Raw genomic sequence first — 56,134 nt, 5'->3', positions numbered from 1 at the left:
ACAGGTGCTGATTGTTCGGATTGTGACGCTTGAGAAACCATTCCACTGTCTCAAAGCTGTTCGCAATTTGACGCGAGCAATCCCTCTTCGAGAGTAATGCAATTGCTGCTAAATTGACGAACTTTAGCGGTCTCGGTGTGTTGGGCTGCGTTTTTTGTTTAAGAGGTTCGCGCGTGGCCAAGAAAACCACATCGCTTTCCGGTCTTGGCGGGCTGGTGTTTTCCACAGACGCAGGGCGTCATTGCCCCGACTGCAATCAGCCGCTGGGTGACTGTATCTGCCAGCAACAGGCGATTCCTGCAGGTGATGGCATCGCCCGCGTGCGCCGGGAGAGCAAAGGGCGCGGCGGCAAAATCGTGACGACTATTGCCGGCGTGCTCCTTGCGGAAGCGGAGCTCAAGGAGCTCGCTAGCGCGCTCAAGCGTCGTTGTGGCACTGGCGGCGCGCTCAAGGACGGGATCATCGAGATTCAGGGCGATCATGTTCAGTTACTACTGGATGAACTGTCTAAGCGCGGATTCAAGGCAAAAAAATCCGGCGGCTGAGTTAGATACCCATCTATTTATGTCTTGTGCTTATTTCTTGGCGCACCGGCTGTCCAATCGGGATAGCTCTCTGTCGTGTTCTACGCTCGGCAGGTAATCCATTTCTCAGGAGGCTTAGATGCCCGTACGACGCACACGTAAAGATGACGGCAGCCAATGGACCGCAGCGGATAGTCGTAGTGTTTACGGTATTCGTCACTGGGGTGCCGGTTACTTTTCGATCAGTGACGACGGCCATGTCGAAGTACGCCCGCAGGGGCCCAGCGGGGAGCCCATCGAATTTACCGGCCTGATCGAACAGTTGCGTGATGCCGGATTGACCCTGCCATTGTTGGTGCGCTTCCCCGATATTCTGCAGGACCGTGTGCGTCGTTTGACCGGTGCCTTCGATGCCAACATCGAGCGCCTCGAATATCAAAGCAAATACACCGCTCTGTATCCGATCAAGGTCAACCAGCAGGAAGCTGTGGTGGAAAACATCATCGCCACGCAGAACGTTGCCATCGGTCTGGAGGCCGGCTCCAAGCCTGAGCTGATGGCTGTGCTGGCGCTCGCCCCGAAGGGTGGCACCATTGTCTGTAACGGCTACAAGGATCGTGAATTCATCCGCCTGGCGCTGATGGGGCAGAAGCTGGGGCACAACGTTTTCATCGTCATCGAGAAAATGTCCGAAGTAGGGCTGGTCATCGAAGAAGCCGCCGAGCTGAAGCTCGTTCCGCAGGTTGGTTTGCGCGTGCGGTTGTCCTCGCTGGCCTCAAGCAAGTGGGCAGACACTGGCGGTGAAAAGTCCAAGTTCGGTTTGTCGGCCGCTCAGCTGCTGACCGTCATCGAGCGCTTCCGCGTCGCAGGCGTCGAGCAGGGAGTGCGGTTACTACATTTCCACATGGGCTCGCAGATCGCCAACCTGGCCGATTATCGCGAAGGTTTCCGGGAAGCCATTCGGTATTACGCCGAGCTGCGTGCGCTGGGGTTGCCGGTTGACCATATCGATGTCGGCGGCGGTCTGGGGGTCGATTACGACGGCACCCATTCGCGCAACGCTAGCTCGATCAACTACGACATCGACGAATACGCCGGCACCGTGGTCGGCATGCTCAAGGAGTTCTGTGACCGGCAGGAGCTGCCGCATCCGCATATCTTCTCCGAAAGTGGCCGGGCGATGACTGCGCACCACGCTGTGCTGGTGATGCAGGTGACCGACTTCGAGCGCCACAACGATGAGGCGCCGACCATCGAAAACTACGATGAACTGCCCGATATCGTCCAGTCGCTGGCCGATCTGCTCGGGCCGACCGACCCGGAGATGGTCACCGAAACCTACTGGCGCGCCACTCACTACATCAGCGAGGCTGCGGCGCAGTATGCGTCCGGCAAGCTGTCGTTGGCGCAGAAGGCATTGGCCGAGCAAAGTTACTTCGCTATCTGCCGTCGCCTGTACAACCAGCTGAAGGCGCGCCAGCGTTCCCATCGTGCTGTACTCGACGAGCTGAACGACAAGCTGGCAGACAAGTATATCTGCAACTTCTCGGTGTTCCAGAGCCTGCCGGATACCTGGGCGATCGACCAGATTCTGCCGATCGTGCCGCTACAGCGTCTGAGCGAAGAGCCGGTGCGCCGTGCCGTGCTGCAGGACCTGACCTGCGATTCGGACGGTAAGATCAAGCACTACGTCGATGAGCAGAGCATCGAGAACAGTATGCCGGTGCATGAGATCCAGGCGGGGGAGGAGTACTTTCTCGGCGTATTTCTGGTCGGTGCCTACCAGGAAATTCTCGGCGACATGCACAACCTGTTCGGCGATACCGATTCGGTTAACGTCTACCAGCGCGAGGATGGGAGTTATTACCACGCCGGCATCGAGACCCACGACACCATTGAGGACATGCTGCGCTACGTGCACCTGTCGCCAGAAGAGCTGATGACTTACTACCGTGACAAGGTTTCCAGCGCCCGGCTCAGCGCCAAGGAGCGTACCCAGTACATCGATGCGCTGCGACTGGGGCTGACGCGCTCGTCTTATCTCACGCCTTGAGCTGTGGGCCCGCTTCGGCGTAGCGGGCCGTAGAACTGCCGGTAAGGCCCAAGGCATCGCGCCGAGGGTCAAAGCCAAAGTGCATACCGCATCGATTTTAAAAGGCCCGGCCCTTGCGGCGAAGCTTTCGGCTTTGCTCTAAACCTTACGAACAAACTCCGACTTCAGCTTCATCGCCCCGATGCCGTCGATCTTGCAGTCGATATCATGATCGCCGTCGACCAGGCGGATGTTCTTGACCTTGGTGCCGACCTTCACCACCAGCGATGAACCTTTGACCTTGAGATCCTTGATGACGGTGATGGTATCGCCGTCCTGCAGGGGATTGCCCACCGAATCCTTGATCAGCTTTTGGTCTTCGTCAGCGGCGGACACCGGGTTGGCCGACCACTCGTGTGCGCATTCTGGACAGACCAGCAACTGGCCGTCTTCATAGGTGTATTCGGAGCTGCATTGGGGGCAGGGTGGTAAAGCGCTCACGGCGAGTCCTCTACTGGAAAGGGAAAAGCCGCGAAGTGTATAAGGTTTTATTCCATCAGGCGCGGACGCAGCACTGATTCGCCAGGGTGGGATTTTGAAAGCGTGCCGACTCCGCCATTGAGTAGCGACGGAGTGGCCCTATTAGGCGAGCTTAACTCAGTAATCGTCCTTGATCGCACGGTAGCGCTCTTCCAGCTCGCGGCGGATTTGCCGTCGTTGCTGGGCCTGGGCGAAGCGGCGCTTTTGGTCCGGCGTTTGCGGTTGTAGAGGGGGAACGCTGGCCGGACGGCCATCCTCACCGACCGCGACCATGGTGAAGAAGCAGCTATTGGTGTGGCGAACCGTCTTTTGCCGGATGTCTTCGGTGACGACCTTGATGCCGATTTCCATCGAAGTGGTACCGACGTAGTTGACCGAGGCGAGAAAAGTCACCAGCTCGCCGACATGTACAGGCTGGCGGAAATTGACCTGGTCCACTGACAGCGTTACCACGTACTGCCCGGCGTAACGGCTCGCGCAGGCATAGGCGACTTCGTCGAGGTACTTCAGCAGCGTGCCGCCATGGACGTTGCCGGAGAAGTTGGCCTTGTCCGGGGTCATCAATACGGTCATGGTCAGTTCGGCATGTCCATCAAGCATGTGCGCGGCTCATCCTGGCGAAAAGGGGCGCTACTTTAGTCGAATACGAAGCGGCTGTGTGCATTGCTTGCTTCGTTGCCTCCAGTTTTTGTTCGAGGGGTCAATGTGGCAATAGCGCGCAGCATTGGATGCAGTTCCTGGAGGCTCTTTTAGTCGACTGGTGTTGTAGGCAATTCAATGCGCTCACGCTCTAGGCCCGTAGTATGGTGCTTTATTGATTTGCGCCAGTATCGCGTCTGTTTTTCTCCTTATAGTCCCGGCATTCAAGTCATCCCGTTAATCGTGCCGGACTTTTCGCATGCGCTTTATCGCCGTTCTAATGCTCAGCTGCTTCGCTTCATTTGCTCATTCCAACGAGACGGCGATGGAGCGCTTCAACTACCTGATGGCCGATACCGAGCGGCGCCAGCAGGCTTATGCAGCCGGTCAGGAGCGCGCCCTATTCTGCGGCTACTGCCACGGTGAGGACGGCAATAGCAGGCGGCCACACATTCCTAATCTGGCCTCGCAGAACCCGGTTTACCTGTTCCAGTCGTTCGAGAAGTTCGCAAATGGTGAGCGTATCGACTACGTAATGTCGAAGCTGGCCAAGACTCTGACGCTTGAAGACCGGGTCAACATCGCCATCTATTTTAGTCAGCAGAAGGTCGTGCCTGCTGCGAGCGCAGGCGATGCGGCGCTGATCCAACAGGGTGCGACACTTTTCCAGCGCACCTGTACCGGCTGCCATGGCGAACATGCGGAAGGTCGAGAGACCATGCCGCGCCTGGCCGGCCAGCCTGCTGACTACATCCGCACCGCGCTGACGCATTTTTGTAACCACGAGCCAAGCCGCGCGGGTTCGGTGATGATCGGCATCGCCGACAAACTGTCCGAGGCGGAAATAGACTCACTGGCTGCCTATCTGACGCAGCTGCAGCTGAGCGAAAGACAAGAGCAACAGGCCAATGCGCAGCTACTGGGTATGGACGTGCACTGAACTTGTCTGCCGTTTGCGTTGTGAGCCTGAACCGCCTGCGCTTGCGAAACAACCATAATTTCCCTATAGCGCCGCTTCGCTTATTCAATTTCGGCTGCGCAGCGCCTGCCACTAGTCTCTTCGCCGCGTCCCAGACGCAATCCAAAAATGAGAAGAGGACGACTAGATGAATCGTTACCTGCCAGGTGCCTTGCCTGCCCGCACGCTAGTGGGCGCGCTTTGCGCGAGCCTGCTGACGCTTTCCGCCCATGCTGCTCCGTTGACCCGCGACAACGGCGCGCCGGTCGGCAACAACCAGAACTCCCAAACCGCCGGCCCGAACGGCCCAACCCTACTGCAGGATGTGCAGCTGCTGCAGAAACTGCAGCGTTTCGATCGCGAACGCGTGCCGGAGCGTGTCGTGCATGCCCGCGGCACCGGCGCCCACGGTGAATTTACTGCCACCGCCGACATTTCCGGCCTGACCATCGCCAAGGTCTTCGACAAGGGCGCCACCACTCCGGTGTTCGTGCGCTTCTCTGCCGTGACCAACAACAGCCACTCCCCGGAAACCCTGCGCGATCCGCGCGGCTTCGCCACCAAGTTCTACACCGCCGATGGCAACTGGGATCTGGTCGGCAACAACTTCCCGACCTTCTTCATCCGCGACGCCATCAAGTTCCCGGACATGGTCCACGCGTTCAAGACTGACCCGCGCACTAACCTGGACGACGACAGCCGGCGGATGGACTTCCTGTCCTACCACCCTGAATCCATCCAGACCCTGACCCGCCTGTACTCCAACTACGGTACGCCGGCCGGCTACCGCTTCATGGACGGCAGCAGCGTGCATTCCTACAAGCTGATCAACGACGAAGGCCAGGTGCACTACGTCAAGTTTGCCTGGAAATCGCAGCAGGGCATCAAGAACCTTGATCCCAAGCAGGTGCAGGAAACCCAGGGCCGTGACTACAGCCACATGACTCGCGACCTGATCACCGCCATCGACAACGGCGACTATCCGAAGTGGGACCTGTACCTGCAGGTGGTCAAGCTGGAGGAATTGGCGAAGTTCGAGTTCGATCCGCTGGATGCCACCAAGACCTGGCCCGAGGCGCTGGTGCCCTCGAAGAAGATCGGCACTATGGTGCTGAACAAGAACCCGGACAACGTCTTCCAAGAGACCGAGCAGGTCGCCATGGCGCCGTCCAACCTGGTTCCCGGCATCGAGCCCTCCGAGGATCGACTGCTGCAGGGCCGTCTGTTCGCCTATGCCGATACCCAGATGTACCGCATCGGTGCCAACCACATGAGCCTGCCGATCAACCAGCCCAAGGCGCCGGTCAACAACGGCAACCAGGACGGCCAACTCAACGGTGGCAAGACCACTGGCAGCGTTAACTACCAGCCGAGCCGTCGCATGGACCGTGAGGAAGAACCGCGCGGTCTGTACAGCCAGCTGGCCCTGTCGGGCGCGACTCAGCAGGCACCGATCTACCGCACGCAGAACTTCAAGCAGACCGGCGAGCTGTTCCGTTCCTTCACCGCCAAGGAGCAGAAGGACCTGATCGCTACCCTCGGTGGAGAACTGGCCAAGACCGACGAGGAGGCGCGCCATCACTTGCTGTCGTACTTCTACAAGGCTGATGCCGAGTACGGCGAAGGCCTGACCAAGGTGGCCAAGGGCGACCTGCAGAAGGTCAAGGCGCTGGCCGCCGAGCTGGAAGACTGATGCACCCGGCCGGCCCACGCAGCCGGCCATTCCCAACCCGTGGCGTCTGCCGCGGGCTTCTTGCATGAAGAGAAACGCAGTGAAAAACCTGATTCTGCTGGCTGCCCTCTGGCTGGGCGGTGAATATGCACTGGCGCAGGGCGAGCCCGTCGCGGCGGACGCCAAACAGGTACATGCCCAGCTGCGCGATTATTTCTTTGACGCCGCGAGGCACGGCGATAGCCCGATCCTCGACGAGTTCATCCAGGCGAGGTTCGACCTGAACATCGCCGACGAAAAGGGCTACACCGCCCTGATCCTCGCCGCCTACAACGGCCACGCGGACACCGTGGAGCAGCTGCTCGCCGCCGGTGCCGATGCTTGCGCCGAGGACAAGCGCGGCAACACCGCGCTGATGGGCGCGATCTTCAAGGGCGAGCTGCGCATCGCCAAGCGTCTGCTGGCCACCGAGTGCAACCCGGACCAGCGCAACGCCGCCGGCCAGACGCCGGCGATGTACGCAGCTCTGTTCCAGCGCAAGGCTCTGCTCGACGCCTTGCGCGAACGCGGTGCTGATCTCGACGCTACAGACCCGCTTGGCAACAGCGTGGAGAGCCTGGCGCGCGGCGAGATTCGCACACGATGACCGTCAGGCTTATTAGGGTGCGCAATTTGTAGGGCCGAATTTATTCGGCCGCAGATCGAGAAGGTCGAACAAGTTCGGCCCTACGGCTTTCGAGCGAAAGGGCGGTTCAATCGTATTCAGAGGCCTCATGCTCCCCCAGCAGACGTCGCTGGCGCGGTGTCGCGGCGGCCAGCACCTCGGGGTTGAAGGCGAATTGCAGGTAGGGCGAAAACTTCTGCGCCACCATCCGCCGGCCATAGTGCACCTGCACCAGATAACGGCTGCGGTCGCGTGTGCGATTGCGATTGCGATTGCGGCTGCCGGCGTGCCAGAGATCGCTGCGAAAGAACAGCACGTCGCCCGCTTCGCAGAGCACCGGTTCGGGCGTCCTTCCCTGCCAGTGGGTTTCGCCCGTGCGTGGGTACCGGCCGGCGCGGTGGCTACCGGGAATGATCAGCGTTGGGCAGAGATCAGCATCGATCCGGTTGAGATAGATATGCGCCGTGCATACCTGCATCGGTAGCTCGAAACTGGGGTCGGCCAGCAGGCTCTCCGGCAGTTCCATCGCCAGGTAATCGGCATGCAGCTCGCCACCGACGAAGCCCGGATGGCTGCGCCAGGCGGTCTGGCCGATCACATGGCAGTCCGCGCCGACGCAGGCTTCGGCCAGCTCGATGACGTCCGGTAGATCGAGATAGTTCAGCCAGAACGGATCGCGGTTGAACACGCATTTGTAGTGGTCGTCCACCAGCCCCTGGTAATCCCAGTGGATCGGTTCAAGGCTGTCGATAGCGGCACGTACATCTTCAATCTGCTGCGTTTGCAAAATACCGCGCAGCAGCACGAAGCCTTGCGTTTGCATGGCGCGCAGATGTTCGGCGGCGAGGCGGGTCAGTGGCATGGCGATGGATTCGGTGCTGTTTAGTCTATCGACAGTTTGCTGAAAGCTTGGGTTCGTATGCTGGCCCCTGCTTGCGATGACCTGTCGTCGCGGTAGGTGTGCTGCCACAAGCGGCGCGCTGGCTACATCCTTTCTTGTGCGAACTTCGGGGCGTGGCCACAAGCGACGTCCGCGGGTTCGCTTTAGCCCGAAAACATTCTGGTCACATCGCGACACCGCTCTGGCTTGGGTCTCGGCGGCATTTGAGCGAGAATCGCCGCGTTTTTTCCCCGTTGCACATCGATGCGCTTGGCATGTTCACGAGGCCTGGATGACTACCGCACGTTTCACCCCCATACAGATCATGTTCCATTGGTTCAGCGCCTTGCTGGTGCTAGCAATCATTGCGTTGCCTTACGGCGCGGACTATTTCGCATCGCTACTCGGCGGCAAGGGTAATGTGTTTACTCTGCACAAGTCGCTGGGAGTGCTGGTATTGGCGTTAACGCTGCTGCGCTTGTTCTATCGCGGCCGCAAGGTTTCCCCGCAACAGCTCGAACCCGAGCAGTCCCGCCCACAGCAGCTCGCCGCGATGGTGGGGCATGGGCTTCTCTATCTATTGCTGTTGTTGATGATGCCAATCTCCGGGCTGCTGTTCGGCAGCAAGCCGATCAACCTGTTTTGGCTGGTGGAGATCGGACCGCTACCGTTCTCATCGGATATGCGTAGCTTTGCGAAGGACGTTCATATGATCGGCCAATACGTGCTGTTCGCGATGATCCTCGGCCATGCTGCCGTTGCCCTCTGGCATCACTACATACGCCGCGATGACGTGCTCAAGGGCATGTTGCCGTTGGTGCGTTGACCGATCGGGATCGGCACGCCGCCGATCCCGTTTCTTTAGCTCAGCCCGCCCCGTCCACGATGCGCAGCCCGCTCTGCCCATTGCCCTGTCGCTGCACCTGAATCTGCACCGGAATGCGCTCGTGCATTTCCGCGACGTGGCTGATCACCGCGACCTTGCGGCCTTGGGCCTGCAATGAATCCAGCGCGTCCATGGCGATCTGCAGCGACTCGGGATCCAGGCTGCCGAAGCCTTCATCGATGAACAGGGACTCGATCCGGAGCTTGCTCGACGCCATCGAGGCGAGGCCCAGCGCCAGTGCCAGCGAGACGAGGAAGGTCTCGCCGCCCGAGAGCGAATGCACCGAGCGCAGCTCATCGCCCATTTCGGTATCCATCACCAAGAGCCCCAGCGGGCTGCCGCCGCGCTTGAGGCGATAGCGTCGAGCCAGCTGGCGCAGCTGGACGTTGGCGTGCTGTACGAGAAGGTCGAGGTTGTAGCCCTGGGCGATCTTGCGGAAGGCGCCGCCGTCGCTCGATCCGATCAGCGCGGCGATGCGACCCCAGCGCTGGTGTTCGGTCGTGGCCGCCTCTATCTGTTCGAGCAGGGCCAGGCTCTGGTTGCGCCGCCGGTCGTCATCGAGCAGCGCGGCGAGGGTTTCGGCGCAGTGGCGTTCGGCCTGGTCGCAGCTGGCCTGTTGCGTGGCGAATTGCTGCTCGAGGCTTTCGGCGTCCAGCATCTCGGTGTGCTGCTGTTGATGTGCGGCGATTCGCTGTTCGCAGCCCTCCAGGCGCTCGCGGCTGCGGGCGAGCTGTTCGCTGTTATCGCGCAGGCGCTGACGTGCTTCGTCGAGCAAGGCGTCCTCCATATGCAGCAGCTGGGCGAGGGTCGCGTCGTCCAGCTCGGGGTGGGCGCGGCGCCAGGTGGCGAGCTCTTCGTCCAGTGCACGGCGTTCGGCCAGCAATTCGTCGCGGCGCTGGCGGCAGTTCTGCTGCTCGCTGGCCAGGCGGGTAAGTTCGAGTCGAGCATCGTTCATTTGCCGGTCGGCCTCGGCCTGCCGCTGGCGAGCATTCTGGATCGCCTGTTCCAGTTGCTGTTGCCAGGCCTGGGCGCTGGGTTGTTGACCCAGACTTTGGCGCAGGCTCTGCCTGCAGGCTTGTTCACGAGTTTGCAGTTCGGCCAGACGCGTGGCGCAGGCCTGATGCCGTTCGAGGCGATGGTGCTGTTGCAGCTGCTCGTGCTCCAGCGCGGTTTGGCATTGCTGTTGTAGTTCGGTCAGCTGCACTTGCTGCTCAAGCTGCCGCCGGCGGGCCTCGACCTGGCCGTCGAGCTGCATGAAGGTATCGGCGGGCGCCTCGCGCCAACGCTCGAGCAGGGCGGTGGGCAACAGGCGGGCAAAGTCTGCCAGCTCTTCGTCGAGCCGTGCGTCGTCACGGGCGATGTCGTCGCGTTGCCCTTCCAGCGCCTGGGTGGCCTGGACGCAGGTTTCCCGGGCGCTCTGCCAAGCCTGGTGCAGTGCTTCGCTGCGCTGCTGCAAGGTGAGCAGTTCGCGCTGACGGGCGTTGGCGGCGGTGATGTCAGCTTTGAGGGTGGCCAGCCGGCTGTCGAGCCAGGACTGCTGATCCGTTTGCGCTTGAGGCAGCAGTTCGGTGTAGGCGGATAGGGCAGCCAGTTGCGGTTGCAGCAGGGCCAGTTCCTCGGCGATTTCCGCAAGGCGCTGCGCGTTCCGTTTGGTCTCGCCAGTCAGGGCGATGTGCTGGTCACGCAACGCTTGCAGGCGCTCGTCTTGGACCTGAAGTTGCCGGTTGGCCTGCTCGGCTTCGCGCTCGTCCTGCTGGTCCAGAGCGGCGAGCAGCGCCTGGCCGTCGTGCCAGGGATGTTCGAGGCTGCCACAGACGGTGCACGGTTCGCCCGGCACCAGCGCGGCGCGCAGGGCCTCGACATTGGCGCTGCGGGCCAGTCGCTGGCGTTCCAGCAGGGCCTGCACCAGTTGCAGCGCTTTTTGTGCATCTTCGCGTTCGTTGCGGGCGGCCTTGCCAGCCTGAATCAGCGCCTCGAGTTCGCTCTGCTGGCGGCTTTGTTCGTTCTGCAGGTGGTTTTGTTGAGCGACGAGCTGCTGCTGGCGCGACCAGAGACGCTGCAGGGTTTCGAACTCGCGCTCGGCTGCGCGCCAGCCCTCAAGCTGCGTCGTAAGCTGCGCCAGTTGCTCACTGATCTCACCGCCGATCTGCGTCTGCAACGCATCGAGTGCCTGGCGCGTGGTCGCCTGGGCTGTTTCGGCGGCAAGGGCGGCGGTTTCCAGCGCCGGCAGTTCCGCGCGGCCTTGGCGCAGACGGGCGGCGATCTGCACGGCTTGTTGCAGGCGCGGGCGGTAGCCATTCCAGGCCGCGCACAGCGGTTGCAATTCGGCGCTGCGGGCGAGCTGTTCGCCGAGGGCATCGAGTTGCTGGGCGGCTTGTTCCTGCTGCTGGCGTAGTTGGGTGAGTTTGAGTTCGCCAGCCTTAGTGGCTGCGTCAGTCTGCTCGGCTTGCTCGCGTGCTTCACGCAGGTCATTAGCGAGATGGCTCAGCCGTTCTTCTTCACGCCGCGCCTGGGCGAGCGCCGGTTCGGCGGACTTGAGTGCCTGTTCGGCGGCTTCAAGTGTCTCGGTCGCGGTACGGCAGGCCTGTTCCAGTTCATCGAGGCGGCGCTGCACTTCAGCCTGTTCGCGCTCGTGACGGGTAAGGGTCTCGTCGGTCTTTGCCAGCAACGGCGGGAGTTCGCTCGCGCGGATGAAACGGTGGCGCTGCGGTGCCAGTTGCTCGAACAGGGCGAGGATGCGCCGAGCGTCGGCGAGGCGCTCCTGCTCGTCTTCGGCCTCCTGCAACTGTGCGCGCGCGACGCTGTGTTCGTTTTCCAGGCGCCGCAGCTCAGTCAGCCACTGACGTTGCTGGTCCAGTGCCTTGAGCTGTTGCTGCAGGCTTTTCAGTTCCGTTGTTTGCTGGTTGTGCTGGTCCTCCAGCGCTTGGCGTGCCTCGGGTTCCAGCGGCTGCATGCCGCCGGCCTGCTGTTGCAGCTGGCCCAGCGCTTCGCGGGCGCGCTTGGACGCTTCGAAGGCCGCCAGGCCGAGACGGCTGTAGAGACCGGTGTCGGTGAGTTTTTCCAGCAGTGTGCCGCGCTCGTTGTCGTCGGCCTTGAGGAAGGCGGCGAATTCGCTCTGGGCGAGCAGTACGGCGCGGGTGAACTGCGCCAGGTTTAAACCCAGGCGGGCTTCGAGCAGTTCACGGAATTCGCGCTTCTTGCCGCTGGCCAGCAGTTGCCCGCTGTCCAGATCGGTGAGGCTTTGGCTACTGGCCTGCAGGCGGCCGTCGGTCTTCTCGCGGGCGCGCTTGACCTCCCAGCGCGCACGGTAGCGGTGGCCGTCCACGCCGATGAAATCCACCTCGGCATAACCGCTGCCGCAACCGCGGCGCAGCAGGTTGCGTTCGTCACCACCGCCGATGTCGGCGTCGCCGTCGGGCACCTTGTTCAGCGGCGAGACGCTGTCCAGCCGCGGCGTGCTGCCGAACAGCGCCAGGCACAGCGCATCGAGAATGGTGCTCTTGCCGGCGCCGGTCGGCCCGGTGATTGCGAACAGGCCGGCGCTGGCCAGCGGCTCGGCGGTGAAATCGATGATCTGCTCGCCAGCGAGCGATGCGAGATTTTTCAGGCGGATGGCGAGGATTTTCATCTGTCCTCTCCTTCGCCGAACTCCACGGTCTGTAGCAGGCTGGCGAAGTCGTCCAGCGCTTGTTCGTCCGGCGGGTTGCCAAACTGTACTTCCCAGGCGCGGGCGAACAGCTCCTGCGGGCTGATCTGGTCGAGGCCGAGCAGCACTTCAGATTCCGCCTCGCCGCGCTTGCCTGCATATTCGCTGGCGATGCGCACCAGCCGGCAGGCCTTTCCGGTGATCGCCGTTTCGATGCGCTGGCGCAGGTCGGGCAAAGGCTCGTCGAGCAGCGCGCGGACTTCCAGCCAGGGCAGGTTCTCGCTGAACAGGCCGACCTGAGGCAACGCCTCCAGCGCGGCGATCACGTCGGCCAGCGGCGCGCGACCGATGCGGATCATCTCCACCGCACGCGGCACCGGCAGGCTTTCGATGTTTTCAAGGCGATCGCCATCGAGTTCGACCAGCAGCACCTGATGCGGATAATTCACCTCGGCGAAGGACAGCGGCAGCGGCGAGCCGCTATAGCGGATGCGCGCCTGGCCGGCGACCTGCTGCGGCTTGTGCAGATGGCCGAGGGCGACATAGGCGATGGATTCGGGGAACAGGCTGGCCGGCAGCGCTTCGGCATTGCCGATGACGATGTTGCGTTCGGATTCCTCCGACACCGCGCCGCCGGCCATGTGCGCATGGCTCATGGCGATCAGCGCCTGGCCGGGCTGGCGCGCGGCCTCGGCGGCGGCGATCAGGCGTTGATGGACATGGCGGATGCCGGCCATGTAGTCATCGCCAGTATCGAAGCCAGTGACTTCCGCGGGGCGCAGGAAGGGCAGAGTGAGACACCAGGCGGCGATCTGGCCGTTGGCATCGTGCAGTGGCACCCGTAGTCGTTCGTGGTCGAGCTGGCCTTCGGCGACCCAACTGATGCGGCCGATAGCGTGGGCGTTGAGGCGCTTCATCAGCGGGCCGGGGAGCTCGATGCGTCCGCCGGAGTCGTGGTTACCGGCGATCATGACGATGTCCAGTTGCGGCAGCTTCTCGTGGGCGCGGACGATAAAGTCGTACAGGCGTTCCTGCGCCTTGAGCGGCGGGTTGACCGTGTCGAAGATGTCGCCGGCGATGAGCAGGGCGTCTGCTGTGTAGGCAACGAGCTGGTCGAGCAGCCAGGCGAGGAACTGGGCGTGTTCGTAGTCGCGGTCCTGGCCGTGGAGGGTCTGGCCGAGGTGCCAGTCGGAGGTGTGGATCAGGCGCATGGGTTTAGGGTTTTCTTGAGGTGGCTTTGGGCTGGTTGGTTTTTGCTCATTGCCGCCGGTGGCTTGAGCATTGGTTTCGCCCTGCTGGGCGAGTCCCTTTTGGCAGTCGCCCCAAAAGGAACCAAAAGGTCTTGCCCCTGCATCCGGCCCCGGCTGCGCCGGGGTTCCCTCGCTCCGGTGACGCTCCAGGGGCCCGCCGCGAAGGGCCATCCATGGCCCATCGCGGCTCTCGCGGCATCCATGCCGCTCAACCCCTTCCGCGCCACCTGCGCTCGGCCTCCTGAAAGGGGCGATTCGGTGTTGTCTGATAGATCGTATGAAAAGAGCGAGTGAACAGTCGTTTGCGTCCCATCCATCTGCACCTGCCACGGTGCAGCGGCGGCTTCTAAAACTTTGAAACGTCTACCTGACCATTTTTGCCTTAAAACAGTTTGTCGTTTTGCCTGAGCACGATCTACCAGACGACACCGAACGCCCCTTTCAGAAGGCCGAATGGAATCCTCGTGGAGGGGAGCGAGCGGCATGGATGCCGCGAGAGGCGTAAAGGGCCAGGGATGGCCCTTGTACGCCGGCCCCCGGAACGGGGATGGAATGAGGGAAGTCGAGCGCAGCGAGACCCGGATGCAGGGGCAAGCGTTTTTGCTTACTTTTTTGGCGTTTGAAAAAAGTGAGGCGCCCAGCAGGGCGAAACCTGAGGTCCGGGGCACCGTAAGCGCGGCGACATATAAAAATACCCGCGCCGCCGGCACCATTTCGCGAGCAAGGGCTCGACGCCCCCCTCGCTCCTGCAAAAAACGACGGAGCGGCAACTTGGCCAATTGGCAGACTCCACAGAGGACATGCCGCCGTCCGTAGCCAATCCGCAACGGGCGAACACGTTCACCTCTACGGAGCGCGATGTTGTCTGGCGGGCTCATCAATACAAACCACCTCTTCAATGTTTGCAGTTCGGCACCTGAATCCACTGCGCCGCCGTATTGGCCTGGTAACGCTGCAGCGCATAGTGAACCAGCACTCCACGCGTCTCGATGCACCGCGCGCCGGTCTCCATCGCGTAGTCGGTTGCGATGATGCCTTCTGCTCTGCTCTGCTCTCAGCCTCGCGTAGGGTTCGATCGCTAGTCGGCGTGCGCGCGTTCAAGTCGCGCTTCAATCCAGCCAAGCAACCTCGGCATCATCGTCAGAGGCCGCTGCTGGGATACTGACGGACCGGGGCCGAACCTGGCGGGCCGTGTAGGTTACAGTTTCTTGTCGACAGACGGTCATCCGATGAGCGGTCGGAATCTCCTCGTGCATTGCTGGGTCTTTGTGTCAGACCCAGCGCCTGAGGCATTCATGAAAACCCTGTCCCGCCACCTTGCCGATCATTTCCCTCGTGACTATAAGACCCGAGTAGAGCCGCAGGACGATGGATATCTGGTCGTCCGTATCGGCTATCCCATCAACGGTACCGAAGCCATTCGAATGGTCTCAGGGCGGCAGGTACAGAACGGCCTGTTGGTCGAAACCATTCTGGAAGACATGCGCAACGAGCTGGCCCGCGCACAGTGATTCCCCGCTCCATCCGCTGTTCTTCGCCTCCCGGTTTAGCTTCGCCCACGCTGTTGCGTCGGCAGATGAATGCACGCCCGCAATCCGCCCAGATCGCTCTGTTCCAGCGATAGCCGGCCGTTCCAGGCCGTCAGAATATCCCGCACGATGCCAAGCCCCAGACCATGCCCTTCGGCACGCTCATCCAGGCGAGTGCCGCGCTCCATTACCGCTTCGCGGCGGTCGGCGGGGATTCCCGGTCCGTCGTCTTCTATCTGAATGAGATAGCCATCCGGCGTCTGATCGATGCTCAGTAGCACCTCCGAACGGGCGAATTTGCAGGCGTTGTCCAAGAGATTGCCGAGCAGTTCGAGCATGTCCTCGCGGTCCCAGGGAAGGCGGCAATCCTGATGGGTTTGCCAATGCAGATTGAGATCGCGACGGTGGATCATCCTCAGCGTTTCGAATAGCGGCGTGAGTTCTTCGTTGCAATTGAAATAGGCGCCGGGTAACACCTCGCCAGCCAGACGGGCGCGACCCAGCTCGCGGGAGACGCGCTGCTGGACCTGCGCCAGTTGTTCCCTCAGGTCCTGTTGCAGTCGCGGATGGGCTGCCAGCTCCTTGCGCTGCGTGAGGCTGCCGAGCACCGCCAGCGGGGTTTTCAACGCGTGACCTAGATTGCCCAGGGCGTGCCGAGAACGTTTGAGGGTGTCGTCGGTGTGTGCCAGCAGGTGATTGATTTGCTCCACCAGTGGCTGCAGTTCGATTGGCGCCTGGATATCCAGCTGCTGGCGCTGGCCCTGCTGTAGTTGAGCGATCTGCTGGCGGGCACGTTCCAATGGGCGCATGGCGAGCTTCACGGCATAGCGTTGCAGCAGCAAGAGCGCCAGCAGCGCGACGCCGATTAGCCCCAGCCCCCCAAGCCGAACCTGAGCGAAGCTTTTGAGGATCGGCGTGTAGTCACGCGCGACGCTGATGACGATGCGTTGGCCATCGCGGCGATATTCGGCGCGGTAGGCCAGTAGCCGCTGCTCCTGCGGGCCACCCACCAGGTCGCTCGCCAAGCCGTTGCGCGTTGGCCAGGCCGGTTCGGCGTCCCATAGAGAGCGCGATCGCCAGCTGCGCTCGGGCAGCTCGATGCGGAAATAGTGACCGGAAAACGCCCGCTGATAACGTGGGTTCAGCCGACTCGAGTCCAGCTTGAAGCCATCGGTGCCCTGGACCATCGCGATCAGTAGTCCTTCGGTTTCTTCGCGCAGATCGGTCGCCAGGTTGCGCCGCAAACCTGCCTCGAACAGCCACAGACTGCTTTGCACCAGCAGCAGGCCGACCAGCAGCAGGGCGCAAACCAGCCCGAGGCTGAGGCTGCGCTGAATCGACTTCAAGGCGTGCCGCCGAAGCGATAGCCCTGTCCGCGGCGGGTTTCGATCAGCTCGCGGCCGAGTTTGCCGCGTAGACGGTTAACGTGCACTTCGATGACATTGGAGTCGCGCTCGGTTTCGCCGTCATAGAGATGCTCGGCCAGTTGGGTTTTGGACAGCAGCTGACCGGCGTGCAGCATGAAATAGCGCAACAGGCGGAACTCGCCAGCGGTCAGGTCGATGTCCTCGCCGTCCTTGTTGCAGCGCTGGCGCGCCTCGTCCAACGCCAGCCCGCCAACCTGTAACAGCGGCTGATTGGCCACGCCGTGGGCGCGGCGCAATAGCGCCTGGATGCGCAGCAGCAATTCTTCGGGATGGAAGGGTTTGGTGAGGTAATCGTCGGCGCCGGCTTTCAGCCCCTCGATGCGTTCGGCCCAGGAGTCGCGGGCGGTGAGGATTAGCACTGGCGTCGCCAAACCCCGTGCGCGCCAGGCGCGCAATACATCGAGCCCCGGCTTGCCGGGCAGGCCAAGGTCCAGAACGATCAAGTCATAGGGTTCGCTGCTGCCCTGGTAATCGGCGTCGCGGCCATCGGCCAGCCAGTCGATGGCATAGCCCTGGCGGGTCAGGCTGGCGATCAGTTCGTCTGCCAGTGGCACACTGTCTTCGACCAGTAGCAGGCGCATCAGTCCTCTTCATCCTTGATCAGACGGCCATCGCGCGCGTCGATTTCCAACTCGCGAGCGATGCCGTTGGTGGTCAGCAATTCGATTTCATAAACGTAGATGCCGTCATCTTCCTCCAGCTCGGCTTCCAGCAGCCGGGCTCCCGGATAGCGCTCCATGGCGCGCTGCAAGAGCGCTTCGAGCGGCATGATCAGCCCCTCGCGGCGCAGCCGCAGGGCTTCGTCCTGATCGAGATCGCGACTCGCCGCCGGGGTGGCGGCGAGCAGCAGAGCCAAGGGAGTCGCTAGGAAGAAGGTGGCACGCATTAGTCGTCCTGATGGTCCTTGAGCACTTCGCCGGTCTTGGCGTCGAGTTCCATGTCCCATTGCACACCTTTGTCGTCGCGCAATTCAACCTGATAGATGTGGCGACCGTACTCTTCTTCCAGCTCGGTTTCCTCGACGGTGGCGCCCGGGTGCTTGGCCAGTGCGGCTTCGTTGAGCTTCTCGAACGACTGGATGGTGCCGGCGTCGCGTAGTTTGAGCGCTTCGTCCGGGCCGAGGTCGCGGGCCATTGCAAGGTTAGCGCCGAAGGCGAGGGTGGCGGCAGTGATCAGCGTAGTCAGTGTTTTCATGTTTCGTTTTCCTGTGTGGGTTTCGACGATTCACAGGTTACGAGCCGCGGCTTACGCCAAGCTGAACGAGCGCGCGACGAAAAAGCATTCGCCAGCAGCAATAGATGCGGCCCGATTGTCCAATGCGCGTACGTCCACCTGTATCGGGAGGTCTGTCATGAAAGCGCTTCATTGCGTCACGCTAAGTCTGGCGCTGCTTGCCCAGCCTGCGCTGGCCGAAGATCTGCTCAAGCCCGCAACGCCGGCCCCATCGCCGGATATTGACGCCGGGCCCGCCACCGAAATGGTCTCCGAACCGGTCATACGCGCCACCGGCTCGATCGAGGCCATGGATCGCGAGCGAGGCGTGGTGACCATCGCCCACGGCCCGGTCCCGGCGCTGAAGTGGCCGGCTTCGACTATGGCGTTTCAAGTCAGACCGGAACAACTTGAGGGTCTGGCCGTGGGCGATGCGGTCCGGATCGGCTTTCAGAGCGAGGGCGACGAGGCGGCGATTGTCTCCATCGACAAGCGCTGACACAGTCTCGTTACCCATGGCAGACGGGTTGTAAGGAACCCTTTGCCGACTGCAGACCTCGTATTCAACAGGGGCCGCGTTACAAGCCGTGTGAAAGCGCAGTAGCTTTCACACAGTTTGGTTGCGGCTCGCATCGATGAATCATCGCGAGGATCACGCTCATGTATCACAAGAAACTGACCGCAGCTCTTGCCATCGCCATTCTCGGAGGCGCCAGCGGAATCGCCCTGGCGGACAAGCCGGGCGCTGATTGGATCACGCTCGAACAGGCCGTGGAAAAAGCCAAGGCCGCCGGCTATACCACGCTTCATTCGATCGATGCGGATGACAATTCCTGGGAAGGCGAAGGCACCAAGGCCGATGGCAAGACCTGGGAGTTCAAGATGGACGGCAGGACCGGGGAAATCACCCACGACAAGGAAGACTGATCGCAGCGGCCCGCCACAGCGACTGGAGGCGGGCCGATTTATCCATAAGATCGCAAGCGGTCGGGTTACAGCGCCTCCTCATCAGTATCCGGCGCGTCTTCGGAAACCGCTTCGTCAGGCTCCATGACCGACGAAGTGGAGGGCTCGGCCAAGATTTCTACACCCCGCATCTGCCGTGCCGCATTACCTAGCGCTGTGGCTTCATCGGCGCCTTGTGCGATATCCAGCAGCGCGGCGTTGGCGGCTTCCCAGAACAGACTCATTTGCGGTGCTGAAGGCATCGGACGTCCGAAGGTGACGCCATCCATCGATATCCGAAGGTGCTCATCCGTGACCATATCCCAGAACAACCGCTTGTTCAGCGGTACGCCGATGGGTTTGTCGGCGTTCACCGTGCGCAGCCCTTCGCTGTCCAGCAGATAGCCTTCGATGAATTGCTTGGCTGTTGCGCCGTTTGGGCTCTGCGCAGCGATCATCGCGCCCATGACGCCGACGAAGGGGCGAGCAGGCTGCCCCTCGATGGTCGGCAACGGCGCCACACCGAAGTCCACACCGGCCCGGCGCAATCCTTCCCATGACCAGGCCCCGGTTATCCACATGGCCTGTTTGCCGGCGTGCATCGCCTGCTGCGCGGCGTCACCGGGCATTCCACCCTGCGGCAGTACGCCGCTGTCGATGAAGCGGCGCAACAGGCGACCACCCGCCACAGCGCCCGCGTTATCGATGCCGATGTCCCCCGTGTCGTAGCTGCCGTCGGGCTGGCGCTTGAACACATAGCCGCCATTGGCCGCCAAGAGCGGCCAGCTGAAGTAGGCATTGGTGTAATCCCAGCCGATGGCATCGATGCCGCGCTTGCCGAGCTCGCTATCCAGCGCCTCGATTTCTTCGAATGAGGACGGCGGGGCGGGTATCAGCGCCTTGTTGTAGAGCAACATGATGGCTTCGGCGCCGACCGGATAACCCCAGGTCCGTCCGCTAACCGTAAAGGCATCCCAGCCTACGGAAACCAGCGCTTCGCGCAGCGCCTGTGGCGGCTCGACAGGGACGACCAGACCCTTGGCGATGAAGTCGCCGAGACGGTCCTGCGGCCAGAGGATGATGTCCGGTCCGCTGCCGTTATGGGCGGCCTCTTCGAATTTCTTTGCGAGATCATCAGGGTGCTCCACCTTAGCCGGGATACCGGTCGCCTCGGTGAAACGGTTCGCGACCTGTTGCAGACCGCCGTGGCCTTTGTCAGCGTTGATCCAGATGAGGAGCTTGCCTGGCTCGGCCGCCGAGGCGTTCAGGCAGACGAGCAACAGCGGCAACAGGACTGTGATTGATTTCAAATGCATGGTCGGCCCCTGCCTCAGTAACGGTAACGGGAAATGTCGGTCAGCATTCGCTCAGCCAGTCCGTGCAGGTCATCGGCCTGGCTGGAGGTCTGGTTGGCGGTGCCCGTGTTGGTCTCGCTCATCGAGGCGATCTTTTCCACCTGTACGGCGATCAGGTTGCTGGCTGCGCTTTGTTCGCGAATGGCGTATGAAATCTCGGCTGCCAGCTCCACGGTTTGATTCGAGGCGGTACGGATCGCCTGTACCGCAACGCCGGTTTCCTCCGCCCGGCTGGCGCTCTGCTGGACCGTATGTACGGCCTGCTGCATGCGCTTCACCACATCGTTAGCGCCTTGTTCGATGGCAGCGACGATACCGGTGATCTCTGCGGCGGATTCGGCGGTGCGGGCTGCCAATTTGCGTACTTCATCGGCTACCACGGCGAAGCCGCGGCCCTGCTCCCCGGCGCGCGCGGCTTCGATCGCCGCGTTGAGCGCCAGCAGGTTGGTCTGCGCGGCAACATCGCCGATCACCCCGGTGACGGTGGAGATGCGCGTAGTTTCTTGCTGCAGGTTGTGCACGCTCTCGGCGGTGCCGTTCACTTCTTCGGCAATCATGCCCAGGTCGTCGATGGTGCTTTGTACTACCGCGACGCCTTCGGCGGCACGGTTGCCCGCCTCGGTCGAGAGCTTGGCGGCGTCCTCTGCGCGCTCGGCCACGTGGTCGATGCTGACGGTCATTTCCTCGACGCCGGCGGCCATCTGCGTTGCCGCGTCGGCCTGGGCGACGGAGCTGCCCGAGAATTCGTTGGCGTTGACCCGTAGCACGCCGGCGGCACGGCCAACATCCTCGGCGTTCCTGGCCAGATCATTGAAGCTGCGCTGCAGGGCTTCGATCATGGTGTCGAAGGCCTGTACGGTCTGGCCGATCTCATCGTTCGAACGGGATCCGACACGACGGGTGAGGTCGAGCGTTTCGCCGATGGTCATGACAGTCCGTCGCATCGCCTGCAAGGGCGACATGATCGAGCGGCCCAGGGTAAGACCGAAGCCCATCATCACCACCAGCGCCGCCAGTACGATGCCCAGCAGAAGTCGGAAAGATGTGCGATAGGCCTCGGCGGACGCTTGCTGCGTGTTGTTCAGGGCGGTCGTGGCATCGTCGGACAGCTGATCCGCCAATTGCCCGGTTAGAATGGCGGCATCCTCGATGAACGGGCTGGAGGCCAGTTCCATCGCGGCTTCGGTCTGGTTCTGCCGCGAGCGGGCCAGCGCCGTCTCGCCGACGATCAGGTAGGCGTTGACCGTCTTGCGGAATTCTTCCAGTGCGCGTTTGGCCTCCTCCGAGCGGGCGTCGGCGATAGCCCGAGCCAGATCCTCGTCCAGCTCACGCCCCTTGCTTTGTAGCTGCTCGTCGAGCATTCGCTTGCGCGCGGAATCGGGATCGGCAATGTGGCGGAAAATGATGCCGCGCAGTTCCTGGTAGCGACCGGCAAAGGTTTTCGCATCCACCAGGCGCGGTACTTCATGGCGAGTGATGTGCGCGACTGATTCGTCGAGCGTTCGCAGCTGGATCAGCCCCAGCGCGCCTACGGCGAACAGTGACAGCAAGGCGATCGACACTAGTGCGATCAGGCGAAGTTTGATGGTCATGCAAGCCCCTTGAACCTATGTGGTCTGCCGCAATGAGACGGCAGTGAACAGGGGGCTTTCGGCTAGGACGACGTTCTCTTGAGCCTTACCTGCCGAACGGTAAGCCGAAGCTTGCAAGACTGATCGCAGCGCAGGGGTGCGGCTTGCGGCGCAGGCTCAGTCCTTATCTTGCTTTGGCATTACCTTGCTGAGTACCTGTTTGACCGACTGCTTGATGATGCCGCCCTGGTTCGGGTCGCCGCGCAGCAGCGTAGTGGCGAACTTCTTCGCCTGCTCCAGCTTGATGTGCGGAGGTAGCGGCGGCACGTCGGGGTCGGTCTTGAACTCGATCAGCACCGGCCTATCAGCGGCGAAGGCTTCATCCCAGGCGGCGGCGACCTGGTCTTCGCGGTCGACGTAGATGCCCCTCAGGCCAATGGATTCGGCGAAGCGGTGATAGGGCACGTTGGGGATGTTCTGCGAAGCTTCGAACTTCGGGTCGCCTTCCATCGCGCGCTGTTCCCAGGTCACCTGGTTCAGGTCTTCGTTGTTGAACACACAGCAGATCCATTGCGGGTTCCGCCATTCCTTCCAGTATTTGGCGACGGTGATCAACTCGGCCATGTTGTTCATCTGCATCGCACCGTCGCCTACCATGGCGATCACCGAGCGTTCCGGATGACAGAACTTGGCCGCGATGGCGTAGGGCACCGCCGCGCCCATTGACGCCAGCCCGCCGGATAACGAACCCATCATGCCGCGCCGCAGCTTGATATCACGGGCATACCAGTTGGCACAGGAGCCCGAGTCGCTGGTGACGATGGCCGCGTCCGGCAGGCGCGGCGAAAGCTCGAACGCCACTCGCTGCGGATTGATCGGGTCGGCCGTGACCAAGGCGCGTTTTTCCAGGGTGTCGTCCCAGTCGGCACGCCATTTTTCGATCTCGCCTCGCCATGAGCGCTCGGTCTTTTGCTGTAACAGCGGCAACAGTGCGCGCAGGGTTTCCGCCGAATCGCCCTGCAAATTCACCTCCATGGGGTAGCGGGTGCTGAGCATGTCGGCCTTGAGGTCGATCTGCACGCCACGCGCCTGGCCTTCTTCGGGTAGAAATTCGGAATAGGGAAAGCCCGAGCCGATCATCAGCAAGGTGTCGCACTCAGTCATCAGCTTGTAGCTCGGCTCAGTGCCAAGCAGGCCGATGGAGCCGGTGACCCAGGGCAGGTCGTCCGGCACTGCCGCTTTGCCCAGCAGCGCCTTGGCAACGCCGGCCCCGAGCTTTTCCGCTACGGCGATGACTTCATCGGTGGCATTCAGCGCGCCGGCACCGACGAGAATCGCCACCTTTTCTCCGGCGTTGAGCACCTCGGCGGCTCGCTGCAGATCCGCCTCGTAGGGCACCACTTTGGGCCGCGTGTAGCCGATACCGGAATGCACTGCGCCGTGGGCGCGCGGCGGCTCGCTGTACTCCATTTCCTGCAGGTCGTTGGGCAGAATGATCGCAGTGACCGTGCGCTGACCTACCGCTGTGCGAATCGCCCGGTCGATCAGATGCCGAACTTGAGCGGGTGCGCTGGCCTGCTGCACGAATGCGCCAGCGACATCCTTGAACATCGACGCCAGATCGATTTCCTGCTGGTAGTGCGCGCCCATTGCCGTGCGTGCCTGCTGACCGGTAATGGCCAACACCGGCATGTGATCCATGCGCGCGTCGTAGAGTCCGGTCAGCAAGTGTGTCGCGCCGGGGCCGGACGTGGCGATGCAAACCCCGAGACCGCCGTCGAACTTGGCGTCAGCCGAGGCCATGAAGGCGGCCATTTCCTCGTGCCGCGCCTGGATGAAGCGAATCTTTTCGTTGGCGCGGTTGAGCGCGCCGAACACGCCGTTGATGCCATCGCCCGGATAGCCGTAGACGCGCCGAACGCCCCATTGGTAGAGACGTTCGATCAGGTAGTCGCCAACTGTCATTGCCATGGGGGCTCGCCTTGTCTGGACTCGAAGTGCTCAGGCAACCGGAGCGGGACCTCGGTGCTGAGTGTTCTAGTCTGGACCGGGCGATCGCGGCAGGGTTCGCCGGCTACCCGTCGTAGGGTGGGCTTCAGCCCACCGGTATCGTTCCGAAGCGCCGTTTTTGCGAACTGAAAGCGGAGCACCGCCCTACCCACGTTGCTGATTTACTGAGGGTCGGCCTGATGGCAACAGTCGGCAGAAGCGGTGGCATCGCCTGGTCTGGCACGCCCGGTGATATCGACGGTGTCGCCGCTGCCGTAGCGGTCGTGATGACGAACCCAATCAGTCATATTGTGCTGCGGGCCGTTCTCGTTGCGGCCATTGGGCGTCATGTCGAGCAGCACATAGCTGCCCAGCAACTCCTCCGCTCCGCGCCCGTACGCTGAAAAGGTGTGGAAGATGCGACCATCTTCGTCGCGATAGAACACGCTGAATCCCGATAGCTCCTCGCAGACGAACGGCTCCCACGTGAAGTTGTGGAATACCTTTCCGTCGACAATGTCTTCAGGATCGAACGAGACGTGGAAGTCGCGGTTGAAATCACTGCCGGCAGACGACACCCAGCGGACCGGCCATCCCATACGCTGACGAAACGCGTCGAGGGTCGCAAAGGGCGCGCGCGACACGGCGACGACACTCACGTCGTGATTGGCCAGGTGCACCAGGGTGCCCTGCAGGTGATCCATCTCGAACGAGCAACCCACACAGCCTTCCTGCCAGTCGTGGCCGAACATGAAGTGCTTGATGATCAGTTGGCTGCGTCCATCGAACAGATCGTCCAGCCGCACCGGACCCTGTGCGTCCTGAAACCGGTAATCCTTATCCACGAGTGTCCAGGGCAACTCGCGACGGGCGGCGGCGAGGGCGTCGCGTTGACGGGTCACCTGCTTTTCCTTGAGAAGATGCTCGGTATGGGCGGCCAGCCATTGCTGGCGGGAAACGATCGGATGGTTTTGCATCGTGAGGCCTCCGGTTGCGCGGCGCGCATCGAGGATTCCGATGCGTTCATGAGATGGTCGATTGGCCCTCGCGCAAATCGACACCGGGCACGAGTCGAATAGAAAAGTTGCCGCTGAGGCGCAGCCTGTTCAGTCGGGTATCATCGACGGCCGTTTCCTCCAGCATCGCCGCCATGCCCGCTCCCAACGCCCGCAGCACCCTGCATCTCCCGCAAGGTAACTGGACCACTGTGCTCGACTGTCTGTGCGCGCATTTTCATACGATCGACCGGGCCACCTGGCTTGATCGTTTCGCCCGTAGCCGCGTCCTGGGTGCGGACGGGCAGCCACTGGCGCTCGATCATCCGTATCAGGTCGGGTTGAAGGTTTATTACTTCCGTGAGGTGCCGGACGAGAAGCCGATCCCTTTCAAGGAAGAAGTGCTGCATCAGGACGATCACCTGCTGGTCGCCGACAAGCCGCACTTCTTGCCCGTAATGCCGGCCGGTGAATACGTCAACGAAACCCTGCTGGCGCGCCTGAGCAAGCGTGTGGGAAATCCCGATCTGGTGCCGATCCATCGCATCGATCGACTGACGGCCGGGTTGGTACTGTTTTCAACCAATCCAGCGAGTCGGGGGCGTTATCAGGCACTGTTCCGGGAGCGACGTATCGACAAGCGTTATGAAGCGATCTGCCCGGCGCTGCCTGAACTGGAATTTCCGCGTTTAGAGCGGTTGCACATGATCGATGGCGAGCCGTTCTTCCTGATGAAGCGCGGCGAGGGCGAGCCCAACAGCGAGACGCGCATCGAAGTGCTCGATCGTCGTGGCGAGCTTTGGCGTTATGCGCTCTATCCGGTCACGGGTCGTAAGCATCAATTGCGTTTGCAGATGGCCACGCTGGGTGCCGGCATCTGTAACGATCCCTTTTATCCCGAATTGATCGAGCGCGGCCGGCGTGAGCAGGACGACTATTCGAAGCCGCTCAAGCTCTTGGCGCGCGGGCTGGCGTTCCGCGATCCGCTGACAGGCGAGCTACGCCGGTTCGAGAGTCGCCTGCAGCTTGATTGGTAGCGGATAGGTTTCTTCTGACGCATCAGTTGCGCCCGACGTCTCTTGGATCGCCAGCTTGCTGGCAATCAACTTCACCATCGAGGTGCCGGGTGCCCTACAAGCACCTGGCATCCTGCTTCTACAGGACTTGGTTGCCTAACGGCACCTTCTTGGCGGGTCCCAGTCGATATTCCTGTCTACGAACCGAAGTAAAGCCGCCATGCCTGAAGGTCCATCCATCGTCATCCTTCGCGAAGAAGTTGCCGCGTTCACGGGCAAGACCATCGAGCGCGCGGAGGGTAATAGCAAACTCGACAAATCACGGTTGGTCGGTCAGTCGGTGCGTTCCTTTCGCAGTTGGGGCAAGCACTTCCTGATCGAGCTGGACGACGTATCGCTGCGCATCCATCTGCTGCTGTTCGGCAGCTATCGCATCAACGAGCGCAAGGAGTCCGCGCCGCGCCTGAGCCTGGGCTTTGCCAACGGCGAGCTGAATTTCTACGGCTGCTCGGTGCAATTCATCGAAGGCCCGTTGGATGAGGCTTACGACTGGACGGCCGATGTGATGAGTGACGCCTGGGACAGTCGCGCCGCGCTGAAGAAACTGCGCGTACGACCGCGGCTGCTGGCTTGCGATGCGTTGCTGGACCAAACCCTGTTTTCCGGCTCCGGCAATATCATCAAGAACGAGGTGCTGTTTCGTACCCGCATTCACCCGCTGTCGCTGATTGGCGATCTGCCGGCGCCCAAGTTGCGCGAGTTGGCGCGAGAGGTCCGGACCTACAGCTTCGATTTCCTCCAGTGGAAACGCGAAGGGACACTCAAGAAGCACTGGTTGGCCCACACCAAAACCACCTGCCCGCGCTGCAAGATTCCATTCGTAAAGGCCAAAGCGCTAGGCCGCAGCAAACGCCGCAGCTTTTATTGCGAACGCTGCCAAAAGCGCTACGGCGCCGTCGACGATATGCAGCAGGTCAAGCAGCCTGCCTTGGAAGACGCAGACGAGTGATCGCAACATCTAGGCGGCGAATCGATAAAATAGCCTGCTAACGATCTGAATGGAGTTCCCGATGCTCGACCTCGCGGCGGCGTTCCTAGCGCTGACCACCTTCTTCACCTACATCAACTACCGCTTCATCAAGCTACCGCCGACGATTGGGGTGATGCTGACGGCGTTGGTGCTGTCGATGATCGCGCTCGGGTGCTCGGCGCTGGGATACCCGGTGCTCGAAACCGAGATGCAGCAAATCGTCAGTCGCATCGACTTTTCCACGGTGTTGATGACTTGGTTCCTCCCCGCGCTGCTGTTCGCCGGCGCCTTGCACGTCAACCTTGACGACCTGCGCAGCTACAAATGGCCCATCGGCATTTTGGCAACTGGTGGCGTGCTGATTTCCACCTTGGTGGTAGCTTGGCTCGCATTCAATATTTTCGAACTGTTCGGCTGGCATATCGGTTTCATCTATTGCCTGTTGTTCGGTGCGCTAATTTCGCCGACCGACCCGATCGCGGCGATGGGTATTCTCAAAACCAGCGGCGCGCCGAAACCGCTGCAAACCACCATCGTTGGCGAATCGCTGTTCAACGATGGCACTGCCGTGGTGCTGTTCAGCATCCTGCTGGGTGTCTTGAGCCTTGGCCAGACGCCGAGCCTTGCCGACTTCGGCCTGTTGTTCGCCAAGGAGGCGGTAGGCGGCATCGTGCTCGGTATCGTGCTGGGCTTCGGCGTGTTCTATTTGTTGAGCAAAGTCGATGAGCATCAGCCATCGGTGATGCTGACCCTGGCGCTGGTGTTCGGCGGCTCGGCGCTGGCGACCCATCTGCACGTGTCGGCGCCTATCGTGATGGCTGTGGCCGGCCTGATCATCGGTAACCAGGGCCGCAAGAAGGCAATGAGCGACAGCACGCGGCGTTACGTCGACGGTTTCTGGGAGCTGATCGACGAAATCCTCAATGCGCTGCTGTTCGCGCTCATTGGTCTAGAGCTGCTGATCCTGCCGTTCGGCTGGCTGCACATGGTGGCAGCGATGCTGCTAGGCGGTGCGGTGCTGCTGTCACGCGTGCTGACCGTGGCGCCGATGATTGTCACGCTGCGAAAATTGCGTGGCATCAGTGACCGGCAGATTACGCGAGGTACCATACGCATCCTGTCGTGGGGCGGGCTGCGCGGTGGCGTCTCGGTCGCACTGGCGCTGTCGTTGCCGCAAGGAGAGGAGCGTGATCTGCTGCTGAGTCTCACCTACATCGTCGTGCTGGTCTCAATCCTTTTTCAAGGCCTGACGGTTGGGCCGCTGGTGCGTTCACTGCATGGCACGCAGCCCGCTACGGCGGACGAGCACTGAGCGACGCAATCATGGACATGTCTGGAGTCATTCATATGCGCGCCGCCTGGCTGCCGCTGATCCTGCTGCCCTCGTTCGTGAGCGCCGAACCTCTGCTCGATCTGAGCGTGGGCGATGCGCGGCTGCAGGCTGAGTACGCACGTTCACCAAACGAACGTGCCCGCGGGCTGATGGAACGCACCGAGCTGCCAGCCGACCGCGGCATGCTGTTTCGCTTCGATGATTTTCGCCGTCATTGCCTGTGGATGAAAAACACGCCGCTACCGCTCTCGGCTGCCTTCATGGACGAGCAGGGGCGCATCGTCGATGTCATCGACCTGGAGCCTCTGAGTACGGCGATCCGCTGTTCGGAAAAACCGGCGCGGTATGCACTGGAGGTCAATCAGGGCTGGTTTCGTCAGCACGGCGCAGGCGTCGGCGATCGGGTGGGTGGAATTCCATTGGCAGAATGACCGTCGGTTAGCTAGACGCCGCTGATGATGAACGAAACAGGGGCGGCGGCTCGACTTTCGGCGGCATCGTGGCGGCTCATCCGGCCGGCCGCTGCATGCTGGACAGGTACTCCAGCCTTTACAATTCGCCGTCCTGTTGGCGAGCAACAGGTGAACGACAACGTAGAAGGTGGTCGATGAATGGGCGATTGATCTATCTGATGGGACCTTCCGGCTCGGGCAAGGACAGCCTGCTGCAGGCGGCTAGTGAGCCGTTGCAGGCACGCGGGTGCCGAATCGCGCGGCGCACCATCACCCGCTCCGCCGAGGCGGTAGGGGAGGATGCCCTGGCGGTGACGGACATGAAGTTTGAGCAGCTGCAAGCGACCGGCGCCTTCGCCCTGCACTGGCGCGCCAACGGCCTGAGCTACGGCATTTCCCGTGAAATCGACGATTGGCTGGCAGCGGGCCAGGATGTGCTGGTCAACGGCTCGCGAGCCTATCTGGCTGAGGCCCACCAACGTTATCCGGAGCTGCTGCCAGTATTGCTCACGGTGGCGCTGCCGGTACTGCGCCAGCGACTGCTGGCGCGGGGGCGCGAGTCGCTTGAGGAAATCGAAGCACGGCTGGCGCGAAACGAGCAGTTTTGGGCAGCGGAGCAGGGCGAGGCGTTGCTGTTGGACAATTCCGGGCCGCTGGAGCAGACCGTTCAGCGTCTGCTCCAGCTGATCAACCAGGCGCCTGTCGCCAGGCCCTAGTCCAGCGGCAGCTCGGTGGTGCGTTTCACTTCACTCATCGCGATGTGCGAATGGGCTTCCTGCACGTGGGGGCGTTGCAGCAGGTGATCGCGTAGAAATCGCTCGTAACTGTCGATGTCCTTGGCCACCACCTTGAGCAAATAGTCCGACTCGCCGGCCATGGTGTGGCACTCCAGCACTTCGGGATAGCCCACTACGGCGCGCTCGAATTCGTCGAGGTTGCTGCGGCCATGGGCGGACAGCTTGATGTTGACGAACACTGTCATGTTCAACCCGAGTTTCTTGGGGTTGAGCAAGGCGACCTTGCGTTCGATCAGCCCTTCCTCCTGCATGCGGTTGATGCGGCGCCAGCAGGGGGATTGCGATAGCTCCACCTTTTCCGCGATCTCTGCAGCAGACAAGTCGGCGTTATGTTGCAGCAGCAGCAAGATCTTACGGTCGATGCTGCTCAGCGGGGTCTGCATGGTTGTTCTCTTTTTGTTGTTGTTAGTGGATGGATCATGCACGCAACAGCGCTTACACCGCAAAAGTAGAAATAAAATCTCTCTTCGTCACGGCCAAACTCTTATCCAACGCGCAACGGTGGGGTGATCCCCTGCCGGTCGCTGGCGTGGGACGGCTTACCGTGCGGCCGCCCACGACTGTTAGGCGGATAGCTCAAGACGCTATCCAGACTCCGATAAAAACAAACAGGAGCGCCACATGTCATTGGCCGAGATCCGCCTTGATGACAAGTACCGGCTCGCAACCGGGCATCTGTACCTCACCGGCACCCAGGCGCTCACCCGCCTGCCCATGCTTCAGCATCAGCGCGATCAGGCTCAGAACCTGAACACCGGCTGTTTCATTTCCGGCTACCGCGGCTCGCCGCTGGGCATGCTGGACAAAAGCCTCTGGGAAGCCCGCGATTACCTGAAGCAGCACGCCATCCATTTCCAGCCGGGCCTCAACGAGGAACTGGCGGCGACGGCGGTCTGGGGTAGCCAACAGACCAACCTGTTTCCCGGAGCCAAATACGACGGCGTTTTCGCCATGTGGTACGGCAAGGGGCCGGGTGTTGATCGCGCCGGAGATGTGTTCAAACATGCCAATGCGGCAGGGGTATCGCCAAAAGGCGGCGTGCTGTTACTGGCCGGTGATGACCATGGCTGTAAGTCTTCGACCTTGCCGCATCAGAGCGAGCACGCCTTCATCGCCGCCTCGATTCCCGTGCTGAACCCGGCCAACGTCCAGGAAATTCTCGATTACGGCATCATCGGATGGGAGCTGTCGCGCTACTCCGGTTGCTGGGTGGCACTGAAGACCATTGCTGAAAACGTCGACTCGTCCGCCGTGGTGGAAGTTGATCCGCTACGCGTAAAGACGCGCATCCCCGATGATTTCGAACTGCCTGAAGATGGCGTGCACATCCGCTGGCCGGACCCGCCACTGGCTCAGGAAAAACGCCTTAATCTTTACAAGATCTACGCCGCACGCGCCTTCGCCCGGGCCAACAACCTAAATCAGGTCATGCTCGACTCACCGAACCCGCGTCTGGGCATCATCACCACCGGTAAGAGCTACCTCGACGTACGTCAGGCGCTGGATGACCTCGGCCTGGACGAAGCGCTGTGCGCCTCGGTTGGCCTGCGAGTGCTCAAGGTCGGTATGAGTTGGCCGCTTGAACCGGTCTCGGTGCACGAATTCGCCCAAGGCCTGGACGAGATTCTAGTGGTCGAGGAAAAGCGCAGCATCCTCGAAGACCAGCTCACCGGGCAACTCTACAACTGGCCGCTGGACAAGCGGCCACGGGTGGTTGGCGAGTTCGACGAGCAGGGCAATTCATTGTTGCCGAACCTCAGTGAGTTGACCCCGGCGATGATCGCCCGGGTGATCGCCAAACGCCTCGCGCCGATCTATACCAGCGACAGCATCCAGGCGCGGCTGGCATTCCTGTCGGCCAAGGAAAAAGCCCTGGCCGCCCGTAGCTACGACACTGTGCGTACGCCTCATTACTGCTCCGGCTGCCCGCACAACAGCTCGACCAAAGTACCGGAAGGCAGCCGCGCCTCGGCCGGCATCGGTTGCCATTACATGGTGCAGTGGATGGACCGGCGCACCGAGACCTTTACCCAAATGGGCGGTGAGGGCGTCAACTGGATCGGCCAGGCGCCGTTCACCGACACGCCGCACATGTTCCAGAACCTGGGCGATGGCACCTATTTCCATTCCGGCAGCCTGGCGGTACGTGCTGCGGTGGCAGCCGGTGTGAACATTACCTTCAAGATCCTCTACAACGATGCGGTGGCCATGACCGGCGGCCAGCCCATCGATGGTGAACTGCGCGTCGATCAGCTCAGCCGGCAGGTCGCTGACGAGGGCGTGAAGCGCATCGCGCTGGTTAGCGACGAGCCGGACAAATACCCGACCCGCGACACCTTCGCGCCTATCACCAGCTTTCACCACCGCCGCGACCTGGACGCCATCCAGCGAGAGCTGCGCGAGTTCAAGGGTGTCTCGGTGATCATCTATGACCAGACCTGCGCCACCGAGAAGCGCCGTCGGCGCAAGCGCGGCAAGCTGGAAGACCCGGCCAAGCGTGCATTTATCAATCCTGCCGTGTGTGAGGGTTGTGGCGATTGTGGCGAGAAGTCCAACTGCTTGGCGGTCATGCCGCTGGAAACCGAACTGGGGCGCAAGCGCGAGATCGACCAGAACGCCTGCAACAAGGATTTCTCCTGTGTCGAAGGCTTCTGCCCGAGCTTCGTCACCGTGCACGGCGGCGGGCTGCGCAAGCCCGAGGCGATGGCCGGCGGCATTGCGGGTGATCAACTGCCAGAACCGCAGCGGCCGACGCTAGAACGCCCATGGAATGTGTTGATTCCAGGAGTTGGCGGCAGCGGCGTTACGACGCTTGGCGCACTGCTGGGCATGGCTGCGCACCTGGAGGGCAAGGGCTGCACCGTGCTCGACCAGGCCGGGCTCGCACAGAAATTCGGCCCTGTGGTGACACACATTCGCATCGCCGCCAAGCAGGACGACATCTACGCCGTGCGCATCGCCGCGGGTGAAACTGATCTTCTGCTGGGCTGCGACCTCATCGTGGCGGCCGGTGATGATTCGCTGACCCGCCTCAATGATCGAATCAGCCATGCAGTGATCAACAGTCACGAGTCGGCCACAGCTGAATTCACCCGCAACCCGGATGCTCAGGTGCCTGGCAAAGCCATGCGCGAAGCGTTGATGGATGCAGTGGGCGCCGACAAGACCCACTTCATTGACGCGACGCATCTGGCCACTCGACTGTTGGGCGATAGCATCGCCACCAACCTGTTCCTGCTCGGCTTTGCCTATCAGCAAGGGTTGTTGCCGCTGTCTTCCGAAGCCATTGAGAAAGCCATCAGCATCAACGGCGTTGCCGCAGAACTGAATCAGCAGGCGTTCCGCTGGGGCCGCCGTGCGGTGCTGGAGCGCGAGGCGGTCGAGAAGCTGGCGCGTCCCGTAGAAATGGCTGAGCCGCGCTGCCAAACCCTGCAAGAGATCGTCGATTGGCGAGTGGACTTTCTCACCCAATATCAGAACGCGGCCTATGCCAAACGCTATCGCACCATTGTCGAGCGCGTGCGTGCGGTGGATACCGCTGATGACCTGGCTCTGTCTAAGGCCGTGGCGCGCTACTACTTCAAGCTGCTCGCCTACAAGGATGAATACGAAGTGGCGCGGCTGTACAGCGAGCCGGATTTCCGCCAGCAGCTCGAGGCGCAGTTCGAGGGCGACTACAAGTTGCAGTTCCATCTGGCGCCGGCCTGGCTGGCCAAGCGCGACAGCACCACAGGCGAGCCACGCAAGCGTGAACTCGGTCCTTGGGTGCTGAACGCCTTCGGCGTGCTGGCGAAGTTGAAGTTCCTGCGCGGGACGCCACTGGACGTGTTCGGCTACGGCCATGACCGGCGTGTCGAGCGCGAGCTCATCAGCGAGTACGAACGCAACCTCGATGCGCTGCTGGCGCAACTCAAGCCGAGCAACTACCGCACCGCCGTGGCGATCGCCGCGTTACCGGAGCAGATTCGCGGTTATGGCCCGGTGAAGGAGCGCTCCATCGCCAAGGCTCGCCAGCAGGAGAAGGTGCTCAAGGAGCAGCTGAACCGCGGCGACGAGGTGCAGACCGTACGGCTGTTCGAGCCAGCGGCTTGAGTTCGGTTCGAAAGCGCTTCGCGAGATTTGTAGGGTGGGTCGGGCAGCGTTCCGCTTCAATCCGCCAGCGGAATCTCCGAGCAACGTGGTGGGCTGAAGCCCACCCTACCGGGCTGAACCGCGGCGACGAGGTGCAGACCGTACGGCTGTTCGAGCCGGCGGCTTGACGCGTAGCGCTACGGAGTCGGGCGGGCGCGCGGCGTTCCGCTTTAGCCCGCCGGGGCTTCGCGCATTGGGGGGCTAAAGCCCACCCTACAACAGCAGTCCGAGCGGCGCGGCCGTAGGGTGGGCTTCAGCCCACCGGTTTCTGGACCCACGGCCGTCGCCCGGCCTGCAAACGCAAGCGCGTATGCAGACAGAACATTCGAAGGGGCCTGGACTGCAGGCGCCTGAACAGAACAACAACAGAGGAATCCGCAATGTCCGTGTTCACCCATCCCGATTTCGATCACCACGAACAGGTAGTGTTCTGCCATGACAAGGCATCGGGTCTGCGCGCCATCATCGCCGTCCACGACACCACGCTCGGCCCGGCTCTGGGCGGCTGCCGTATGTTCCCCTACGCCAGTGATGACGATGCTTTGCGGGATGTGCTGCGCCTTTCGCGCGGTATGACGCTCAAGTCCTCGTTGGCCGGGCTCAAGCTCGGCGGTGGCAAGGCGGTGATCATCGGCGATCCACATACCGGCAAGAGCCCGGCACTGCTGCACGCCATGGGCGATTTCGTCGACAGCCTGGGCGGCCGCTATATCACGGCGGCGGATTCGGGCACCGGTGAGCCGGAAATGCAAGCATTCGCCCAGCGCACCCGCCACGTCATCGGCGCGACACCGCGCACTCTGCTCGACGGCAGCATCGCCAGCGGCGACCCGTCACCGTCCACTGCGCTTGGCGTATACGTCGGCCTGCGCGAAGCAGTGCGCCAACGCCTTGGTCGCGACGACCTGACCGGGCTCAAAGTGGCAATACAGGGTGTCGGGCATGTCGGCCTCGGGCTGGCTCGTCATCTCAAAGAGGCCGGTGCCGAGCTGTGGGTCTGCGACATCTTTGATGCCAACGTGCAGCGAGCGATGGAGGAACTGGGTGCCAACGCAGTTCGACCGCACGACATCTACGGGCTCGACGTGGACGTATTCGCGCCATGCGCCATGGGCGGTGTCCTCAATGCTGAAACGCTGCAGAGCCTGCGTGCGCCGGTGATCGCCGGGGCGGCCAACAACCAGCTGGCGAGCCCTGAGATTGGCGTCGAGCTGCAGCGTCGCAACCACCTCTATGCGCCGGACTATGCCATCAATGCTGGCGGCATCATTGACGTCTATTACCAACGCATTGGCGGCAGCGCAGCCCAGACCGATGCGCACGTGAAAGGCATCGCCGACACGCTGCGAGAAATCTTCGAGCGTGCCGCTGTCAGTGGCGAGCCCACCTCGATCATTGCCGATCGGCTGGCGCGCGAGCGCCTGACCGGCACCGCCGCCGTGCAGCCGCAGCGACTACACGCGTAGCCAGTAGAAAGGGCGGCCCAGTGCCGCCCGTTTCGTTTCGGCAGCCCGTGCCGTACTGCCGAGCCATGAACGGAACCATTCAGCGAAACGCAGCCGAGCACGGCCAGTTAGTTCATGGCGTTGTTTGCCATAGCGCGCGAAGCGCCTCGCTGTAACGGTTCCGGTGTGCATCACAAATGAAAGCAGCCTGACAAAAACAACAAGCAGGAATCCGCAATGACTGACAAAAGCAGCATTGCCGCCGGTTCTCTCGGTGGCACCTCCGTTCGTACTCAGCAAAGCGCGGCGCGTGGGCTCTGGTCCTCGCGCTGGGTGTTCTTCCTTGCGGCCACCGGCTCGGCCGTCGGCCTCGGCAATATCTGGAAATTTCCCTACATCACCGGCGAGAACGGCGGTGGCGCCTTCGTGCTGGTGTATCTCGGCTGCATCTTGCTGATCGGTATTCCACTGCTGATGGCTGAAGTGATGATTGGTCGCCGTGGTCGGCAAAATCCGGATGGCGCGGTTGCGCGCCTGGCTCGTGAGGCCGGTGCCAGCACACGCTGGCGCGCCGCGGGATGGATTGGTGGGCTTACAGGCTTCCTCATCCTGAGTTTCTATCTGGTGGTGGCTGGCTGGGCGCTGTCGTACGTACCTACCACGCTTAGCGGCGCATTCAACGGCGTGGCGGGCGAGGCCAGCGGCGAGGTGTTCGGCGCCTTGTTGGCCAGCCCAATGCGGTTGGCCATCTGCGGCACGCTGGTACTGGCGGCGACCATGCTGATCGTCGGGTTCGGTGTACGCGGCGGATTGGAGCGCTCGCTGCGCTTTCTCATGCCCGGTCTGTTCGTGCTGTTGCTGGGGCTGGTTGGCTATGCGGCGGTGACCGGCGAGTTCATGCAGGCATTGAAATTCCTCTTCGTACCGGACTTTTCCGAGCTGACAGCCACCAGCGTGCTGGTCGCGCTGGGCCATGCCTTCTTCACCCTCAGCCTCGGGGCTGGGGCGATGATGGTCTATGGCTCTTACCTGCCGGAAGGCACCTCGATTGCCAAGACGTCCGTGCTGGTAGCGCTGGCCGATACCGTCGTTGCGCTGCTGGCCGGAATGGCAATCTTCCCGCTGGTGTTCGGTAATGGCCTGGAGCCAGGCGCGGGGCCGGGGCTGATCTTCGTGACCTTGCCGATTGCCTTCGGCCAGATGCCGCTGGGCCAGGTAGTCGGTGGGCTGTTCTTCATCATGCTCGTGATCGCCGCACTGACCTCCGCCATCTCCCTGAGCGAGCCCAGCATCGCCTGGATGACTGAGCGCTTGCGCATGAGCCGTCTCAAGGCGGTGCTGGTCAGCGGTGCCGTGCTCTGGTTGCTCAGCCTGGGCAGCGTGTTCTCTTTCAACTTGTGGGCGGACTACCAGCTGTTCGGCAAGACCTTCTTTGACAGCCTCGACTACCTGACCACTAACTGGCTGATGCCATTGGGCGGGCTCGGCACGGTGCTGTTCACTGGCTGGGTGCTCAAAGAGCAGACGGTGCGCGAGGCCATCGGCATTCGGCAGGCCGGGCTGTTCCGCGCTTGGTGGCTGCTACTGCGCTTTGGCACGCCGCTGGCGATCGTGTTGGTATTCCTTAACCTCAGCGGGCTGATCTAGCGGCCATTGACGTTTGTCGCATGGCAGGGCAGCGCCTTGCGCAGGCCTCGGTGGGCTAAAGCCCACCCTACGAGCTGGGGATCGGGCGGCCCATCGGTGGGCTGAAGCCCGCTCTACCGATGACAGTAGGGTGGGCTTCAGCCCGCCAGCCCAGCCGGAGCCAACTCAGAAAATACGGTGGCTGTCAGCCCGGCTGTCAGCTTTTCGTTACGGATAAACACTTGCAAGCTCGTCCCCGGGGCCTTCCGTCGGGTTGTAAAGAAAAGCTTCCAGCGCGGCCCTCGCAAAGCTGCGCATGGCGCTGAATGCGGGCTTGTGGAGCTTCTCCCTCTGGTTTGTGATGGGCGCAGCCAAGCCTTGCAGTGGCCCCGAATAATAAGAAACAGGAGGCGACATGAACGCCGTGACCAAGATCGAGCAGCACAACCCCATCGGCACCGACGGCTTCGAGTTCGTCGAGTTCACCGCGCCGAATGCCGAGGGCATCGAGCAGCTGCGTCAGCTGTTCAACCAGATGGGCTTCACCGAAACCGCCAAGCACCGTTCCAAACAGGTTTGGCTGTTCCAGCAGAACGACATCAATATCGTGCTCAACGGCAGCCCCAGCGGCCATGTACGCGAGTTCGCCGAAAAGCACGGGCCGAGTGCCTGCGCCATGGCGTTCCGGGTGAAGAACGCCGCCCAGGCGGCCGCTTATGTCGAATCCCAGGGCGCCAAGCTGGTGGGCAGCCACGCCAACTTCGGCGAGCTGAACATCCCTTGTGTCGAAGGTATCGGCGGTTCGCTGCTGTATCTCGTCGACCGTTACGGTGACAAGTCGATCTACGACGTTGACTTCGAGTACATCGAAGGCCGCGCGCCAAACGACAACGCCGTCGGGCTGATGTGCATCGATCACCTGACCCACAACGTCATGCGTGGGCAGATGGACGTCTGGTCCGGGTTCTACGAGCGCATCGCCAATTTCCGCGAGATTCGCTACTTCGACATCGAAGGCAAACTCACCGGCCTATTCTCCCGTGCAATGACTGCGCCGTGCGGCAAGATCCGCATCCCGATCAACGAGTCGGCGGACGACAAGTCGCAGATCGAGGAATTCATCCGCGAGTACCACGGCGAGGGCATCCAGCACATCGCGCTATCCACCGACGACATCTACGCCACCGTGCGCCAACTACGCGCCAATGGTGTGGATTTCATGGCCACTCCGGATACCTATTACGAGAAAGTCGACACCCGCGTCACCGGACATGGCGAGCCCACCGAGGTGCTGCGCGAGCTGAACCTGTTGATTGATGGCGCTCCGGGCGTCGGTACGTCGGGTGATGACGGCATCCTGCTGCAGATCTTCACCAACACGGTGATCGGCCCGATCTTCTTCGAGATCATCCAGCGCAAGGGCAATCAGGGCTTCGGCGAAGGCAACTTCAAGGCGCTGTTCGAATCCATCGAGGAAGACCAGGTTCGCCGCGGCGTGATCGGAGGCGAGTAAAGCGGTCGGAACGTTGTAGGGCGGGCCGGGCGGAGCTCCGCTTCAGCCCACCAATGCGGAAGCGGCATTACGTAGGGGCTTTAGCCCACCGATGCCGAATGGGCCTCCCTTCAATTATTTAGCTGAATGGTGGGCTGAAACCCACCCTACGGCGAAAGCGAACGACGCCCGGCCCACCCGACGACTCTGACCAGGCAGCCACAATCCAGGAGTGCCATGAATAGCAACGAGACGAATCAAACAGTCGGTGACCCTACGCTGAAGCTCTACGGCTACTGGCGCTCCAGCGCGGCCTATCGAGTGCGCATCGCTCTGAATCTCAAGGGGCTGGCGTTCGAGAATCTGCCGGTGCATCTGGTCAAGGATGGCGGCCAGCAGCATTCAGCTGACTACCGGGCCCTCAACCCACAAGGCCTGGTTCCGTTGCTGGTCGATGGAGACGAGCGCATCGGCCAGTCGCTGGCGATCTTCGAATACCTGGAAGAAATCTTCCCGCTTCCGCCGCTACTGCCGGACGATCCCGCCGATCGCGCGCGGGTGCGTTCGCTGGCGTTGCATATCGCTTGCGATGTGCACCCGCTGAACAACACACGCGTGCTGCAGTACCTGAGTGGCACGCTGGGCGTGGACGACGAGGTCAAGAACGAGTGGGTTCGTCATTGGATCACCACTGGGCTGATGAGCGTCGAGCAGGGGCTGGCCCCGTTCGAGGGCAGGCTGTCATTGGGCAAGCGGCCGGGTTACCTGGAGGCATGCCTGATTCCGCAGGTATACAATGCGCGCCGTTTTGCCTGTGACCTCACTGCGTACCCGCGCATCCTCGAGATGGTCGAGCGCTGCGAAACCCTCGAAGCCTTTGCCAAAGCAGCTCCGGAGGTGCAGCCCGACGCTCAATAAGGTTTATCCGCCCTCACTCCGTCGCGCTACGAGCGTGGCGGGTTCGATTTCGTCACAGATAAAAACAAACAGGTGGCGCATGACCCGTGAAAAACCCAAGAACCTCTGGCTGTCCCGCTGGGGCTTCATTCTCGCTGCGACCGGCTCGGCAGTCGGCCTCGGCAACATCTGGAAATTCCCTTACATCACTGGCGAATACGGTGGTGGCGCCTTCGTGTTGATGTACCTGGCGTGCATCCTGGCTATCGGCATTCCGGTGATGATGACCGAGGTCGCCATCGGCCGGCGTGGCCGCGGCAGCCCCATCGATGCGATTGGCCACGCAGCCCGTGAAAACGGCAGCAATCCATTGTGGAAGGGCGTCGGCGGCATGGCCATGGCGGCCGGCTTCTTGATCCTTTGCTTCTATGTGGTGGTCGCGGGCTGGGCGTTCGCCTATACCCTGAAGATGCTTGATGGCTCCCTGGCTGCCACCTCAGTCGACGGTATGGCGCAGGTATTCGAGGCGCACAACGCCAACCCCTGGCAGCTGGGCGGCTGGAGCCTGCTGGTGGCGCTGTTGACACTGTGGATCGTCGCCAAAGGCGTGCAAAAGGGCATCGAGAATGCGGTGCGCTGGATGATGCCGGGGCTTGCGGTGATGTTGCTGATTCTGGTCGGCTACGCCTTCACCAGCGGCGGCTTCGATCAGGGCTTCGCTTTCCTGTTCAGCTTCGACACCTCGAAAATTTCTGGCGAGGCCTTGCTGGCCGCCCTCGGTCACGCCTTCTTCACGCTTAGCCTGGCGTCCGGCGCGATCCTCACTTACGGCTCCTATCTGCCCGATGACAAGTCCATTGCCCGTACGACTTTCACGGTTGCCATCATCGATACCTGCGTGGCACTGCTGGCGGGCCTGGCTATTTTCCCGATCATCTTCGCCAACGGCATGGACCCTACCGCCGGACCGGGGCTGATCTTCATGAGTCTGCCGCTGGCCTTCCAGCAGATGCCGTTCGGCACCGCCTTCGGCGTGCTGTTCTTCGCCATGGTTTCCCTCGCCGCGCTGACTTCGGCCATTTCGATGATCGAGGCCACTGTCGCCTACCTCAACGAAAAACATGGCATCAGCCGCCTCAAAGCGGCCATCGCGTCCGGCGCCGTCTTGCTGGTGATCAGCCTGCTGGCGATGCTTTCGTTCAACCTACTGTCGGGCTGGACGCCGCTGGGCAAGAACTTCTTCGACTGGCTGGACTACCTGACCTCCCGCTGGATGATGCCGCTGGGCGGGATTTTCATCGTGGTCTTTGCCGGCTACGCGCTGCGTAGCGACATCATGCGCGACGAGTTGGACCTGCCACCGTTGGGCTACGCGCTGTGGCTGTTCATGGTGCGCTACGTCTGCCCGGTACTGATCCTGATGGTATTCCTGCATGCCCTCGGTTGGCTGGGCTTCGACCCGCTGGTGCGCTGGTACTGGATCGTGGGTGCCATCGGGGTGCTGACCATTCTTGGCGAAGGTTTGCGGCCGCGGGTGTTGCCGGCGCTTGCACGCAGGGCCTGACCGAGTGGTGTCTGTAGGGCTTGTTCGGCCTTGGCGAGGTGAGGCATTAGCCGAATAAATTCGGCCCTACGACAATCGGTCAGCGTAACGTCTGATCGATAGTTGCCCGACTGAACGGCACTTCCGCGAAACGGAAGTGCCGTTTTTGCATTGCAGGCCGAGTAAGGCAACAGGGGCGTCAGGGGCTTGCAGCATTCCAGCTGTGCAGCGGTAACCTCAAGGTCGTTCGAACCGAGCCGATACGCCGTTTAGCGCAAGGACGCTCGGCCAGAAAAGGGCATTTCGCATTGACCAAGATCAATCCTCGGACACGCGCCCATGCCCAGTCGTCTAAAGTTCAGCCACAAAATCTTGTTGGCCGCATCACTTGTCGTGATTGCCACCTTCGCCTTGTTCACTCTCTTCAACGATTATCTGCAGCGCAACGCCATACAGGCCAAGCTCGAGAGCTACCTGAACGAGATGGGCGATGTGACCGCGCACAACATCCATAACTGGCTCTCCGGGCGTCTGGTGTTGCTGGAAAGTACTGCGCAGACCATCGGCCGCGACAGCGCTGGTAGCGCCGTCGAGGCACTGGTCAAGCAGCCGGCGCTCAGTTCGACTTTTGCCTTCACCTACTTGGGGCGGAGCAACGGAGAATTTATCGTTCACCCGCAAATCGGGCTGCCCGCCGACTTCGATCCGCGGCAACGGCCACGGTACAAGGCCGCCATCAATGCCGGGAGCACGACCCTGACCGAGCCCTATGTGGATACCGCCACGGGTGATCTGGTCATTTCCGCAACAACCCCAGCTAAACGCGGTAGCGAAAACCTGGGTGTGGTCGGCGGCGACCTCAGCCTGAGGGTGCTGGTGGATATCATCAACGCGCTGAATTTTGATGACATGGGCTATGCGTTTCTGGTCAGCGGCGACGGCAAGGTGCTGGTCCATCCGGACCGGACCAAGGTCATGAAGACGCTGGCGGACCTCTATCCGAGGAATACTCCGTCGCTGACGAGCGGCTTCACTGAGGCAGAGCTAGATGGCCAAGCACGCATCGTTAGCTTCAGTCCGGTTCCTGGTCTGCCATCGGTCACTTGGTACGTAGGCATCTCGGTGGACAAGGACAAAGCCTATGCCGCGCTGTCCAGCTTCCGTGCTTCGGCCTTCGTTGCAGCCGTGATTGCCGTCGTATTCATCATGCTGCTGCTGGGCATGCTGATTCGGGTACTGATGCGTCCGCTCACTGACATGGGCCGGGCCATGGCTAACATCGCCGAAGGCGAGGGCGATCTGACCCGCCGCCTCACCGTGCAGTCGCAGGACGAGTTCGGTGAATTGGCGATGGCCTTCAACCGCTTCGTCGAGCGTATCCACGGCTCGATTCGCGAAGTGTCTTCGGCGACTGAGCAGGTCAATGAAGTGGCACATCGCGTGCTCGCTGCTTCCAACTCGTCGATGGTCAATTCCGATGAACAGGCCAGTCGCACCAACAGTGTGGCGGCCGCGATCAACCAGCTCGGCGCCGCGGCTCAAGAGATTGCCCGCAACGCAGCGGATGCTTCGCAGCAGGCCAGCGGTGCCAGCCATCAGGCCGAAGATGGCCGCAAGGTGGTCGACCAGAACATCCAGGCGATGAAGCAGCTGTCGAACAACATCAGCGCCTCCTGTGCACAGATCGAGGCGTTGAATACACAGACCGTGGGCATCGGCCAGATCCTCGACGTGATCAAGGGCATCTCCGAACAGACCAACCTGCTTGCCCTGAATGCGGCGATCGAAGCCGCCCGTGCCGGTGAAGCTGGGCGTGGTTTCGCGGTGGTAGCCGACGAGGTGCGCAGCCTGGCGCATCGCACCCAGGCTTCGGCGCAGGAAATCCACGGCATGATCGAGAAGCTGCAGGTCGGCGCACGTGATTCGGTGAGCACCATGACCGAAAGTCAGCGCCAGAGCGAGGCCAGCGTGGATATCGCCAACCAGGCCGGCGAGCGGCTCGGCAGCGTGACCCAGAGCATCGGTGAGATCGATGCGATGAACCAGTCGGTAGCCACCGCCACCGAAGAGCAGACCTCGGTGATCGAGTCGCTGAACATGGACATTACCGAGATCAATACGCTGAATCAGGAAGGGGTGGAGAATCTGCATTCGACGCTGCGGGCTTGTGGTGATCTGGAGCAGCAGACTGCGCGGTTGAAGCAGTTGGTGGGGAGCTTCAGGATCTGATTGGTTGTTTGATTGGAAAGGGCGCTTCGGCGCCCTTTTTTGTGCCCGGTAGCGCCCTCCGCTTTAATGTAGGAGCGAGCTTGCTCGCGAAGCGCTTTGTGCTTTGTGTTCGCTGAGTGATCCCTTTTTACGAGCTGGCTGAGGCATTGGTTTCGCCCTGCTGGGCGACTCACTTTTTTCAATTGCCAAAAAAGTAAGCAAAAACGCTTGCCCCTGCATCCGGCCCAGGCTTTGCCTGGGGCCCCTCGCTCCGGTGACGTTCCAGGGGCCCTTGTACGCCGGCCCTCGAAGCAGTGATGGAATAAGGGAAGTCGAGCGCAGCGAGACCCGGATGGAGGGGCAAGACCTTTTGGTTCCTTTTGGGGTATTTGCCAAAAGGGACTCGCCAAGCAGGGCGAAACCTGAGGTATGGGCCACTATAAGCGCGAGGTCTTTAACCTCTAGTTGTGCCGACAACGTCTGATCGCGAGCAAGCTCGCTCCTACGAAAAGCAGAAGCGACGAGGCATTAGGCGTGGCAGCGATCACCGCAATTGACCCATTCCCATCCCCCATGGTCGAGATAAACCATGGACCTGCAATCGCCGGGCCGCCAGACCATAGGAGACCCCATGAAAATCCTCATTGTGCTCACATCCCACGACAAGCTAGGCGACACCGGCAAGCCCACCGGCTTCTGGCTCGAAGAATTCGCCGCGCCTTACTACGTATTCAAAGACGCTGGCGCCCAGATCACGCTGGCCTCACCCAAGGGCGGGCAGCCTCCGCTGGATCCGAAAAGTGACGCGCCAGACGCCCAGACCGAGCTGACCCAGCGCTTCAAGAACGATGCCGACGCCAAGACGCTGCTGGCTAATACCCAGAAGCTGGACAACGTGTCGGCTGCAGACTTCGATGCGGTGTTCTATCCCGGCGGTCACGGTCCGCTGTGGGACCTGACTAGCAACGCGACATCCATCGCCCTGATCGAATCCTTCATCAAGGCGAGAAAGCCGGTGGGCGCGGTCTGCCATGCGCCGGCAGCGCTGGTTCAAGTGCGCGGCGAGGACGGCGAGTATCTGGTCAAGGGCAAACGCGTGACCGGCTTTACCAACAGCGAGGAAGAAGGTGTACAGCTCACCGAGGTGGTGCCTTTCCTGCTGGAAGACAAACTCAAGGAAATCGGCGGCGACTACAGCAAAGGGCCGGACTGGGCGTCCTATGTGCGGGTCGATGGCCTGCTCGTCACAGGCCAGAACCCGGCGTCCTCGGAAGAGGCCGCGCGGGAATTGCTCAAGCTGCTGAAGGCCGGTTAAGACTGACTCAGTTTGGCGCTCCGCTCGGCCAGGACAGCGAATCGACGTGGCTACAGGTTTCGAACAGCGGTTTGCTGAACAGGTAGCCCTGCATCAGGCTGATGCCGAGGTCGTGCAGGGCGCTGCATTCATCTGAGGTTTCCACGCCTTCGGCGATCACCTTGATGCCCAGCTCGGTGCAGATACCTACCGTGCCACGGACGATGGCCTGGCGCGCATGGCTCTGGTCGATGCCTCGGACCAGGTCCATGTCCAGTTTGATCAGGTCGGGCTGGAAGTCGGCCAGCAGGTTGAGCCCGGCAAATCCGGCTCCAAAATCATCGATCGCGGTGAGAAAGCCGATGCGTTTGTATTCACCCAATACTTCAGCCAGCCATTTGGCATCGCTGATGCGCTCGCCTTCGACCGTTTCGAAGATGATGCGCTCAACGGGGAAGTTATGTGCGCGGGCCGCTTCCAGCGTCGAGCGAATGCACAGCTCAGGGCGGTAGATGGCGTTGGGCATGAAGTTAATCGACAGCCGGCTCTGCATATCGAGCTTGGCAGCTGTTTTGATTGCCTTGACCCGGCAAGCCTGGTCGAAGCGGAAGCGGTTTTCCTCCGTCACCTGCGACAGCACGCTTGGCGCTGGTTCGCCTTGAGTGCCGCGAACCAGCGCTTCATGAGCGAAGATCTCGCGGCGGGCCGTATCGACGATTGGTTGATAGGCGTAGCTGAAGCGAAAACCCAGCCGCTCGCCACTGGCGCAGCTGGGGCAGGCCCCGTGCTCGCCGGCTGAATGGCAGGCGTACTGGTTCGGCGCAGGGTTACCAGTGGTATTGCTTTGGATCATTGGCGAACTCGTTCGAAAATTACCTGACGTGGAAAATAGCGGCCATCCAGGCTCGAGCTGGAGCCCGTTCGTCGTCCAGCGGGTGCGCTGGTTCGGAGCAGTTGACTGACATGGTAGTGCAGGCTGGTCAGGGTGTGATGGCTAAATGCTGCGACACGGCTTTCGGATGGCAAGTTCCGATCGGTCCGAACGACATAGGAACGCGAGTATTCGCAATTGAGATCGCCAGTTCTAAGTTGGTTGGCGGATAATCCCGGCCCTACAGATTGTCGGGTCATCGATGAGTTGTGGCTGCGGTGCAGGCCTAAGTAGGGCGAACTTGTTCGCCCAGTGGGCACGCGAAGCTTGGTTGACCGATTTTTCGATCAGCCCTTCGCGACGTCGACCCGATACCTGCGCTAAACGTTATCCATTGGTTTTTGACAGCATCGGACCATGCGAGGCAGAGACTATGCTGGAATCGCCGCCTTTATCGGCGAGCAAGATGAGAGCGGGCCAACAGATCAGCCTTTCGCGCCAACGGTGTCCTCGCTTGAGGCAAGCAGGCGGGGCGGCTTTCACTAGAGAGACGAGGGCCGCTGTAGCAGCCGGCCCTGAATGCTTCGACCAATGGGCGCTGATCAGGCCATCACGCGCGCAATGGCCGCCGCAAGCTGGTCGAGCCTTGCAGCATCCAGCCCGGCGATATTCGCTCGACCACTTTCCACCAGGTACACAGCGTCTTCGCGACGCAGGCGCAGGACTTGCTCGGCTGTCAGGCCCGTGTAAGAAAACATCCCGCGTTGCTGCGCAATGTGCGCGAAGCGGTCGGCCAGACCATGCGGTGCGAGTGCCTCCACGAGCCCCTGACGCAAGCCAGCGATGCGTTCGCGCTTGGCGGCAACTTCCTGCTGCCAAAGCTGGCGCAATTCTGGGTTTGCCAGAATCGTCGCCACCACGGCGGCGCCATGGGACGGTGGCGTCGACCAGAGGTTGCGCGCCACCGAGGCGAACTGGCTGCGCACGTCGATCAGCGATTCGCCGCTGGCGGCAACCACGATCAGCGCGCCGGTGCGTTCGCGATACAGGCCGAAGTTCTTCGAGCATGAGCTGGTGATCAATACTTCTGGCAAGGCGTCGACGAACAGCCGTACCGCCCAGGCGTCCTCGTCCAGCCCGTCGCCGAAACCCTGGTAGGCGAAGTCGAACAGCGGCAGCAGCTCGCGCTTGCGGACGATTTCCAGTACCTGACGCCAGTCGTCCTGGCTCAGGTCATAGCCGGTGGGGTTGTGGCAGCAGGCGTGCAGCAGTACCACGTCCCCGTGGGGAATCCGATCCAGTGCGGCGAGCATGGCTGGTACGTCGAGCTGGTTCTGTCCGTTGACGTAGGGATAGTGCTCGACCTTCAGCCGTGCGGCGGCGAACAGGGTTTCATGGATCGGCCAGGTCGGGTCGCTGAGCCAGAGGCTGCGGCCCGGCAGGCATTTGGCGATGAAGTCGCCCACCAGCCGCAGCGCGCCGGTACCGCCGGGCGTCTGGGTACAGCCGGCGCGGTTGTCGACTAGCGCTGGCGAGGCTTCACCGAGCACCAACTGCATGAGCTGTTCGCCGAACAGCGGATCGCCATGCCCGCCGATGTAACTTTTGGTCTTTTCGCTTTCGATCAACCGTTGTTCGGCCAGCTTCACCGCCTTTGGGATCGGTGTCAGGCCCAGCGCGTCCTTGTAGACGCCGACGCCCAGGTCGAGCTTGGCCGGGTTCGGGTCGGCGCGATAGGCATCGAGCAGCCCGAGGATCGGATCGCCAGGGACCCGTGCCACGTCGCTGAAATGTTTCACTTGCGGCCCTCAGCGGTTTTGGCGACCTCATCGGTGCGAGCGGCCATGATGAAGTCGTTGCGGTGCAGGCCTTTGATCGAATGGCTCCACCAGGTGACGGTGACCTTGCCCCATTCGGTGAGCAGGCCAGGGTGATGCCCCTCCGCCTCGGCGATCTCGCCAACGGCATTGGTGAAGGCCAGGGCGTGCTTGAAGTTCTTGAACGCGAAGACTTTCTCCAGCTCCATGTGGCCGTCGCGGGATTCAATGTTCCAATCCGGAATCTGCTTGATCAGTTCGGCCAGTTCGTCATCGGAAACCTTCGGTGCGTCAGCGCGGCAGGCTTCGCAGTGGGCTTGGGTGAGGTTGGTCATGATGGGTCCTTGTGGTGATAGGTGATTGCGGGTCGGTGGTCAGTCGTGGGCGAGGCGAGACTGGCCGTAGGGTGGGCTTTAGCCCACCGATGTTGAATGCGCAAACATGCGGCGCGGTGGGCTGAAGCCCACCCTACAAAATACGCTGAAGCGGAGCGTCGCCCGGACCGTCCTTACGCCGCCTTCGGCGGAAACTTCGGCTGGTGCAGGCCCAGCTGCATGGCGGTGCGCACGTGTTCCATGATGTCTTCGTGGGCGACGTCGAACAGTCGTTTCAGCTCCGGCAGGACGAAGTACACCGGCTGCAGGATGTCGATGCGATAGGGCGTACGCATGGCTTCGACCACGTCGAACACCTGATGCTCGGGTTCGTTCGAGAGGCTGTAGAGCGTCTCCTTCGGCGAGGACAGGATGCCGCCACCGTAGATGCGCTGGCCAGCTGGCGTTTCAACCAGGCCGAACTCGATGGTCATCCAGTACAGCCGCGCCAGGTAGACACGCTCTTCCTTGCTGGCCTTGAGGCCGAGCTGGCCATACGTGTGGGTGAATTCGGCGAACCAGGGGTTGGTCAGCAGCGGGCAGTGGCCGAAGATCTCATGGAAGATGTCCGGTTCCTGCAGGTAGTCGAGTTCTTCCGGCGTGCGGATGAAGGTCGCGACGGGGAAGCGCTTGCTCGCTAGCAGTTCGAAAAAGGTCTGAAAGGGGATCAGCGCCGGCACGCGTGCTACTTGCCAACCAGTGGTCGCCTGCAGGACGCGGTTGATTTCGTCCAGCTGCGGAATGCGGTCGTGGGGCAGGGCGAGCTGCTCGATGCCATCCAGGTATTCCTGACAGGCGCGCCCGCCGAGGAGCTTCAGCTGGCGTTCGATCAGGGTCTGCCAGACGGCATGTTCGGCGTCCGGGTAGTGGATGTAGCCGTTGGCGTCCGGTTCTCGGGCAACGTACTTCGTGGTTTTCATCTGACCTCCTGAGCGGGGTGGCCGCCTGAGTCTTTTTGTTATGGATGCCTCATCTGATAGCGGTGGCGCGGCGTATGGAAGTGCGTCAGCCGCGTCGCTGGCCGGAAATATCGCTCATTTCGTAAAGAATGGCTTACGCATCTGTCGATAAACGAATCCATCGCCTTGCTGCTCGATAGCGTTGTCAAATATTCTTGACGGAAATCAAGGGTGGGCAGCAAAAAGTTGCGGCCGAAACGAAAGGGACAGGCTTCATGCGAATCAGGATTCTCTGCCAGAACCGCATCGGCATCTTGCGCGACATGCTCGAACTGCTGGTCGACTACGGCATCAACGTTGCGCGCGGCGAGGTGGGCGGCGAGCATGGCAATGCCGTTTACCTGCATTGCCCCAATCTGATGAATCTTCAGCTGCAAGCGCTGCGGCCGAAGATCGAGGCGCTGCAGGGCGTGTTCGAGGTGCGCAAGGTCGGGCTGATGCCCAGCGAGCGGCATTCGCTGGAGCTGAATGCGCTTCTCGGAGCGCTGGAGTTTCCGGTGCTTTCCATCGATATGGCCGGCGCCATCGTCGCGGCGAACCGCGCCGCGGCGCAGCTGCTCGGCGTACGGGTGGACGAAGTACCGGGCATGAGCCTGTCGCGCTACGCCGAGGATTTCGACCTGCCGGAGCTGGTGCGGGCGAACAAAGCGCGCATCAATGGGCTGCGGGTGACCATCAAGGGCGACATCTTTCTTGCCGACATCGCGCCGCTGCAATCGGAGCACGATGACAGCGAAGCGCTGGCCGGTGCGGTGCTGACCCTGCACCGCGCCGATCGCGTCGGCGAGCGCATCTACAACGTGCGCAAGCAGGAGCTGCGCGGCTTCGATAGTATTTTCCAGAGCTCGAAAGTAATGGCCGCGGTGGTCCGTGAGGCCAGGCGCATGGCACCGCTGGATGCGCCGCTGCTGATCGAGGGCGAGACGGGCACCGGCAAGGAACTGTTGGCGCGCGCCTGTCACCTCTCCAGCCCACGCGGGCAATCGCCGTTCATGGCGCTCAATTGTGCCGGCCTGCCTGAATCCATGGCTGAAACCGAGTTGTTCGGTTACGGGCCCGGCGCATTTGAAGGTGCGCGCCCGGAGGGGAAACTCGGTCTGCTGGAGCTGACCTCCGGTGGCACGCTGTTCCTCGATGGCGTCGGTGAGATGAGTACGCGATTGCAGGCCAAGCTTGTGCGTTTTCTCCAGGACGGCTGTTTTCGTCGGGTGGGCAGCGACGAGGAGGTGTATCTCGATGTGCGGGTGGTCTGTGCCACGCAGTTGGATTTGTCCGAGCTTTGTGCAAAAGGCGAGTTCCGGCAGGATCTGTATCACCGGCTCAACGTGCTGTCGCTGCACATCCCACCGCTGCGCGAATGCCTGGATGGACTGGAACCGTTGGCGCTGCACTTTCTCGATCAGGCCAGCCGGCAGATCGGCTGCGCGCTGCCGAGTCTGTCACCGCAAGCGCTGGAGCGGCTGGCTGGCTATCACTGGCCGGGTAATGTGCGGCAATTAGAGAACACGTTGTTTCAGGCGGTTTCACTTTGCGAGGGCGGGGTGATCAAGCCAGAGCACATCCGCCTGCCGGATTACGGGGCGCCTCAGCCGCTGGGTGATTTTTCCCTGGACGGCGACCTGTCCAGCATTGTTGGCCGCTTCGAGAAAACCGTGCTGGAGAGCCTGTACGCGCAGCATCCCAGTAGCCGTCTGTTAGGCAAGCGTCTGGGTGTTTCCCATACCACCATCGCCAACAAGCTGCGCGAGTACGGGATTGGCAAGGATGGCTGAGTCGGGCTTCGCTTCCAGACGCGATTTCCTGGTTGCAAACCTGTTGAGCAAGCTCGCTCTCTTATAGGAGCCAGCTTGCTGGCGAATCGGTGGGATGGCGCTGCACCCTTTTGCGGTGACGTCCCTGTTCGCGAGCAAGCTCGCTCCTACGAAAAGCGAACGTCAACACATAGACGTGGCCGTGGACACGGTTTTCGGCTTCGCTGTATGGGATTTCCGGCGGGACCGCGCAGGCGCCGGAACACTCGGTATCTCGTTTACACAAAGGTGGCTGGGCGCAGCGCAACTGTAGGAGCCAGCTTGCTGGCGAATCGGCGGGATGGCGCTGCACCCTTTTGCGGTGACATCCCTGTTCGCTAGCAAGCTCGCTCCTACGAAAAGCGAACGTCAACACATACCTGCCTCAACGCACCGCTTGATTCACCGCATCGATCAACGCCTGCAGGTCGATCGGTTTGCGCAGGTGCTGGGTAAAGCCCGCGGCCTTGGCTTTCTCCACGTCGCGCAGGGTGCCGTAACCGGTCAGAGCGATGCTTGGGGTGGTGGCGTTGGTGTCGCCGTGGCGTATCTCGTTCATCATCTTGTGGCCGTCGATGCCCGGCATGCCGACATCTGAGATGATGATGTCGAAGCGCGTGACCTCGGCCAGTTCGATACCCTGCGCGCCGCCGTCTGCGGTAGTGACGTTCGCGCCTTCGCTTTCCAGCAGCTCGCGCATGGTATCGAGGATGTCGGGCGAGTCATCCACCAGCAGAATCTTGATACCCGCCAGCCCACCGGCCTCGCCGGCGGCGGTTAGCTCGCTGAGTGTCAGTTCGGTCTGCAGATGCACTGGCAGCCAGACGCTGAAGCGCGCGCCGCGGCCGATGCCTTCCGAGAAGGCTTCGATACGCCCGTTGTGGGCTTCGACCAGCTGTCTGACCAGCGCCAGCCCGATTCCCAGTCCATGCTTGGAGCGCTGTGCGTGTTGCATCTCGGCCTGGCCGAACATGTCGAACACCTTGGGCAGAAACTCTTTGGAGATTCCCACGCCGGTGTCGATCACATCCAGACGCGCCATATCACCATCGCGCTCAAGCTGCAGGCTGATGCAATCGCCACCCTTGGTGAACTTCCAGGCATTGTTCAACAAGTTCCAGATGATCTGCTCGAGACGCGTCGGGTCGGCATGGATAAACAGCGGTTCCGCAGGCAGGGATCTGTCGAACGTCACGGCCTCGCTCTCTGTAAGCGGCAAGAAGACCGATTCGATGCCTTTTAACAATTCCTGATAGTGCAGCGTGATGAAGTGCAGCTTGAGTTTGCCGGTGCGAATACGCGAGACGTCCATCAGATCATCAATGATTCGCGACTGGCTGCGCACCGCGCTTTGAATCGAGCGTGTGGCCTTGGATAGGCTGAGTGTGTTCTTGACGACCTGCGAGCGGGCGATGAGGTCGGTGTTGAGCTGAATTAGGTTGAGTGGATGCTTAAGCTCGTGGGAAAGCACGGCGAAGAATTCATCCTTCTGCAAGCTGGCGGCCTGGATGCTTTCCAGTTCGCTGGTGCGCAGGCTGTTGATCCGCTGCTGCTCGGTGAGGTCGCGGGCGATCTTGGCGAAGCCCGTCACATTGCCAGCCGTATCGACCAGCGGGTTGACCAGGCCGCTACAAAAGAACTGCGAGCCATCCTTGCGCAGGTGCCAGCGCTCGTCGGTCGCCTGGCCTTGCTCCAGCGCGCGCTTGCGCTCGCCCTCAGGTACGCCTACTTCGCGGTCCGCTGCGGTGTAGATGAAGTCGATGCACTGGCCGATCACTTCCTGTTCGCTGTAGCCGAAAATGGATTCTGCGCCACGGTTCCAGGCGGTGACATTGCCTTGCAGGTCCATGGTGATGATGGCGTAGCCGCGCATGCTCTGTGCTAGCAGTTTCATATGGGCTTCGCCGGCTCGCACGCGTTCTTCGGCGGTGCGCCGGGCGGTGATGTCGATGAACGTCAAGACCGCACCCTGGATGCGATCGTCGGTGGTGCGGTACGGCAGGAAGCGCGCCATGTACCACTTGTGGTCCCGGCTAGTGACTTCGCGCTCGACCAGATGCAGCTCGCCGAAGGCCTTGGAAGCGTCCTTGTAGAGCGTCGGATAGTCGAGGCGGTGCGTGATGTCGAGCAGTGAGCGCCCGGCATCGTTGTCGATCACGTTGAAAATATCCTGCGCGCGCGGGGTGAACCATTTAATGCGCATGTGGCGGTCGACGAACAGCGTGGCGATATCGGTGGAAGAAATCAGGTTCTGCAGGTCATCGTTGACCTTACCGGTTTCATCGACCTTGCTTTTGAGTTCGGCGTTGACCGTGATCAGTTCTTCGTTGATCGACTGCAGCTCTTCCTTGCTGGTTTCCAGTTCCTCGGTGGCCGAGCGCAACTCTTCATTGATGGCCTGCAGTTCTTCGTTGGAGGCACGCAATTCCTCGGTGGAGGTTTCCGAGTGCTCCATGGTTAGTTGCAACTGCTCCTTGGTCTGCTGTAGCTCGGACTCAAGTTGCGTCAGCACAGTGTTTTTGACGTCCCCTTCGGACGTTTCAGAACCTTCGTCGATGCTCTCTTCGACCTCATCGAACAGCACCAGCATATAGTCGTTGCCCGCTTCGTCGTCTCGGAACGGACGCACCACCATATTGACGTAGGTATTGCGGTCTTCGCGCTTCAGGCTGACGCGTCTGGCTTCGACGCTCTTGCCGGTATGTGCAGCTTGATACAGTGCGGTACGCAGCTCCAGGCGCAGCTCAGGATGCACCAGAGTGGTCAGGACGAGCGAAGGTTCTCCCCCGACATAGCGCAGAAAATTACCGGCGCGGGCGGACATGTGGACGATTTCCGTCTCTTGATTGACGATCACGCTAGGCGGCGCGTACTGCTCCAATGCTCGTTGATGCACGTCGGCGAAAGAAAACTTGCTGCGTCGGACGGGCGCCGTGCCGGAGCTGCGTGCGGGCGGGTCGGCGGAAAAGTTCTGTAACGAGGGCATCGGCATGCGCCGCTGATTGCCGATTTCCCGAGCCCGGTTGATCCGATTCTTCTTGTCCACCGGAGTGAAAAGGTGCGAGCAGGCTTCAGCCGTCTCGGAGCTGCCGAGAAACAAGTAACCGCCGGGGTTGAGCGCAAAATGGAACATGCGCAGCACTTCGCTCTGGATATCCCGGTCGAGGTAGATCAGTAGGTTGCGGCATGAAATCAGGTCGAGCCGCGAGAAGGGCGGGTCGCGCAGGATATTGTGCCGAGCGAAAAGGATTCGCTCGCGCAGCTCCTTACGCAGACGGTACCGGTTTTGCTCCTTGGTAAAGTACTGCTGCAGCCGAGTAGGCGGCACGTCTGTGATGATCGCTTCGGGATAGACACTGGCGCGGCCGATTTCCAGCGCCTGATCGTCGATGTCGGTTGCGAAGACTTGTACATCGGCCTTCAAGTTGTTGCGTTCGGCGTACTCGGTAAAGAGGATGCCCAACGAGTAAGCCTCTTCGCCGGTAGAGCAGGCGGCAGACCAGATGCGTAGGGCATCGCCCTCGCCGAGCAAGGTCTTCTCCTCGAACAGCTGCGGGATGATGTCACGCTCCAGCGCTTCGAAGGCCTCGCGATCACGGAAAAAATTGGTTACCCCGATCAGCATATCGGCCAGTAGCGCTGGGGTTTCATCTGGCTGCTCGTTTAGCAGCTGGGCATAGCCGGCCATGTCATGTACCGCGTTGACCTGCATGCGGCGCTCGATCCGCCGCAACACGGTGGCTTGCTTGTAGTGGCGGAAATCATGGCCCGTGCGGCTGCGAAGCAGGCCAAGGATGTCGCGCAGGGCCGATTCGTTGGCTCGGGTCGGCGCCCGGGATGGCGATTGTTCGGACGCGGCCGGGGACTCGATAGGCTGCTCCATCGTCTGCATGTTGCGGCTCAGCTCCACCAGCCGCTGAGGCATATCCACCACCGGCAGCACGATGTCGACCATGCCGGTCGCGATGGCGCTGCGCGGCATGGAATCGTATTCAGCATCCTCCGGCGACTGCGCCATGGTTACGCCGCCCTGTTCCTTGATTCGGGACAGGCCGACGGAACCGTCCGAGCCCGTGCCGGACAGTACGATGCCGATGGCGTGGGTGTGATGGACGTCGGCCAGGGCGCGGAAGAACAGATCGATGGCTACCTGCACGCCGCGTTCACGTACAGGCTTGATCAGCCGCAGGTAGCCATCGTTCATCGAGAGATCGAGGGCTGGCGGGATGACGTAGATCCGGTTGCGCTCGATGGGCACCGGCTGCTTCACCTGCAGAACCGGCATGCGAGTCTTGTTCTGCAAGATGTTGTCCGCATTGCTCTCATGCTTGGGCGAGAGATGCATGATCACGACGAACGCCATGCCGCACTCGCTGGGCATATGCTCGAAGAAACTCATGAGTGCCTTGAGGCCGCCGGCCGAGGCGCCTATACCTATGACGGGAAAATCAAGGGTACTGCGAGCCACGCTCAGGTTCTTCGGGGTCGATGGCTCATTGGGGTTACTCATCGGTTCCTCGGCTAGATCGATCCATTGACGGCAGGGGGTGTCTTGCTGTGATAGGGACAGCTTCGTGGCGAGATGAGTCCTTTGACGCCGACGAACCGCCAGCGGGGATGATAAAGCTTCGCCAGGGCGATTTCTTCCAAGGAAACCAGATGGCCGCGATAAGGCGCGGATGGGTTTGCCGCTTGGCTGGTAATGAGGCTGCGCGCGCCGTGTGTTTCAACATTCAATGATGTTGACGGCCAGCCCGCCGCGCGCGGTTTCCTTGTACTTGCTCTTCATGTCGGCGCCGGTCTGGCGCATGGTGCGGATGACCTTGTCCAGTGAGATGAAGTGGCTGCCGTCGCCGCGCAGGGCCATGCGGGCGGCGTTGATGGCCTTGACCGATCCCATGGCGTTGCGTTCGATGCAGGGCACTTGGACCAGGCCGCCAACCGGGTCGCAAGTCAGGCCGAGGTTGTGCTCCATGCCGATTTCGGCCGCGTTCTCTACTTGCTGCGGCGTGCCACCGAGTACTTCGCACAACGCGCCGGCGCCCATTGAGCAGGCGACGCCCACTTCACCCTGGCAACCCACTTCGGCGCCTGAGATCGAGGCGTTCTCCTTGTAGAGAATGCCGATGGCCGCCGCCGTGAGCAGAAAACGCACCACGCCGTCTTCATTGGCGCCAGGCACGAAGCGCACGTAATAGTGCAGCAACGCCGGGATGATTCCGGCGGCGCCATTGGTCGGTGCGGTCACCACCCGGCCGCCCGCGGCGTTTTCCTCGTTGACCGCCAGGGCGTAGAGATCGACCCAGTCGAGCACGTTGAGGCTGTCGCGCAGGTTGGCTTCGGGGTTTTCGCTGAGCTGGCGATACAGGCGGGCGGCGCGGCGCTCCACCTTGAGCCCGCCGGGCAGGATGCCTTCGGTCTGGCAACCGGCGCTCACGCAGTCCTGCATGACCTGCCAGATCTGCAATAGCCGCGCACGGGTTTCCGCTTCCGGGCGCCAGGCCGCTTCGTTGGCTAGCATCAACTGGCTGATCGACAGGCCGTGCTGGTCGCACAGCGCCAGCAGCTCGCGGGCAGTGCGGAACGAGTAGGGCAAAGGCGTGCGGTCTTCGACGATGCGGTCGGTGCCGGCTGCCTCTTCGTCGACGACGAAACCGCCGCCCACCGAGTAATACTCGCGGCTGCGGATTTGCAACCCGGCGGCGTCGAAGGCGCGAAACACCATACCGTTGGGGTGAAAGTCCAACGGCTTGCGGATCATCGCCACGTGTTCTTTCTCGACGAAGCGGATCGGCTTTTCACCCAGCAGGCGCAGGGTGCCATTTTCGCGAATTGCCGCCAGACGTTCCGGGATGAGGGTGGTGTCGACCTTTTCCGGCTGTTCGCCTTCGAGGCCTAGGATCACTGCTTTATCGCTGCCGTGGCCTTTGCCGGTTGCGCCGAGCGAGCCGTACAGCTCGACCCGCACGCGTTCGGTTGCGTCCAGCAGGCCGTCCTGCTTCAGGCCCGCGGCGAACCGTGCCGCCGCGCTCATGGGGCCGACGGTGTGTGAGCTGGAGGGACCGATGCCGATCTTGAACAGATCGAGTGTGCTGAGGGACATGGGCGACGCTCGCTGAAGAAAAATGGCAGCCCCGGTGATTAGGGTCTGTTGACGTTTCGTCGCGAGCCGCGTTGCTGCGCCAAATGGCACCAGGCAAGACGCGGGACGCAGGTAATGGTCGTTCCCTTGCCAAGTCCCGCAACGCCGCCTGGTGCCATTTGGCGCGCAACCCGAAGGGCCGGGCCTGTTTTTGCGCGATGCGGCGTTCCTCGTCGCTTATTTGGAACACCAAACTTCACTCC

At 61.7% G+C, this 56,134-nt stretch carries 44 protein-coding genes; 23 read left to right on the top strand and 21 right to left on the bottom strand.

Annotated elements, in window-relative coordinates:
- Positions 1-173 precede the first annotated feature (173 nt).
- The gene (locus NA647_RS17805; protein ID WP_256058887.1) at positions 174-545 is read left to right on the top strand and encodes a translation initiation factor Sui1; all 372 of its coding nucleotides are present in this window, start codon (positions 174-176) and stop codon (positions 543-545) included.
- 118 nt (positions 546-663) lie between these two features.
- Positions 664-2,577 (top strand): arginine decarboxylase, encoded by a 1,914-nt coding sequence (speA, locus tag NA647_RS17800; protein ID WP_256058886.1) that lies wholly within the window; start codon positions 664-666, stop codon positions 2,575-2,577.
- 138 nt (positions 2,578-2,715) lie between these two features.
- On the opposite strand, the gene NA647_RS17795 is transcribed toward speA, so the two are convergent.
- A complete protein-coding gene (locus NA647_RS17795; protein ID WP_256058885.1) occupies positions 2,716-3,057 on the bottom strand; it encodes a zinc ribbon domain-containing protein YjdM in 342 nt (113 codons plus the stop codon).
- Positions 3,058-3,213: 156 nt separating this feature from the next.
- Positions 3,214-3,696: an acyl-CoA thioesterase gene (locus NA647_RS17790; RefSeq protein WP_131650936.1), complete on the bottom strand. Its 483-nt coding sequence runs from the start codon at positions 3,694-3,696 to the stop codon at positions 3,214-3,216.
- A gap of 298 nt (positions 3,697-3,994) precedes the next feature.
- Here NA647_RS17790 and NA647_RS17785 point away from each other — a divergent pair, with 298 nt between their 5' ends.
- From NA647_RS17785 to NA647_RS17775, 3 genes are all read left to right on the top strand, one after another.
- Positions 3,995-4,675 carry a c-type cytochrome gene (locus NA647_RS17785; RefSeq protein ID WP_256058884.1) on the top strand — a complete coding sequence of 227 codons (681 nt, stop codon included), beginning with the start codon at positions 3,995-3,997 and terminating at the stop codon, positions 4,673-4,675.
- A 166-nt stretch (positions 4,676-4,841) separates the two neighbouring features.
- Entirely contained in the window at positions 4,842-6,386 is a 1,545-nt protein-coding gene (locus tag NA647_RS17780; protein WP_256058883.1) for a catalase, read from the top strand.
- A gap of 79 nt (positions 6,387-6,465) precedes the next feature.
- Positions 6,466-7,011, top strand: a complete 546-nt coding sequence (locus NA647_RS17775; protein ID WP_256058882.1) for an ankyrin repeat domain-containing protein — start codon at positions 6,466-6,468, stop codon at positions 7,009-7,011.
- 106 nt (positions 7,012-7,117) lie between these two features.
- Here the strand turns inward: NA647_RS17775 and NA647_RS17770 are convergent, their stop codons facing one another.
- Positions 7,118-7,891, bottom strand: a complete 774-nt coding sequence (locus NA647_RS17770; protein ID WP_256058881.1) for a phytanoyl-CoA dioxygenase family protein — start codon at positions 7,889-7,891, stop codon at positions 7,118-7,120.
- Between the two features lie 310 nt (positions 7,892-8,201).
- On the opposite strand from NA647_RS17770, the gene NA647_RS17765 reads away from it, so the two are divergent.
- A complete protein-coding gene (locus tag NA647_RS17765; protein WP_256058880.1) occupies positions 8,202-8,735 on the top strand; it encodes a cytochrome b in 534 nt (177 codons plus the stop codon).
- 40 nt (positions 8,736-8,775) lie between these two features.
- Here the strand turns inward: NA647_RS17765 and NA647_RS17760 are convergent, their stop codons facing one another.
- Both NA647_RS17760 and NA647_RS17755 read right to left on the bottom strand, forming a co-directional pair.
- Positions 8,776-12,423, bottom strand: coding sequence for an AAA family ATPase (locus NA647_RS17760; protein WP_256058879.1), 3,648 nt, complete (start codon positions 12,421-12,423; stop codon positions 8,776-8,778).
- Positions 12,420-13,652 (bottom strand): exonuclease SbcCD subunit D C-terminal domain-containing protein, encoded by a 1,233-nt coding sequence (locus NA647_RS17755; protein ID WP_256058878.1) that lies wholly within the window; start codon positions 13,650-13,652, stop codon positions 12,420-12,422. The genes NA647_RS17760 and NA647_RS17755 overlap by 4 nt, the downstream gene beginning before the upstream one ends.
- Before the next feature lie 1,334 nt (positions 13,653-14,986).
- Between NA647_RS17755 and NA647_RS17750 the strand changes: the two genes are divergently transcribed.
- Complete coding sequence (locus NA647_RS17750) at positions 14,987-15,202, top strand: hypothetical protein (RefSeq protein ID WP_256058877.1); 216 nt, start codon at positions 14,987-14,989, stop codon at positions 15,200-15,202.
- Between the two features lie 35 nt (positions 15,203-15,237).
- On the opposite strand, the gene NA647_RS17745 is transcribed toward NA647_RS17750, so the two are convergent.
- From NA647_RS17745 to NA647_RS17730, 4 genes are read right to left on the bottom strand one after another with little or no spacing between them, the layout of a single operon-like run.
- Positions 15,238-16,566 carry a sensor histidine kinase gene (locus NA647_RS17745; protein ID WP_256058876.1) on the bottom strand — a complete coding sequence of 443 codons (1,329 nt, stop codon included), beginning with the start codon at positions 16,564-16,566 and terminating at the stop codon, positions 15,238-15,240.
- Positions 16,563-17,228: a response regulator transcription factor gene (locus NA647_RS17740; protein ID WP_256058875.1), complete on the bottom strand. Its 666-nt coding sequence runs from the start codon at positions 17,226-17,228 to the stop codon at positions 16,563-16,565. The genes NA647_RS17745 and NA647_RS17740 overlap by 4 nt, the downstream gene beginning before the upstream one ends.
- On the bottom strand, positions 17,228-17,533 hold the full coding sequence (locus NA647_RS17735; protein ID WP_256058874.1) for a PepSY domain-containing protein: 306 nt from the start codon (positions 17,531-17,533) through the stop codon (positions 17,228-17,230). The genes NA647_RS17740 and NA647_RS17735 overlap by 1 nt, the downstream gene beginning before the upstream one ends.
- Positions 17,533-17,841 carry a PepSY domain-containing protein gene (locus NA647_RS17730; protein WP_256058873.1) on the bottom strand — a complete coding sequence of 103 codons (309 nt, stop codon included), beginning with the start codon at positions 17,839-17,841 and terminating at the stop codon, positions 17,533-17,535. Before NA647_RS17730 ends, NA647_RS17735 begins: the two co-directional genes overlap by 1 nt.
- A gap of 157 nt (positions 17,842-17,998) precedes the next feature.
- On the opposite strand from NA647_RS17730, the gene NA647_RS17725 reads away from it, so the two are divergent.
- Positions 17,999-18,358 (top strand): copper-binding protein, encoded by a 360-nt coding sequence (locus NA647_RS17725; RefSeq protein WP_131650923.1) that lies wholly within the window; start codon positions 17,999-18,001, stop codon positions 18,356-18,358.
- Positions 18,359-18,519: 161 nt separating this feature from the next.
- On the top strand, positions 18,520-18,786 hold the full coding sequence (locus NA647_RS17720) for a PepSY domain-containing protein (protein ID WP_256058872.1): 267 nt from the start codon (positions 18,520-18,522) through the stop codon (positions 18,784-18,786).
- A gap of 65 nt (positions 18,787-18,851) precedes the next feature.
- Here NA647_RS17720 and malE read toward each other — a convergent pair whose 3' ends face one another.
- The 5 genes from malE to NA647_RS17695 form a co-directional block, all read right to left on the bottom strand.
- Positions 18,852-20,120 carry a maltose/maltodextrin ABC transporter substrate-binding protein MalE gene (malE, locus tag NA647_RS17715; RefSeq protein WP_256058871.1) on the bottom strand — a complete coding sequence of 423 codons (1,269 nt, stop codon included), beginning with the start codon at positions 20,118-20,120 and terminating at the stop codon, positions 18,852-18,854.
- Positions 20,121-20,134: 14 nt separating this feature from the next.
- Positions 20,135-21,751 (bottom strand): methyl-accepting chemotaxis protein, encoded by a 1,617-nt coding sequence (locus NA647_RS17710; RefSeq protein WP_256058870.1) that lies wholly within the window; start codon positions 21,749-21,751, stop codon positions 20,135-20,137.
- Positions 21,752-21,907: 156 nt separating this feature from the next.
- On the bottom strand, positions 21,908-23,701 hold the full coding sequence (locus NA647_RS17705) for a thiamine pyrophosphate-requiring protein (RefSeq protein ID WP_256058869.1): 1,794 nt from the start codon (positions 23,699-23,701) through the stop codon (positions 21,908-21,910).
- A gap of 200 nt (positions 23,702-23,901) precedes the next feature.
- Positions 23,902-24,696, bottom strand: a complete 795-nt coding sequence (locus NA647_RS17700; protein WP_256058868.1) for a DUF899 domain-containing protein — start codon at positions 24,694-24,696, stop codon at positions 23,902-23,904.
- A 46-nt stretch (positions 24,697-24,742) separates the two neighbouring features.
- Positions 24,743-24,871 carry a hypothetical protein gene (locus NA647_RS17695; protein ID WP_256058867.1) on the bottom strand — a complete coding sequence of 43 codons (129 nt, stop codon included), beginning with the start codon at positions 24,869-24,871 and terminating at the stop codon, positions 24,743-24,745.
- Here NA647_RS17695 and NA647_RS17690 point away from each other — a divergent pair.
- The 5 genes from NA647_RS17690 to phnN all read left to right on the top strand — a co-directional run bounded on the left by NA647_RS17690 (position 24,870) and on the right by phnN (position 29,261).
- A complete protein-coding gene (locus NA647_RS17690; protein WP_256058866.1) occupies positions 24,870-25,751 on the top strand; it encodes an RluA family pseudouridine synthase in 882 nt (293 codons plus the stop codon). The genes NA647_RS17695 and NA647_RS17690 overlap by 2 nt on opposite strands.
- Positions 25,752-25,950: 199 nt before the next feature.
- Positions 25,951-26,739: a DNA-formamidopyrimidine glycosylase family protein gene (locus tag NA647_RS17685; protein ID WP_256058865.1), complete on the top strand. Its 789-nt coding sequence runs from the start codon at positions 25,951-25,953 to the stop codon at positions 26,737-26,739.
- Between the two features lie 61 nt (positions 26,740-26,800).
- The gene (locus NA647_RS17680) at positions 26,801-28,072 is read left to right on the top strand and encodes a cation:proton antiporter (RefSeq protein WP_256058864.1); all 1,272 of its coding nucleotides are present in this window, start codon (positions 26,801-26,803) and stop codon (positions 28,070-28,072) included.
- A gap of 35 nt (positions 28,073-28,107) precedes the next feature.
- Entirely contained in the window at positions 28,108-28,524 is a 417-nt protein-coding gene (locus NA647_RS17675) for a DUF192 domain-containing protein (protein ID WP_256058888.1), read from the top strand.
- Positions 28,525-28,700: 176 nt separating this feature from the next.
- Positions 28,701-29,261, top strand: coding sequence for a phosphonate metabolism protein/1,5-bisphosphokinase (PRPP-forming) PhnN (phnN, locus tag NA647_RS17670; protein ID WP_256058863.1), 561 nt, complete (start codon positions 28,701-28,703; stop codon positions 29,259-29,261).
- Here phnN and NA647_RS17665 read toward each other — a convergent pair.
- Entirely contained in the window at positions 29,258-29,725 is a 468-nt protein-coding gene (locus tag NA647_RS17665) for an Lrp/AsnC family transcriptional regulator (RefSeq protein WP_255964103.1), read from the bottom strand. The two genes, phnN and NA647_RS17665, sit on opposite strands and share 4 nt — an antisense overlap.
- 238 nt (positions 29,726-29,963) lie before the next feature.
- Between NA647_RS17665 and NA647_RS17660 the strand changes: the two genes are divergently transcribed.
- The 8 genes from NA647_RS17660 to NA647_RS17625 all read left to right on the top strand — a co-directional run bounded on the left by NA647_RS17660 (position 29,964) and on the right by NA647_RS17625 (position 43,999).
- Complete coding sequence (locus NA647_RS17660) at positions 29,964-33,434, top strand: indolepyruvate ferredoxin oxidoreductase family protein (RefSeq protein ID WP_256058862.1); 3,471 nt, start codon at positions 29,964-29,966, stop codon at positions 33,432-33,434.
- A gap of 419 nt (positions 33,435-33,853) precedes the next feature.
- Positions 33,854-34,939: a Glu/Leu/Phe/Val dehydrogenase dimerization domain-containing protein gene (locus NA647_RS17655; RefSeq protein ID WP_256058861.1), complete on the top strand. Its 1,086-nt coding sequence runs from the start codon at positions 33,854-33,856 to the stop codon at positions 34,937-34,939.
- A 216-nt stretch (positions 34,940-35,155) separates the two neighbouring features.
- The gene (locus NA647_RS17650; protein ID WP_256058860.1) at positions 35,156-36,565 is read left to right on the top strand and encodes a sodium-dependent transporter; all 1,410 of its coding nucleotides are present in this window, start codon (positions 35,156-35,158) and stop codon (positions 36,563-36,565) included.
- 394 nt (positions 36,566-36,959) lie between these two features.
- The gene (gene hppD / locus NA647_RS17645; protein WP_256058859.1) at positions 36,960-38,057 is read left to right on the top strand and encodes a 4-hydroxyphenylpyruvate dioxygenase; all 1,098 of its coding nucleotides are present in this window, start codon (positions 36,960-36,962) and stop codon (positions 38,055-38,057) included.
- 216 nt (positions 38,058-38,273) lie between these two features.
- On the top strand, positions 38,274-38,954 hold the full coding sequence (gene maiA / locus NA647_RS17640; RefSeq protein ID WP_256058858.1) for a maleylacetoacetate isomerase: 681 nt from the start codon (positions 38,274-38,276) through the stop codon (positions 38,952-38,954).
- 79 nt (positions 38,955-39,033) lie between these two features.
- Complete coding sequence (locus NA647_RS17635) at positions 39,034-40,497, top strand: sodium-dependent transporter (protein WP_256058857.1); 1,464 nt, start codon at positions 39,034-39,036, stop codon at positions 40,495-40,497.
- A 318-nt stretch (positions 40,498-40,815) separates the two neighbouring features.
- The gene (locus NA647_RS17630; protein WP_256058856.1) at positions 40,816-42,705 is read left to right on the top strand and encodes a methyl-accepting chemotaxis protein; all 1,890 of its coding nucleotides are present in this window, start codon (positions 40,816-40,818) and stop codon (positions 42,703-42,705) included.
- A gap of 610 nt (positions 42,706-43,315) precedes the next feature.
- Positions 43,316-43,999, top strand: a complete 684-nt coding sequence (locus tag NA647_RS17625) for a type 1 glutamine amidotransferase domain-containing protein (RefSeq protein ID WP_256058855.1) — start codon at positions 43,316-43,318, stop codon at positions 43,997-43,999.
- A 7-nt stretch (positions 44,000-44,006) separates the two neighbouring features.
- Here NA647_RS17625 and NA647_RS17620 read toward each other — a convergent pair whose 3' ends face one another.
- The 4 genes from NA647_RS17620 to phhA all read right to left on the bottom strand — a co-directional run bounded on the left by NA647_RS17620 (position 44,007) and on the right by phhA (position 47,960).
- On the bottom strand, positions 44,007-44,831 hold the full coding sequence (locus NA647_RS17620; RefSeq protein ID WP_256058854.1) for an EAL domain-containing protein: 825 nt from the start codon (positions 44,829-44,831) through the stop codon (positions 44,007-44,009).
- Positions 44,832-45,451: 620 nt separating this feature from the next.
- Positions 45,452-46,648 (bottom strand): amino acid aminotransferase, encoded by a 1,197-nt coding sequence (locus NA647_RS17615; protein ID WP_256058853.1) that lies wholly within the window; start codon positions 46,646-46,648, stop codon positions 45,452-45,454.
- Entirely contained in the window at positions 46,645-47,001 is a 357-nt protein-coding gene (locus NA647_RS17610; RefSeq protein ID WP_256058852.1) for a 4a-hydroxytetrahydrobiopterin dehydratase, read from the bottom strand. The genes NA647_RS17615 and NA647_RS17610 overlap by 4 nt, the downstream gene beginning before the upstream one ends.
- A 173-nt stretch (positions 47,002-47,174) precedes the next feature.
- Positions 47,175-47,960: a phenylalanine 4-monooxygenase gene (gene phhA, locus NA647_RS17605; protein ID WP_256058851.1), complete on the bottom strand. Its 786-nt coding sequence runs from the start codon at positions 47,958-47,960 to the stop codon at positions 47,175-47,177.
- 254 nt (positions 47,961-48,214) lie between these two features.
- On the opposite strand from phhA, the gene NA647_RS17600 reads away from it, so the two are divergent.
- On the top strand, positions 48,215-49,771 hold the full coding sequence (locus NA647_RS17600; protein WP_256058850.1) for a sigma-54-dependent transcriptional regulator: 1,557 nt from the start codon (positions 48,215-48,217) through the stop codon (positions 49,769-49,771).
- Between the two features lie 403 nt (positions 49,772-50,174).
- On the opposite strand, the gene NA647_RS17595 is transcribed toward NA647_RS17600, so the two are convergent.
- Together NA647_RS17595 and NA647_RS17590 are read right to left on the bottom strand one after the other, a co-directional pair.
- A complete protein-coding gene (locus NA647_RS17595; RefSeq protein ID WP_256058849.1) occupies positions 50,175-54,299 on the bottom strand; it encodes a CheR family methyltransferase in 4,125 nt (1,374 codons plus the stop codon).
- 216 nt (positions 54,300-54,515) lie between these two features.
- Positions 54,516-55,892 (bottom strand): L-serine ammonia-lyase, encoded by a 1,377-nt coding sequence (locus tag NA647_RS17590; RefSeq protein WP_256058848.1) that lies wholly within the window; start codon positions 55,890-55,892, stop codon positions 54,516-54,518.
- Positions 55,893-56,134 lie beyond the last annotated feature (242 nt).

Origin of the sequence: Stutzerimonas stutzeri (assembly GCF_024448985.1) — a bacterium.
GTDB lineage: Bacteria > Pseudomonadota > Gammaproteobacteria > Pseudomonadales > Pseudomonadaceae > Stutzerimonas > Stutzerimonas stutzeri_AP.
The sequence above is the reverse complement of the archived record's forward strand: the minus strand, read 5'-3'. Positions and strand labels throughout refer to the sequence as shown.

Coding starts and splice junctions, on each gene's coding strand:
- NA647_RS17785 (WP_256058884.1), top strand. CDS start 3,995: ATGCGCTTTATCGCCGTTCTAATGCTCAGCTGCTTCGCTTCATTTGCT.
- NA647_RS17675 (WP_256058888.1), top strand. CDS start 28,108: ATGCGCGCCGCCTGGCTGCCGCTGATCCTGCTGCCCTCGTTCGTGAGC.
- NA647_RS17690 (WP_256058866.1), top strand. CDS start 24,870: ATGCCCGCTCCCAACGCCCGCAGCACCCTGCATCTCCCGCAAGGTAAC.
- NA647_RS17650 (WP_256058860.1), top strand. CDS start 35,156: ATGACTGACAAAAGCAGCATTGCCGCCGGTTCTCTCGGTGGCACCTCC.
- NA647_RS17595 (WP_256058849.1), bottom strand. CDS start 54,299: ATGAGTAACCCCAATGAGCCATCGACCCCGAAGAACCTGAGCGTGGCT.
- NA647_RS17755 (WP_256058878.1), bottom strand. CDS start 13,652: ATGCGCCTGATCCACACCTCCGACTGGCACCTCGGCCAGACCCTCCAC.
- NA647_RS17590 (WP_256058848.1), bottom strand. CDS start 55,892: ATGTCCCTCAGCACACTCGATCTGTTCAAGATCGGCATCGGTCCCTCC.
- NA647_RS17665 (WP_255964103.1), bottom strand. CDS start 29,725: ATGCAGACCCCGCTGAGCAGCATCGACCGTAAGATCTTGCTGCTGCTG.
- NA647_RS17620 (WP_256058854.1), bottom strand. CDS start 44,831: ATGATCCAAAGCAATACCACTGGTAACCCTGCGCCGAACCAGTACGCC.
- NA647_RS17610 (WP_256058852.1), bottom strand. CDS start 47,001: ATGACCAACCTCACCCAAGCCCACTGCGAAGCCTGCCGCGCTGACGCA.
- hppD (WP_256058859.1), top strand. CDS start 36,960: ATGAACGCCGTGACCAAGATCGAGCAGCACAACCCCATCGGCACCGAC.
- NA647_RS17750 (WP_256058877.1), top strand. CDS start 14,987: ATGAAAACCCTGTCCCGCCACCTTGCCGATCATTTCCCTCGTGACTAT.
- phnN (WP_256058863.1), top strand. CDS start 28,701: ATGAATGGGCGATTGATCTATCTGATGGGACCTTCCGGCTCGGGCAAG.
- speA (WP_256058886.1), top strand. CDS start 664: ATGCCCGTACGACGCACACGTAAAGATGACGGCAGCCAATGGACCGCA.
- phhA (WP_256058851.1), bottom strand. CDS start 47,960: ATGAAAACCACGAAGTACGTTGCCCGAGAACCGGACGCCAACGGCTAC.
- NA647_RS17735 (WP_256058874.1), bottom strand. CDS start 17,533: ATGCGTGCCACCTTCTTCCTAGCGACTCCCTTGGCTCTGCTGCTCGCC.
- NA647_RS17710 (WP_256058870.1), bottom strand. CDS start 21,751: ATGACCATCAAACTTCGCCTGATCGCACTAGTGTCGATCGCCTTGCTG.
- maiA (WP_256058858.1), top strand. CDS start 38,274: ATGAATAGCAACGAGACGAATCAAACAGTCGGTGACCCTACGCTGAAG.
- NA647_RS17685 (WP_256058865.1), top strand. CDS start 25,951: ATGCCTGAAGGTCCATCCATCGTCATCCTTCGCGAAGAAGTTGCCGCG.
- NA647_RS17730 (WP_256058873.1), bottom strand. CDS start 17,841: ATGAAAACACTGACTACGCTGATCACTGCCGCCACCCTCGCCTTCGGC.
- NA647_RS17740 (WP_256058875.1), bottom strand. CDS start 17,228: ATGCGCCTGCTACTGGTCGAAGACAGTGTGCCACTGGCAGACGAACTG.
- NA647_RS17765 (WP_256058880.1), top strand. CDS start 8,202: ATGACTACCGCACGTTTCACCCCCATACAGATCATGTTCCATTGGTTC.
- NA647_RS17625 (WP_256058855.1), top strand. CDS start 43,316: ATGAAAATCCTCATTGTGCTCACATCCCACGACAAGCTAGGCGACACC.
- NA647_RS17770 (WP_256058881.1), bottom strand. CDS start 7,891: ATGCCACTGACCCGCCTCGCCGCCGAACATCTGCGCGCCATGCAAACG.
- NA647_RS17700 (WP_256058868.1), bottom strand. CDS start 24,696: ATGCAAAACCATCCGATCGTTTCCCGCCAGCAATGGCTGGCCGCCCAT.
- malE (WP_256058871.1), bottom strand. CDS start 20,120: ATGCATTTGAAATCAATCACAGTCCTGTTGCCGCTGTTGCTCGTCTGC.
- NA647_RS17760 (WP_256058879.1), bottom strand. CDS start 12,423: ATGAAAATCCTCGCCATCCGCCTGAAAAATCTCGCATCGCTCGCTGGC.
- NA647_RS17655 (WP_256058861.1), top strand. CDS start 33,854: ATGTCCGTGTTCACCCATCCCGATTTCGATCACCACGAACAGGTAGTG.
- NA647_RS17630 (WP_256058856.1), top strand. CDS start 40,816: ATGCCCAGTCGTCTAAAGTTCAGCCACAAAATCTTGTTGGCCGCATCA.
- NA647_RS17600 (WP_256058850.1), top strand. CDS start 48,215: ATGCGAATCAGGATTCTCTGCCAGAACCGCATCGGCATCTTGCGCGAC.
- NA647_RS17780 (WP_256058883.1), top strand. CDS start 4,842: ATGAATCGTTACCTGCCAGGTGCCTTGCCTGCCCGCACGCTAGTGGGC.
- NA647_RS17660 (WP_256058862.1), top strand. CDS start 29,964: ATGTCATTGGCCGAGATCCGCCTTGATGACAAGTACCGGCTCGCAACC.
- NA647_RS17790 (WP_131650936.1), bottom strand. CDS start 3,696: ATGCTTGATGGACATGCCGAACTGACCATGACCGTATTGATGACCCCG.
- NA647_RS17705 (WP_256058869.1), bottom strand. CDS start 23,701: ATGGCAATGACAGTTGGCGACTACCTGATCGAACGTCTCTACCAATGG.
- NA647_RS17635 (WP_256058857.1), top strand. CDS start 39,034: ATGACCCGTGAAAAACCCAAGAACCTCTGGCTGTCCCGCTGGGGCTTC.
- NA647_RS17720 (WP_256058872.1), top strand. CDS start 18,520: ATGTATCACAAGAAACTGACCGCAGCTCTTGCCATCGCCATTCTCGGA.
- NA647_RS17725 (WP_131650923.1), top strand. CDS start 17,999: ATGAAAGCGCTTCATTGCGTCACGCTAAGTCTGGCGCTGCTTGCCCAG.
- NA647_RS17695 (WP_256058867.1), bottom strand. CDS start 24,871: ATGGCGGCGATGCTGGAGGAAACGGCCGTCGATGATACCCGACTGAAC.
- NA647_RS17680 (WP_256058864.1), top strand. CDS start 26,801: ATGCTCGACCTCGCGGCGGCGTTCCTAGCGCTGACCACCTTCTTCACC.